General features: G+C 66.6%; 51 protein-coding genes and 2 pseudogenes (2 of these 53 running past the window's edge). 42 read left to right on the forward strand and 11 right to left on the reverse strand.

Going from position 1 to position 56,206, the window contains the following annotated elements; all coding sequences use genetic code 11:
* On the reverse strand, nucleotides 1–1,016 hold the 5' portion of the coding sequence (locus QKY98_RS20035) for a mechanosensitive ion channel family protein (protein WP_037007798.1). 106 nt of this gene lie to the left of the window's left edge; only the first 1,016 of its 1,122 coding nucleotides appear in the window; the start codon lies at nucleotides 1,014–1,016; its stop codon lies off the left edge, out of view.
* Between the two features lie 337 nt (nucleotides 1,017–1,353).
* Here QKY98_RS20035 and QKY98_RS20040 point away from each other — a divergent pair, with 337 nt between their 5' ends.
* The 5 genes from QKY98_RS20040 (at nucleotide 1,354) to tauD (ending at nucleotide 5,442) form a co-directional block, all read left to right on the forward strand.
* Entirely contained in the window at nucleotides 1,354–1,725 is a 372-nt protein-coding gene (locus QKY98_RS20040; protein WP_027599241.1) for a response regulator, read from the forward strand.
* 205 nt (nucleotides 1,726–1,930) lie between these two features.
* Complete coding sequence (gene tauA / locus QKY98_RS20045) at nucleotides 1,931–2,917, forward strand: taurine ABC transporter substrate-binding protein (protein ID WP_284671451.1); 987 nt, start codon at nucleotides 1,931–1,933, stop codon at nucleotides 2,915–2,917.
* A gap of 69 nt (nucleotides 2,918–2,986) precedes the next feature.
* Nucleotides 2,987–3,775, forward strand: a complete 789-nt coding sequence (locus tag QKY98_RS20050) for a taurine ABC transporter ATP-binding protein (RefSeq protein WP_144958546.1) — start codon at nucleotides 2,987–2,989, stop codon at nucleotides 3,773–3,775.
* Complete coding sequence (gene tauC, locus QKY98_RS20055; RefSeq protein WP_077172885.1) at nucleotides 3,765–4,580, forward strand: taurine ABC transporter permease TauC; 816 nt, start codon at nucleotides 3,765–3,767, stop codon at nucleotides 4,578–4,580. Before QKY98_RS20050 ends, tauC begins: the two co-directional genes overlap by 11 nt.
* 10 nt (nucleotides 4,581–4,590) lie before the next feature.
* Nucleotides 4,591–5,442, forward strand: coding sequence for a taurine dioxygenase (tauD, locus tag QKY98_RS20060; protein ID WP_284671452.1), 852 nt, complete (start codon nucleotides 4,591–4,593; stop codon nucleotides 5,440–5,442).
* Nucleotides 5,443–5,485: 43 nt separating this feature from the next.
* Here tauD and QKY98_RS20065 read toward each other — a convergent pair whose 3' ends face one another.
* Both QKY98_RS20065 and QKY98_RS20070 read right to left on the reverse strand, forming a co-directional pair.
* Entirely contained in the window at nucleotides 5,486–5,620 is a 135-nt protein-coding gene (locus QKY98_RS20065; RefSeq protein ID WP_255211796.1) for a hypothetical protein, read from the reverse strand.
* 104 nt (nucleotides 5,621–5,724) lie between these two features.
* A complete protein-coding gene (locus QKY98_RS20070; RefSeq protein ID WP_284671453.1) occupies nucleotides 5,725–6,948 on the reverse strand; it encodes an acyl-CoA dehydrogenase family protein in 1,224 nt (407 codons plus the stop codon).
* A 632-nt stretch (nucleotides 6,949–7,580) separates the two neighbouring features.
* Between QKY98_RS20070 and QKY98_RS20075 the strand changes: the two genes are divergently transcribed.
* The gene (locus QKY98_RS20075; RefSeq protein WP_284671454.1) at nucleotides 7,581–8,582 is read left to right on the forward strand and encodes a fatty acid desaturase; all 1,002 of its coding nucleotides are present in this window, start codon (nucleotides 7,581–7,583) and stop codon (nucleotides 8,580–8,582) included.
* A gap of 179 nt (nucleotides 8,583–8,761) precedes the next feature.
* On the opposite strand, the gene QKY98_RS20080 is transcribed toward QKY98_RS20075, so the two are convergent.
* Nucleotides 8,762–9,676, reverse strand: coding sequence for a LysR substrate-binding domain-containing protein (locus QKY98_RS20080; protein ID WP_027602398.1), 915 nt, complete (start codon nucleotides 9,674–9,676; stop codon nucleotides 8,762–8,764).
* 124 nt (nucleotides 9,677–9,800) lie between these two features.
* On the opposite strand from QKY98_RS20080, the gene QKY98_RS20085 reads away from it, so the two are divergent.
* From QKY98_RS20085 to solA, 9 genes are all read left to right on the forward strand, one after another.
* Nucleotides 9,801–10,628, forward strand: a complete 828-nt coding sequence (locus tag QKY98_RS20085) for an HTD2 family dehydratase (protein WP_284671455.1) — start codon at nucleotides 9,801–9,803, stop codon at nucleotides 10,626–10,628.
* Nucleotides 10,629–10,664: 36 nt separating this feature from the next.
* Complete coding sequence (locus QKY98_RS20090) at nucleotides 10,665–11,828, forward strand: acyl-CoA dehydrogenase family protein (protein WP_144958556.1); 1,164 nt, start codon at nucleotides 10,665–10,667, stop codon at nucleotides 11,826–11,828.
* Between the two features lie 10 nt (nucleotides 11,829–11,838).
* Complete coding sequence (locus tag QKY98_RS20095) at nucleotides 11,839–13,188, forward strand: MmgE/PrpD family protein (protein WP_284671456.1); 1,350 nt, start codon at nucleotides 11,839–11,841, stop codon at nucleotides 13,186–13,188.
* Between the two features lie 16 nt (nucleotides 13,189–13,204).
* Nucleotides 13,205–14,404, forward strand: a complete 1,200-nt coding sequence (locus QKY98_RS20100; RefSeq protein WP_197851553.1) for a CaiB/BaiF CoA transferase family protein — start codon at nucleotides 13,205–13,207, stop codon at nucleotides 14,402–14,404.
* The gene (locus QKY98_RS20105) at nucleotides 14,401–15,285 is read left to right on the forward strand and encodes an HpcH/HpaI aldolase/citrate lyase family protein (protein ID WP_284671457.1); all 885 of its coding nucleotides are present in this window, start codon (nucleotides 14,401–14,403) and stop codon (nucleotides 15,283–15,285) included. The genes QKY98_RS20100 and QKY98_RS20105 overlap by 4 nt, the downstream gene beginning before the upstream one ends.
* A gap of 68 nt (nucleotides 15,286–15,353) precedes the next feature.
* Complete coding sequence (locus tag QKY98_RS20110; RefSeq protein WP_027602393.1) at nucleotides 15,354–16,355, forward strand: TRAP transporter substrate-binding protein; 1,002 nt, start codon at nucleotides 15,354–15,356, stop codon at nucleotides 16,353–16,355.
* Nucleotides 16,356–16,410: 55 nt separating this feature from the next.
* Nucleotides 16,411–17,052: a TRAP transporter small permease gene (locus tag QKY98_RS20115; protein WP_027599253.1), complete on the forward strand. Its 642-nt coding sequence runs from the start codon at nucleotides 16,411–16,413 to the stop codon at nucleotides 17,050–17,052.
* Nucleotides 17,049–18,332, forward strand: coding sequence for a C4-dicarboxylate TRAP transporter large permease protein DctM (gene dctM / locus QKY98_RS20120; RefSeq protein ID WP_027599254.1), 1,284 nt, complete (start codon nucleotides 17,049–17,051; stop codon nucleotides 18,330–18,332). The genes QKY98_RS20115 and dctM overlap by 4 nt, the downstream gene beginning before the upstream one ends.
* A 288-nt stretch (nucleotides 18,333–18,620) precedes the next feature.
* Nucleotides 18,621–19,790, forward strand: coding sequence for an N-methyl-L-tryptophan oxidase (solA, locus tag QKY98_RS20125; RefSeq protein WP_284671458.1), 1,170 nt, complete (start codon nucleotides 18,621–18,623; stop codon nucleotides 19,788–19,790).
* Here solA and QKY98_RS20130 read toward each other — a convergent pair.
* Together QKY98_RS20130 and QKY98_RS20135 are read right to left on the reverse strand one after the other, a co-directional pair.
* Nucleotides 19,787–20,443, reverse strand: a complete 657-nt coding sequence (locus tag QKY98_RS20130) for an ion channel (protein WP_284671459.1) — start codon at nucleotides 20,441–20,443, stop codon at nucleotides 19,787–19,789. The genes solA and QKY98_RS20130 overlap by 4 nt on opposite strands.
* A gap of 89 nt (nucleotides 20,444–20,532) precedes the next feature.
* Nucleotides 20,533–21,765, reverse strand: coding sequence for an MFS transporter (locus QKY98_RS20135; protein ID WP_502945094.1), 1,233 nt, complete (start codon nucleotides 21,763–21,765; stop codon nucleotides 20,533–20,535).
* A 176-nt stretch (nucleotides 21,766–21,941) separates the two neighbouring features.
* Between QKY98_RS20135 and QKY98_RS20140 the strand changes: the two genes are divergently transcribed.
* Both QKY98_RS20140 and QKY98_RS20145 read left to right on the forward strand, forming a co-directional pair.
* Entirely contained in the window at nucleotides 21,942–22,394 is a 453-nt protein-coding gene (locus QKY98_RS20140) for a MarR family winged helix-turn-helix transcriptional regulator (protein ID WP_007161805.1), read from the forward strand.
* A 50-nt stretch (nucleotides 22,395–22,444) separates the two neighbouring features.
* Nucleotides 22,445–22,708: a hypothetical protein gene (locus QKY98_RS20145; RefSeq protein ID WP_027599258.1), complete on the forward strand. Its 264-nt coding sequence runs from the start codon at nucleotides 22,445–22,447 to the stop codon at nucleotides 22,706–22,708.
* Here the strand turns inward: QKY98_RS20145 and QKY98_RS20150 are convergent.
* Nucleotides 22,705–23,884: pseudogene (locus tag QKY98_RS20150) on the reverse strand (MFS transporter). The gene QKY98_RS20145 and the pseudogene QKY98_RS20150 sit on opposite strands and share 4 nt — an antisense overlap.
* Before the next feature lie 161 nt (nucleotides 23,885–24,045).
* On the opposite strand from QKY98_RS20150, the pseudogene QKY98_RS24055 reads away from it, so the two are divergent.
* Together QKY98_RS24055 and QKY98_RS24060 are read left to right on the forward strand one after the other, a co-directional pair.
* Nucleotides 24,046–24,861, forward strand: a pseudogene (locus tag QKY98_RS24055) (MCP four helix bundle domain-containing protein); the annotation flags it as partial.
* A 78-nt stretch (nucleotides 24,862–24,939) separates the two neighbouring features.
* Nucleotides 24,940–25,716 (forward strand): methyl-accepting chemotaxis protein, encoded by a 777-nt coding sequence (locus tag QKY98_RS24060; RefSeq protein ID WP_371100803.1) that lies wholly within the window; start codon nucleotides 24,940–24,942, stop codon nucleotides 25,714–25,716.
* Nucleotides 25,717–25,729: 13 nt separating this feature from the next.
* On the opposite strand, the gene QKY98_RS20160 is transcribed toward QKY98_RS24060, so the two are convergent.
* A complete protein-coding gene (locus QKY98_RS20160) occupies nucleotides 25,730–26,761 on the reverse strand; it encodes a GGDEF domain-containing protein (protein ID WP_027599261.1) in 1,032 nt (343 codons plus the stop codon).
* A gap of 168 nt (nucleotides 26,762–26,929) precedes the next feature.
* Entirely contained in the window at nucleotides 26,930–27,709 is a 780-nt protein-coding gene (locus tag QKY98_RS20165; RefSeq protein WP_074583634.1) for an IclR family transcriptional regulator, read from the reverse strand.
* A gap of 128 nt (nucleotides 27,710–27,837) precedes the next feature.
* On the opposite strand from QKY98_RS20165, the gene hmgA reads away from it, so the two are divergent.
* From hmgA to QKY98_RS20195, 6 genes are all read left to right on the forward strand, one after another.
* Nucleotides 27,838–29,130, forward strand: a complete 1,293-nt coding sequence (hmgA, locus tag QKY98_RS20170) for a homogentisate 1,2-dioxygenase (RefSeq protein WP_284671462.1) — start codon at nucleotides 27,838–27,840, stop codon at nucleotides 29,128–29,130.
* Entirely contained in the window at nucleotides 29,127–30,425 is a 1,299-nt protein-coding gene (gene fahA, locus QKY98_RS20175) for a fumarylacetoacetase (RefSeq protein ID WP_284671463.1), read from the forward strand. Before hmgA ends, fahA begins: the two co-directional genes overlap by 4 nt.
* A gap of 121 nt (nucleotides 30,426–30,546) precedes the next feature.
* Complete coding sequence (gene maiA / locus QKY98_RS20180) at nucleotides 30,547–31,185, forward strand: maleylacetoacetate isomerase (protein WP_144954104.1); 639 nt, start codon at nucleotides 30,547–30,549, stop codon at nucleotides 31,183–31,185.
* 137 nt (nucleotides 31,186–31,322) lie between these two features.
* On the forward strand, nucleotides 31,323–32,402 hold the full coding sequence (hppD, locus tag QKY98_RS20185; RefSeq protein WP_108581786.1) for a 4-hydroxyphenylpyruvate dioxygenase: 1,080 nt from the start codon (nucleotides 31,323–31,325) through the stop codon (nucleotides 32,400–32,402).
* Nucleotides 32,403–32,495: 93 nt separating this feature from the next.
* Entirely contained in the window at nucleotides 32,496–33,590 is a 1,095-nt protein-coding gene (locus QKY98_RS20190) for a sugar diacid recognition domain-containing protein (RefSeq protein ID WP_284671464.1), read from the forward strand.
* An 82-nt stretch (nucleotides 33,591–33,672) separates the two neighbouring features.
* Nucleotides 33,673–34,809 (forward strand): glycerate kinase, encoded by a 1,137-nt coding sequence (locus QKY98_RS20195; protein ID WP_284671465.1) that lies wholly within the window; start codon nucleotides 33,673–33,675, stop codon nucleotides 34,807–34,809.
* Between the two features lie 6 nt (nucleotides 34,810–34,815).
* Here QKY98_RS20195 and QKY98_RS20200 read toward each other — a convergent pair whose 3' ends face one another.
* The gene (locus tag QKY98_RS20200) at nucleotides 34,816–35,739 is read right to left on the reverse strand and encodes a LysR family transcriptional regulator (protein ID WP_027599269.1); all 924 of its coding nucleotides are present in this window, start codon (nucleotides 35,737–35,739) and stop codon (nucleotides 34,816–34,818) included.
* A 124-nt stretch (nucleotides 35,740–35,863) separates the two neighbouring features.
* On the opposite strand from QKY98_RS20200, the gene QKY98_RS20205 reads away from it, so the two are divergent.
* The 7 genes from QKY98_RS20205 to QKY98_RS20235 all read left to right on the forward strand — a co-directional run bounded on the left by QKY98_RS20205 (nucleotide 35,864) and on the right by QKY98_RS20235 (nucleotide 42,686).
* Nucleotides 35,864–36,922, forward strand: a complete 1,059-nt coding sequence (locus QKY98_RS20205; protein ID WP_169853902.1) for a tartrate dehydrogenase — start codon at nucleotides 35,864–35,866, stop codon at nucleotides 36,920–36,922.
* A gap of 111 nt (nucleotides 36,923–37,033) precedes the next feature.
* Nucleotides 37,034–38,368, forward strand: a complete 1,335-nt coding sequence (locus tag QKY98_RS20210; protein ID WP_197851563.1) for a dicarboxylate/amino acid:cation symporter — start codon at nucleotides 37,034–37,036, stop codon at nucleotides 38,366–38,368.
* A 69-nt stretch (nucleotides 38,369–38,437) separates the two neighbouring features.
* A complete protein-coding gene (locus QKY98_RS20215) occupies nucleotides 38,438–38,839 on the forward strand; it encodes a hypothetical protein (protein ID WP_027599272.1) in 402 nt (133 codons plus the stop codon).
* Between the two features lie 158 nt (nucleotides 38,840–38,997).
* Nucleotides 38,998–39,699 carry a haloacid dehalogenase type II gene (locus QKY98_RS20220; RefSeq protein WP_042134277.1) on the forward strand — a complete coding sequence of 234 codons (702 nt, stop codon included), beginning with the start codon at nucleotides 38,998–39,000 and terminating at the stop codon, nucleotides 39,697–39,699.
* Nucleotides 39,696–40,808 (forward strand): phosphotransferase, encoded by a 1,113-nt coding sequence (locus QKY98_RS20225; RefSeq protein ID WP_144954089.1) that lies wholly within the window; start codon nucleotides 39,696–39,698, stop codon nucleotides 40,806–40,808. Before QKY98_RS20220 ends, QKY98_RS20225 begins: the two co-directional genes overlap by 4 nt.
* Nucleotides 40,792–42,147 (forward strand): aspartate aminotransferase family protein, encoded by a 1,356-nt coding sequence (locus QKY98_RS20230; protein ID WP_044341812.1) that lies wholly within the window; start codon nucleotides 40,792–40,794, stop codon nucleotides 42,145–42,147. The genes QKY98_RS20225 and QKY98_RS20230 overlap by 17 nt, the downstream gene beginning before the upstream one ends.
* A 23-nt stretch (nucleotides 42,148–42,170) precedes the next feature.
* Nucleotides 42,171–42,686: an Lrp/AsnC family transcriptional regulator gene (locus QKY98_RS20235; protein ID WP_267407421.1), complete on the forward strand. Its 516-nt coding sequence runs from the start codon at nucleotides 42,171–42,173 to the stop codon at nucleotides 42,684–42,686.
* 161 nt (nucleotides 42,687–42,847) lie between these two features.
* On the opposite strand, the gene QKY98_RS20240 is transcribed toward QKY98_RS20235, so the two are convergent.
* On the reverse strand, nucleotides 42,848–43,690 hold the full coding sequence (locus QKY98_RS20240; RefSeq protein ID WP_284671466.1) for a GNAT family N-acetyltransferase: 843 nt from the start codon (nucleotides 43,688–43,690) through the stop codon (nucleotides 42,848–42,850).
* 184 nt (nucleotides 43,691–43,874) lie between these two features.
* Between QKY98_RS20240 and QKY98_RS20245 the strand changes: the two genes are divergently transcribed.
* The 10 genes from QKY98_RS20245 to QKY98_RS20290 form a co-directional block, all read left to right on the forward strand.
* The gene (locus QKY98_RS20245; RefSeq protein WP_284671467.1) at nucleotides 43,875–45,350 is read left to right on the forward strand and encodes an aldehyde dehydrogenase family protein; all 1,476 of its coding nucleotides are present in this window, start codon (nucleotides 43,875–43,877) and stop codon (nucleotides 45,348–45,350) included.
* Between the two features lie 165 nt (nucleotides 45,351–45,515).
* Nucleotides 45,516–46,187, forward strand: coding sequence for a haloacid dehalogenase type II (locus tag QKY98_RS20250; RefSeq protein ID WP_027599278.1), 672 nt, complete (start codon nucleotides 45,516–45,518; stop codon nucleotides 46,185–46,187).
* A 27-nt stretch (nucleotides 46,188–46,214) separates the two neighbouring features.
* Nucleotides 46,215–47,507: an NAD(P)/FAD-dependent oxidoreductase gene (locus tag QKY98_RS20255; RefSeq protein WP_284671468.1), complete on the forward strand. Its 1,293-nt coding sequence runs from the start codon at nucleotides 46,215–46,217 to the stop codon at nucleotides 47,505–47,507.
* A 439-nt stretch (nucleotides 47,508–47,946) separates the two neighbouring features.
* A complete protein-coding gene (locus QKY98_RS20260; protein WP_027599280.1) occupies nucleotides 47,947–49,584 on the forward strand; it encodes an ABC transporter substrate-binding protein in 1,638 nt (545 codons plus the stop codon).
* Nucleotides 49,585–49,655: 71 nt separating this feature from the next.
* Complete coding sequence (locus QKY98_RS20265; protein WP_027602371.1) at nucleotides 49,656–50,612, forward strand: ABC transporter permease; 957 nt, start codon at nucleotides 49,656–49,658, stop codon at nucleotides 50,610–50,612.
* Complete coding sequence (locus QKY98_RS20270; protein WP_074583644.1) at nucleotides 50,609–51,511, forward strand: ABC transporter permease; 903 nt, start codon at nucleotides 50,609–50,611, stop codon at nucleotides 51,509–51,511. Before QKY98_RS20265 ends, QKY98_RS20270 begins: the two co-directional genes overlap by 4 nt.
* 1 nt (nucleotide 51,512) lies before the next feature.
* Complete coding sequence (locus QKY98_RS20275) at nucleotides 51,513–53,357, forward strand: ABC transporter ATP-binding protein (protein ID WP_284671469.1); 1,845 nt, start codon at nucleotides 51,513–51,515, stop codon at nucleotides 53,355–53,357.
* Nucleotides 53,354–53,659, forward strand: a complete 306-nt coding sequence (locus QKY98_RS20280; RefSeq protein ID WP_027599284.1) for a (2Fe-2S)-binding protein — start codon at nucleotides 53,354–53,356, stop codon at nucleotides 53,657–53,659. Before QKY98_RS20275 ends, QKY98_RS20280 begins: the two co-directional genes overlap by 4 nt.
* Nucleotides 53,644–55,059, forward strand: a complete 1,416-nt coding sequence (locus QKY98_RS20285; RefSeq protein ID WP_284671470.1) for an FAD/NAD(P)-dependent oxidoreductase — start codon at nucleotides 53,644–53,646, stop codon at nucleotides 55,057–55,059. Before QKY98_RS20280 ends, QKY98_RS20285 begins: the two co-directional genes overlap by 16 nt.
* On the forward strand, nucleotides 55,056–56,206 hold the 5' portion of the coding sequence (locus QKY98_RS20290; protein ID WP_284671471.1) for an NAD(P)/FAD-dependent oxidoreductase. The gene runs 7 nt beyond the window's last position; the window shows 1,151 of its 1,158 coding nt (coding positions 1–1,151); its start codon is at nucleotides 55,056–55,058; its stop codon lies beyond the right edge, outside the window. Before QKY98_RS20285 ends, QKY98_RS20290 begins: the two co-directional genes overlap by 4 nt.

Genomic DNA, 56,206 nt, shown 5'->3' on the forward strand with positions numbered 1-56,206 from the left:
GGGAATTCGCGATTGATGTAGGTGATCAGCCGCTCGCGCACGAAGCAGCGCAGGTCCCAGTTCTTGGAGGAATCGCCCGAACTCACCAGTACGCGCAGCTGGATGGAATCGTGGGACGCATCGGTCACCTGCAGCACGCAGACACGGCCATCCCACAAATGGGGCACCTCGGCACAGGCGCGTTCCAATTCGGTGCGGATGGGTGCCAGGGGTAGGGAATAGTCAACCCATATGAAGACTGACCCGATCAGGCTGGAAGACGAGCGCGTCCAGTTCTGGAAGGGCGTCTCGATGAAGTATTGCAGCGGGACCACCAGCCGGCGGTCGTCCCAGATGCGGACCACCACGTAGGTGCCGGTGATCTCTTCCACCCGGCCCCATTCGCCTTCGACGATGACCACATCGTCCAGCCGGATCGGCTGGGTCACGGCGATCTGCAGGCCGGCGATGAGATTGCCCAGGACCGGTCGCGCAGCGATACCCGCGACCAGGCCCGCGACCCCGGCCGAGGCGAGCAGGCTCGCCCCCACCTGGCGAACCGCCGGGAAGGTCATCAGCATCAGGGCGATGCCCACCAGCAGGACGATGAAGCTGAGGCTGCGCACCAGCACCCGATTCTGCGTCTGGATCCGCCTGGCCCGCAGGTTGTCCGCCACATCCACGGGATTGCGCAGGGCGATGGTCGCGCCGACGGCCTTGACCGCTCGAAGGCCCAGCCAGGTAAAGGCGGCGATGCTCAGCAGACCGGTGAGGTGCTGTACGGCACGCAACAGCGGCAGGGCATCGGGTGCGGAATTCCAGACACCTTGCAACACCACCAGGGGCACGGCCAGGCGCGCGGGTTTCTCGGCGTACTTGACCAGGTTGCGCGCCAGCAGGAAGGGATTGGCCAGGCGGCGGATGGCCGCGAACGCCAGGGTCAGGGCGACGCTGCTGATCAGCAGGGCGACCCCCGCCGCGATCAGCGTGGTGATCCAGGGGGCGTTGAGCCAACCCGTCCAGTCGATGGCCGTCATGCGCAATTTCCTCAGGCAGACGGCTCCCCGTGATCCAGAAAAGCTGACGCGCCGGAATCGCGGGGAGCCTTTCGAGACACCTGTTTTCCGACTGAGGGGCTTCGCCACGGTTCCCCGGATGTCCGGCAAACGGTTCCTGGGTAGTAATACCACCCCAATAGGCGCGATGCCTGTTGCGCAGTGCTGGCTTTTTTCTGTCGATCAGTGGGGCAGGATGTCGCACCTCGCGTCTAAGCTCAGAGGAGAGTGCGCAGCGGACGCCGGATAGGAGTAGAATTCGCGCCCCAACGAGATACGTCCAGTCAGATGGCGGACCTGCGGAGATCGAGACGGATTTATGAAACCAGTGGTAGTGGTCGTCGAAGACGAGAACATGTTGCTCGGGCTGATGGAAGAGGTGCTCGAAGGCGAAGGCTTTCAGGTGCACACCTTCGGCACCGCGGATCAAGCCTGGGAATACCTGTCGAGTGCACGTCCGACGCCTGATCTGCTGATCACCGACGTCCGTATGCCGGGTGCCATCGACGGCCTGGAGCTGGCGCGCCGCGTCAAGCAGCAGCTGCCGGGTCTGCCCATCATCGTCTCTTCGGGCTATTTCGAAGAGCTGCAGCCCGAGCGCGCCCCGGACATCTACTACCTGCCCAAGCCCTGGCGCTTCGACGACCTGCTGGCCGGCTGCTTCCGCTTCCTCAATCAGCGCAAGGGCTGATTGCTGCCTGCTGCGGCCTGGTTCCAGGCCGTACTCACCTTTGTGGTGGAAGCGGGCGCTGTCCGCAACCGTCCAGCACCCTGCCTAAGCTGATTCCTTTTCGTTATTTATCTGACGATACTTAGATCGTTTAGCTTGGCCTCCGACAGGCATCGAGTCGATGCCGAGGGCGCGCTCCGGCGTGCCTGCCGACAAGGAGGCCTTCATGAATTTGCTGTTCAAATCCCTGGCGCTGGCTGCAGGCCTGGCAACGCTCGCGGTGCAGGCGACCGCTGCCGATCTGGTGGTCGGCTACCAGACCGGTGTCGATCCCTCCAAGGTCGCCCAGGCCGATGGCCGCTACGATCAGGCGATTGGCCAGAAGATCGACTGGCGCCGTTTCAACAGCGGTCCCGAGGTCGTCGCCGCGCTGGCGTCGGGTGACGTGCAGATCGGCAATCTCGGCTCCAGCCCGCTGGCGGCGGCCACCTCGCGCAAGCTGCCGCTGGTGACCTTCCTCGTCTCCGCGCAAATCGATTCCGCCGAAGCCCTGGTCGTACGCGATGGCAGCGGGATCGACAGACCCGAGCAACTGGTCGGCAAGACCATCGCCACGCCCTTCGTCTCCACCTCCCACTACAGCCTGCTGGGAGCCCTCAAGCACTGGGGCGTGGATCCCACCAAGGTCAAGATCGTCAACCTCAATCCCACCGAGACCGCTGCTGCCTGGCGCCGCGGTGATATCGATGGCGCCTTCGTCTGGTCACCCGCGCTGGGCGAGATCAAGAAGAACGGCAAGGTGCTCGCCGATGCCGCCCAGGTGGGCAGCTGGGGTGCGCCGACCTTCGAGGTCTGGGTGGCGCGCAAGGACTTCGCCGAAAAGCATCCCGAGGTCATCGCCCAGTACGCCAAGGTCACCTTGCAGGCCTTCGCCGACTACCAGGCCCATGGCAAGGCATGGGATGCGCAGTCCGAGCAGGCTAGAAAGATCGCTCGCCTGACCGGCGCGGACGCCGCGGACATCCCCGAATTACTGGCCGGCTCACGTTATCCGGATGCCCAGGCGCAACTCGGGCTCGATCTGCTCGGTGGCGGCACGGCCAAGGCCATCGCCCGTACCGCCGAATTCCTCAAGGAACAGAAGCGCATTCCCACGGTGCTCGACGATTACTCGCCCTATGTCAGCGCCGAATACGTCCGCAAGGCCCAATAGCGAGCCCCTTCACGCCACGATTCGCCCCTCTCCGGAGGGGTTTTTTTTCCCAGCCGACAGGAGCCGGTTATGAGTCGACTCACCCTGGAACAGGCCAGCCTCGGATTCGTCCGCCGTGGCCGTCGTCAACCCATTCTGCAGCGTCTCGACCTTGCGGTGGAGAAGGGCGCCTCCCTGGTCGTCCTGGGCCCGTCCGGCTGCGGTAAGTCCAGCCTGCTCAACGTGCTCGCCGGTTTTCAATCCCTGGATGAAGGGCGCGTGCAGCTCGATGGCCGGACCCTGAGGGGGCCGGGTGGCGAACGCGGCGTGGTGTTCCAGGACGACGCCCTGATGCCCTGGCTCAATGCGCTCGACAACGTCGCCCTGGGCCTGCGCCTGCGCGGGTTGGGTCGTGCCGAGCGCGAGGCCAGGGCCCGCGAGATGCTCGAGCTGGTGGGGCTGCCACAGCACGCCGAGCACGCCATCGGCGAACTCTCGGGTGGCCAGCGCCAACGCCTCGGTCTGGCCCGCGCCCTGGCGGTGGACCCGGATTTCCTGCTGCTCGACGAACCCTTCGGCGCCCTCGACGCCCTGACCCGGGAACGCATGCAGGTGCTGTTGCTGGACGTATGGAAACGCACCGGCAAGGGCCTGTTCCTCATCACCCACAGCGTCGACGAGGCGCTGTTTCTGGCGACCGAGCTGCTGGTGCTGGACGGACCGCCCGCGCGCATCGTCCGCCGCCTGGAGGTGCCTTTCGCCCGCCGCTATCTGGCGGGGGAGCCCGTTCGCGCGATCAAGGCCGATCCCCTTTTCGCCGAGCTGCGCCAGGAGCTGCTCGACCTCTTTCTGCAGGAGTCTCCCGATCATGTCCTCTGACACCCTGACAACCTCCCTGCGCGATACCCGGGAACGTCGTCGACTGCACCTGGACCGCCGCCGCGTGGCAGCGCTGGGCACCCTGGCAGGCGTGGCGACGCTTTGGTGGAGCGCGACCCATCTGGGTTGGGTGGATACCCTGTTCCTGCCGTCGCCCGAACAACTGCTGGTCGCCCTGCAGGGACTGCTCGCCGACGGCTATCTGGATGCCAGCCTCTGGCAGCACCTGGGCACCAGCCTGCTGCGGGTGCTGGCGGCGCTGCTGGCGGCCGTGCTGACCGCGGTACCCCTGGGCATCGCCATGGGCCTCAACCCGACCCTGAACGCCGCGCTGGACCCCCTGGTGGAGTTCTATCGGCCGATTCCACCGCTGGCCTACCTGCCGCTGATGGTGATCTGGTTCGGCATCGGCGAGCTGTCCAAGGTGCTGCTGATCTATCTGGCGTTGTTCGCGCCCCTGCTGATCGCCACCGTGGGTGGGGTGCGCCGGGTCGATCCGGCGCGACGCCAGGCAGTGCGCTGCCTGGGCGCCTCGCGAGGGCAGGTGGTGCGGCACGTCATCCTGCCCAGTGCCTTGCCCGACATCCTCACCGGCCTGCGGATCGCCCTGGGGGTGGGCTGGTCGACCCTGGTGGCCGCGGAGTTGATCGCGGCCAATCGGGGCCTGGGCTTCATGGTGCAATCGGCCGCCCAGTTCATGGCCACCGACGTGGTGGTGGTGGGCATCCTGCTGATCGCCAGCATCGCCCTGTCCATCGAACTGGGCCTGCGCGCCCTGCAGCGGCGCTATGCCGGCTGGCAGTAGGGAGACGTCCATGCCCCTTACCTTCGAACGTCTGAGCCCCGCCCTCGGGGCACGCGTCCATGGCCTGGATCTGCGCGAGCCCCTGGACGCCGCCAGCCACGCGGCACTCCAACAGGGGCTGCTGGAACACCAGGTGCTGTTTCTGCGTGACCAGTTGCTGACGCCACGCCAGCAACGGGACGTGGCGGCCCATTTCGGCGATCTGCACATCCACCCGATCTATCCCAAACATCCCGAGCAGCCGGAAATCCTGGTGCTGGATACCGACTTGAACGACCTGAGGGACAACGCGCTCTGGCATACGGATGTGACCTTCATCCAGACGCCGCCGCTGGGGTCGCTGCTCAGCGCGCGCCAGGTGCCTGCCTATGGCGGCGATACCCTCTGGGCGAGCAACTCCGCGGCCTATGCGGCGCTGTCCGCCCCCCTTCGCGAGTTGCTCGACGGTCTCAGTGCCTGGCACGACCTGAGCAAATCCTTTCCGCTGGAGCGCTTCGGCCAGACGCCGGAAGGCTTGCAGCGTTTCAATGCGGCACGCGCGGCCAACCCGCCAGTGCGTCATCCGGTGGTGAGGGTGCACCCGGAGACCGGGGTCAAGGGGCTGTTCGTCAGCGCCGGCTTCACCACCCGGATCGTCGAGCTGGAAGAAGCCGAGAGCGAGGCGCTGCTGCAATTGCTGTTCGCCCATGCCGCCCGACCTGAATTCCAGGTGCGCTGGCAGTGGCAGGCGGGCGATCTGGCCTTCTGGGACAACCGCATCACCCAGCACTACGCCTGTGACGACTATCGTCCGCAGCGGCGCGTGATGCACCGGGCGACCATCCTGGGCGACCGTCCCCGCGGGCCGGGCGAGCAGGGATGATGGCCTGTCCGCAGCAGGGATAGGCCGGCGTCCCGGCGGAAGATCAGTTGCCCAGGACGTCGATCAGCCCGAATACGAAGAACAGCACGATGCACACGGCCGCCACCGCGACCGGGATGAAGCGCGGATCCTTGATGGCCTTCCACATGGCCTGACGATTGCTGCGAGACCTTTCCATGACACCGCTCCAGGGGGTAAGGCCGGCGAGCTTAAAGCATCGCCGGGGGCGGCGGCCAGCCGGGCAGGGCGGCTCTCGTCGGGGTTTCCGGCCGGTTCGGCGGCCTAGGCGACGCCGATCTTCCACTGCGGCGGCGGGGGGGTGCCGTTGACCGCGAAGTCGCCGACGATTCGATCCTTGTAGATGCGCGGATTGTGGGAGGCGAGGGTGCGGGCATTGCGCCAGAAGCGATCCAGACCCTGGGGTCTCAGCGTGGCCGAGGCGCCCAGGGCGTCGAACAGGCGTCCGGAGGCCTCGATGATCAGGTCCGTCACCACATTGAGCGATTGGCAGACTTCCAGTTCGGCCAGCGCCACCGCGCGATCCTCGGCGGCCTGGTCGTCCGTCTGCCTGAGGGCATGCACCCGCTGCAAGGCCTCGGCGTTCTTCAGGGCAATCACCCCGGCGCAGTAGGCCGCGCTGCGTACCTGGCCTACCACGGCCAGCACCTGGGGATCCTGGCTGACACGGTCGGCGTTGCCGATGGTGAAGGTGCGGGTGCGAGCGGCGACCGCGGCCGCTACCTCGCTGCTCATGGCCCGTCCCAGGCCCGCCAGATTGGCGAGGTGAAAGACCTGAAAGAAGCCGGGTGAATAGCGGAAGCGCTCGCCCACCGCCACCACGTCCGCAGGCTCTACGCGCACATTGGTGAAGGTCGCCGTGCCGCTGGCGGTCAGGGTCTGGCCGAAGCCATTCCAGTCATCCACCACCTCGACGCCGGGGGCATCGCGGCGGACGGTGACCATGACGCGGGTGCCGGCCTCGTCGGTGGCGCCTACGTCAATCCAGTCGGCATAGAGCGAACCGGTGGTATAGAACTTGGTACCGGATAGCAGCAGGGTGTCGCCCTCACGGCGTACGCGGGTGCTGAACTCGGCGCGCCGGGCATCGCCGACTTCGCTGGACGCCGGACCTATTGTCTCGCCGGCAGCGATGCGCGCGAACCAGCGGCTGCGGCGCGCCGGGTCGTCGCTGTTGAGTAGGCCCTCGACAAAGCCCATGTGGCCGCGCAGGGCTTGGACCAGATTGGAATCCGCCTCGCCCAGTTCGATGAGCAGGGCGAACAGTTCCGGCAGGGTGACGCCTACGCCGCCGTGCTCGACCGGCAGCCGCAGGGCGGTGAAGCCCGCCGCCTTCAGCCAGTCCAGCTCTTCGACCGGCAGCCGCCGCTGCACCTCGCGTTGGATGGCGCCCGCGCGGATGCGCTGGAACAGCGGCTGAAAGCGCGCGGAGAGGTCGGCATGGCGCGCGGAAGGGCCGGCGCCCCAGCCTGCGGAAATGATGCTCATGGGAATGGAGATCCTTCTAATGCTGTCGGGAGAGATTCGGGACGGGCGAGACCGAGACGGGCCATCTCGGCCTGGGCGGCGCGGGTGTGGCCGATCAGGGCGATCGCCGCCAGCAGACGGCGGCCCAAGGTTTTCAGGACCGCTACCGGCGCTGCGGGACGGTATCGGGTGGACGGAGCCCATTCGTCTTGCTGCCTGCCCGCCGGCCTTGCATGAGTCCTTATCGGGGAAGTGGGTGCAGGTTCACCCGTACGGAGCATCTTGTTGGATAAAAACATGGCGGACTTTGACAAGTGCAGAGTTGGCTCAAGTCTAGAAGGCACTTCGAGCCATTGGCCAGTTGTCAAAAGTGCTAAGGATATGTCTCGAATTATTCCTTGCCAGAAGTGTTGTTCCCGCAACAGTTGGGTCTTGGTGTGGATAATTTTTATAAGCTTATGATTTTATTGGTCGCTTGAATGATCGTTAGATGGGCTGCGGAATTATCGCGGCAAGACGTTGAGTATTGAGCCATTGCATGGCTGAAGGCAGCGGACAACCACTTGTTCATGAAGTAATGCCTTAACGATATTTCACTTCGGGATGCTCTTTTTCTAAGGTCGGCTTTGATTTCTGGCTATCAGGGCCCTGTGGTGACTGTCTATCTCGATACGCGGCATCGCCGCCTGGTCAAATTGCTCCTGCATACGTTCACCGCCCGCAGCGAATGGCCTACCTGGGGGCTGGTCGCAGGGGTCTACGCAAGCTGGCTCCTGCTCGTCCTGGCCTGGCCGCTGCTTGGCTACTGGACCCTGCCACCGCTGATTCTGGTCGTCGTGCTGCACCAGTCGCTGCAGCACGAGTTGATTCACGGTCATCCCACGCGCTGGCCCCGGGTAAATGCCCTGCTGGCCTATCCACCCCTCGGCCTCTGGTTTCCCTTTCCGCTCTATCGGGACAGCCATCTGGCGCACCATCGGCGCGAGAACCTCACCGACCCGGACCTCGATCCCGAGAGCCGCTATGTGGGTGGCGAGGTCTGGGAGCGAAGAGGGCAGGCCGGACGGGCGTTGCTCTGGCTGGACAAGACCTTGCTCGGCCGTGTCCTGGTGGGACCGGTGCTGTCGCTGCATGGCATGCTGGAGTTCGAAGTGCGCCGCTGCCGGCGTGGCGAGCAGGGCGTGCAGGGTGTCTGGCTGATCCACCTGACACTCTGCGCAGGGCTGCTCCTGGCGATCCACGGGCTGTCTGGCATGCCCCTGGCGATCTATGTGCTGGGAGTGGCCTGGCCAGCGCTGGCCCTGGCGCTGATCAGATCCTTCTACGAACACCGCCCGGCGCTGGATCCGGCGCAAAGGTGCGTGCTCAACGAGAGCGGCGGGGCGCTGCGCTGGCTGTTTCTCAACAATACCCTGCACCTGGTCCACCACGATCTGCCCGGCTTGCCCTGGTATCTGATTCCGCGGGTCTACCGCGCCAGGCGCAGTGCCTATCAGGCGCGCAGCGGAGGTTTCGTGTTTTCCGGCTATCGCGAGCTGGGTCGACGTTTCGCCTGGCGAGCCGTGGATGCACCCAGGCATCCCGGCGCTGACGCAAGGCCTCCCAGCCATCTCCCGGCCGGTCAGCCTTCATCGTATCTGCCTGCCGCTAGATAATACCACCCCTGTGTTTTGGATCGCTTTGGGACTGGTTCTCCCTGCCCAGGTAATCAAGGCGAGACCAAGCCAGATCGTTGCGATGCCGGGCCGTTCAGAAGGGCCGATGGAGCAGCGCCGCCAGTTCGGGCGCCAGCCGCTGCCTGAGAAACCTGTTGGCGCCTGGGGAAGGAGCGCGCTTACAGAGGTCCTGGGGCGTCGGAACTCCCCGCGGAATCCTGCAGGAGCCTGACCAGGGCGCGGACGCTTTCCGGTAGTGCCTCCAGATCCCTGACCAGAATGTTTCGCTCGCGAACCGCCCAGGGTTCCTCGATCCTTACCGTCCGAATCGCCATGCTTCGGCCATGATGCCGAGCGGCGGATTCGGGCAGGATGCCGATGCCCACCTTGGCTTCGACCATGCGGCACACGGCCTCGAAGCTGGAGAGCTGGATACGCAGATTCAGAGTGGCACCGAGACGTTCCACCTGATCCCGCAGGAAATTCAGCAGGCTGGTGCCCTCGCGCAGACAGATGTGCTGGTAGTCCAGGGTCTCCCGCAAGGTGACCTGGGGCTGGCTGGCCAGGGGATGCCCGGTGGGCACGACCAGCGTCAGGCGATCCATGCTGTAGGGCAGGATCTGCAGATTGCTCGCTTCGATCAGTCCGGCGGTGATGCCCAGATCCGCTGCCCCGTCGATCACCCCCCTGACGATGTCACGATTGAGGCGCTCCTGCAGATCCACCGTCACGCCCGGGCGATCCGCGAGATAGACGGCGAGCAATCCGGGGAGGAACTCGGTGACCGCGGTCGTGTTGGCGAAGATGCGGATATGGCCGGTGGCATCACTGCGGTACTCGGTGAATTCGCCTTTGAGAAAGTCGACTTGGCGCATGATGAGACGGGCATGCTGCAGCAGGCGCTGGCCCGCTGGCGTGAGCTCGACGCCACGACTGTCACGGTATAGCAGGCGAATGCCGAACTGGCTTTCGAGGGCCTTCACTCGCGCGCTGGCGGCGGCCGGCGACAGGGCCGCGCGGCGTGCGCCCTGGGTCAGGCTGGGCGACTCGGCGATATGGATGAAAAGCCGCAGGTCAGCCAGGTCGAAATGCATGCTCGCGTGCTCCGTGCGTTTTTTGGCGTTCAGCCTAGCCGAATGCCGGCTTACGCAAATGTAAATTCACAGAACGAAACAACTCCCCGCAAGCTGGCGTCGAGCCTATCGATGGGAGTCAAGCATGAACGCGACGCCAGCCGCAGCCTGGGTGGGACGAACCCTCGAAACAGAGGATTTTCTGGGACAACGCCAGGTAGCGCGCATCGCCCACACCTTCGATGAACCGCCATTGGCGGCGGGCGAGGCGCTGCCGCCGCTCTGGCACTGGGCCTTCTTCGACAACCCGGTGGCAGGGGCCCAGCTCGGGCCCGATGGGCATGCGGCGCGCGGTACCTTCCTGCCGCCGGCGGAAGGGCGTAATCGCATGTGGGCAGGCGGGCGCCTGGACTTTCTCGGCGCGCTGCACGTTGGCGAGCGGGCGCGCTGCGTCTCGACGCTGCTGCGCGTCGAGGAGAAGACGGGCCGTAGCGGCAGCCTGCTGTTCGTGACCGTGGAGCACCGTTATTTCCAACAGGACGAACTGGTGCTGCGCGAAGAGCAGGACCTGGTCTATCGCGAGCCCGGTGCGCCCAAGGCCGGCAGCGGCGAAGCCATCGCGCTCGGCAGCTGGGCGGAGTCGGTGGTACCCGAGCCGACGTTGCTCTTCCGCTATTCGGCGGTGACCTTCAACGGTCATCGCATCCACTACGACTGGCCCTACGCGACCCAGCAGGAGGGCTATGCCGGTCTGGTCGTCCATGGCCCGCTCATCGCGACCCTGTTGCTGCGCAGCTTCCGTCACGCTCATCCCACCGCGCGGATACGGCAGTTCAGCTATCGCGGCGTTCGTCCGCTGATCGCGCCCGCTCCCTTCACGCTCAGTGGTCAGGTGATCGCGCCCGGCGAGGCGGAGCTGTGGGCCGGAAATGGCGACGGTGCAGCCCAAGTGGCTCAGCTGCGATTCGAGTGACAGCGGTGCCCCTATAACGACAAGAGAGAAACTCCCATGCTGGACGAACGACAAGAAGAATTCTCCGCCATTCGCGACGGCGTCCGTGGCCTCTGCGCCGGCTTCCCGGCCGAATACTGGCGCCGCATTGATGAGCAGAAGGGCTTTCCCCAGGACTTCGTCCGGGCGATGACCGAGGCGGGCTGGCTGTCCGCCATGATTCCGGAAGCCTATGGCGGCTCGGGGCTGGGCCTGGCCGAGGCGTCCATCATCCTGGAGGAGGTGAATCGCTGCGGCGGCAATTCCGGCACCATCCATGGGCAGATGTACAACATGTTCACCCTGCTGCGAAACGGCAGCGACGAGCAGAAGAGCGCCTATCTGCCACGGCTGGCCAGCGGTGAGCTGCGCCTCCAGTCCATGGGCGTCACCGAGCCCACCACCGGCACCGATACCACCAAGATCAAGACCACGGCAGTGCGCAGGGGCGATCGCTATGTGATCAATGGGCAGAAGGTGTGGATATCCCGGGTGCAGCATTCCGATCTGATGATCCTGCTGGCGCGGACCACACCGCTGGAAGCCGTCCAGCGCAAGTCCGAGGGGATGTCGATCTTTCTGGTGGATCTGCGCGAGGCCATCGGCAAGGGGCTGACCGTTCGGCCCATCCCCAACATGGTCAATCACGAGACCAACGAGCTGTTCTTCGACGAGCTGGAAATTCCTGCCAGCAACCTCATCGGGGAGGAGGGCAAGGGGTTTCGCTACATCCTCGACGGTCTCAATGCCGAACGCACCCTGATCGCCGCGGAATGCATCGGCGATGGCCGGTGGTTCGTCGACAAGGCCCGTCACTATGCCCGCGACCGGGTGGTGTTCGGTCGCCCCATCGGGCAGAACCAGGGCGTGCAGTTTCCCATCGCCGAGGCCCATATCGAAATCGAAGCCGCGGATCTGATGCGCTGGCACGCCTGCGACCTGTACGACCGCGGCGAAAACGCCGGCGCGGCGGCCAACATGGCCAAGTACCTGGCGGCCAAGGCCAGCTGGGAGGCGGCCAACGCCTGTCTGCAGACGCATGGAGGCTTCGGCTTCGCCACCGAGTACGACGTCGAGCGCAAGTTTCGCGAGACGCGCCTGTACCAGGTCGCCCCGATCTCCACCAACCTCATTCTTTCCTACGTGGCCGAGCACCTGCTCGAACTGCCGCGCTCCTTCTAGGGTGACCGCCATGACCCATACCGAACGTCTGGCGGCCTTTCTCGGCGAGCTGGCCTATGCGGATCTGCCGGCCAGCGTCGTGACGCGGACCGAAGAGCTGTTTCTCGACTGGCTGGGCTCGGCGCTGGCCAGCGATGGCAGCCATCCCATACCGCTGTTCCATGCCTATGCCCAGAGCATGGGCCCCCCCGAGGGGCGTGCCCGGGTACTGGTCGCGCCCTACGGCACCTCAGCCTACTTCGCCGCGCTGGTCAATGGCGCCGCCTCTCATCTGGTGGAGCAGGATGATCTGCACAACAGCTCGGTGCTGCATCCGGCCACGGTGGTCTTTTCCGCCGCACTGGCCGCGGCCCAGGACCTGGGAAAGAGCGGACAGGAGCTGATCCTCGCGGCGGTCGCCGGCTATGAGGCGGGTATCCGCATCGGAGAATTCCTCGGGCGCTCGCACTATCGGATCTTCCATACCACGGCCACCGTGGGCACCCTGGCCGCGGCCGTGGCGGTGGGCAAGCTGCTGGACTTCGACCGGGAGCAGTTCATCCAGGTGCTCGGCAACGCGGGCACCCAGGCGGCAGGGCTCTGGGAGTTCCTGCGCGACGCGGCGGATTCCAAGCAGCTGCATACCGCCAAGGCGGCGGCGGATGGGCTGCTGGCGGCTTATCTCACAGCGCAGGGGTTGACCGGTGCGCGCAACATCCTGGAGGGCGAGCAGGGCCTGGCCGCCGGTCTCTCCACTGACGCCGACGCCCGCCGGCTGAGCGATCGCCTGGGGCAGCGCTGGGCCTTGCTGGAAACCTCCTTCAAGTTCCATGCGTCCTGCCGCCATACCCACCCTGCGGCCGATGCCCTGTTGGACCTGATGCAGCGCGAACGCCTGGCGCCCGACGACATCGCCCAGGTGACGGCGCGGGTCCACCAGGGCGCCCTGGACGTGCTCGGTCGCGTCGAGGTGCCGCGTACCGTGCACCAGGCGAAGTTTTCCATGGGCACGGTACTGGGGTTGATCGCCGTCCACGGCCAGGCGCAACTGGGTGATTTCGCGACTGCCGCGCTGAACGATCCCGCGGTCGCGGCCTTCCGCGCACGCGTCGGCATGCGCCTGGACCCCGAGGTCGACGCCGCCTATCCCCAGCGTTGGCTGGGCAGGGTCGAGGTGACGACCCGCCAGGGCGCTGTTCTGCAGGGACGGATCGACGAGCCCAAGGGCGATCCCGGCAATACCCTCGACAGGGCTGAACTGGAAGACAAATTCCGCCGGCTGGTCGCCTTCGCCGGCAAGCGCACGCCCGCCGATGCCGAGGCCCTGATCGCCCGGGCCTGGCGGCTGCACGAGTGCGTGGATCTCTACTGCTTCACCTGACCTGGAGTGAACCAAGATGGCTGTCGAAAAACCTCGTCCTCTGGATGGCATCACGGTCGTGAGTCTCGAACATGCGATCGCGGCCCCGTTCTGCTCCCGGCAACTGGCCGACCTGGGCGCCCGCGTCATCAAGATCGAGCGGCCGGGCAGTGGCGATTTCGCCCGCGGCTACGACGAGCGTGTCGCCGGACTCGCCTCCCACTTCGTCTGGACCAATCGCTCCAAGGAGAGCGTGGCCCTGGATCTCAAACAGGACGCCGCCCTCGCCGTGCTGGACGGGCTGCTCGCCAAGGCGGACGTCCTCTTGCAGAACCTGGCGCCGGGCGCGGCCAGTCGGCTGGGGCTGGATTTCGACGTCCTGCACGCGCGCTTTCCTCGGCTGATCGTCTGCGACGTGTCCGGCTATGGCGGCGGTGGCAGCTATGAACGCAAGAAAGCCTACGACCTGTTGATTCAGAGCGAGGCGGGTTTTCTCTCGGTGACGGGGGGACCTGACGATGACCAGCTGGCCAAGGCAGGCTGCTCCATCGCCGACATCGCGGCCGGCATGTATGCCTACAGTGGCATCCTGTCGGCGCTGCTGTTGCGGGAGCGGACGGGGGAGGGCAGTCGCGTCGAGGTCAGCATGCTGGAGAGCCTGGTGGAGTGGATGGGCTATCCGCTGTATTACGCCTATGCCGGCATGCCGCCGCCCGCACGCGCCGGCGCCGCCCATTCCACCATCTACCCCTACGGGCCCTTTCCCGCGGGCGATGGCGGCACGGTGATGCTGGGCCTGCAGAACGAGCGGGAGTGGCAGCTCTTCTGCGAGCAGGTGCTGTTGCAACCGGAACTGGCCACGGATCCGCGATTTTCCGCCAACTTCAAACGCTCGGCGAATCGCGGCGCGCTGCGCGACCTGATCGTCGAGGCGTTCGCCCAGCTCGAGACCGCAGAGGTCATCGCCCGTCTGGAGCGGGCGCAGATCGCCAATGCCCAGGTGAATGACATGGCGGCGGTGTGGGCGCATCCCCAGCTGCGCGAGCGCGATCGCTGGCGTGAGGTGGGCAGCCCGGCCGGTCCCTTGCCCGCCCTGTTGCCGCCGGCGAGCAACAGTGCCTTCGAGCCGCGGATGGATCCGATTCCCGCGCTGGGCGAGCACACCGAAGCGGTGTTGCAAGAGCTGGGGTATGACCCCGTAGCCCTGGCCGCGGCGCCCCAGCGAGGTGCCCCATGATCCCCGGCGCCGACACGCTTCCCGCCGATCCTCGCTCCGCCCTGTTCGTCCCGGCGACGCGCCCGGAGCGAATCGGCAAGGCCCTGGCGAGTGGGGCCGATGTGGTGATCGTGGACCTGGAAGATGCGGTCGCCGAAGCCGCCAAGACAGCTGCACGTGACGCCCTTGAACAGGCACTGCTCGCCGCGCCTGACTTCCGGGTCTGGATCCGCATCAATGCCGCCGCCCACCCGGCGCATGGCGACGACCTGGCGCTGTGCCAACGCCTGGGGCAGGTGCGCGGAATCGTCCTGCCCAAGGCGGAAAGCGCCGCCCAGGTCGACCGCGTCCATGGCGAGACGGGCAAGCCCGTCTGGCCGATCATCGAGAGCGCCCGGGGTCTGGATCGACTCAAGGAGATCGCCGGGGCTGCCGGGGTGGAGCGCCTGGTGCTCGGCGGTCTGGATCTGGGCCTGGATCTCGGCTGGGAAAGCGGTACCGCGGCAGCGGAACGGCTGCTGGACAAGGCACGCTTTCGACTCCTGCTGGAAGGCCGACTGGCTGGACTGCCCGCACCCCTGGACAGCGTCTTTCCGGCCATCGATGACCTGACCGGGCTGGCGGCGGCCACCGCCAGCGCCCGCGACCAGGGTTTCGCCGGGCTGTTGTGCATTCATCCCCGCCAGGTCGCCGTGGTGCATGGCGCCCTGGCGCCGACGGCCACGGAAATCGACTGGGCGCAGCGGGTGATCGCAGCGAGTCAGGACGAGCAGGGGGTCTTCGTCGTCGACGGAAAGATGATCGATGCGCCCGTGATAGGGCGCGCGCGCCGTCTGCTCGGACGCCTGGAAAAGGCGGCTCCCGTGTTAGGCGGAGCTGAAGGCCCTGTTGGGCAATGCTGAATTCCGCCCCGTGGAGGGGGCGCGTTTAATAACCCGACCTGATTACAAAAACAAGATGAGGTGTCGCCATGCCCACGTTTCCGTTCAAGACGCTGTTCTGTGCCGCCGTGTTTTCCTTCGCCGGTTCGCTGTATGCGGCGGATGAAGCGCCCATCACCATCAAGTTCGCCCATGTAGTCGCCGAGCACACGCCAAAGGGGCAGGGGGCCGTGCTGTTCAAGAAGCTGGCGGAAGAGCGCCTGCCCGGCCGGGTGAAGGTGGAGGTCTACCCCAACTCCTCGCTGTTCGGCGACGGCAAGGAGATGGAGGCCCTGCTGCTGGGCGACGTCCAGATGCTCGCCCCCTCGCTGGCCAAATTCGAGCATTACGCCAAGGCGGTGCAGGTCTTCGATCTGCCCTTCCTGTTCGATGACATGGCGGCGGTCGACCGCTTTCAGGCCGGGCCCCAGGGCAAGGCGCTGCTGACCAGCATGGAGGGCAAGGGCATCACCGGTCTGGCCTATTGGCACAACGGCCTCAAGGTCCTCTCGGCCAACAAGCCGCTGCGTGAACCCAGGGATGCCCGCGGTCTGAAGTTCCGGGTCCAGGCCTCCGCCGTCCTCGACGAGCAGTTCAAGGCCTTGCGCGCCGCGCCGCGCAAGATGAGTTTCGCCGAGGTGTATCAGGGCCTGCAGACCGGGGTCGTCAATGGCACGGAAAACACCTGGTCCAACTACTTCAGCCAGAAGATCCATGAGGTCCAGCCCTATTTCACCGAGTCCAACCACGGCCTGATCGACTACATGGTGATCACCAACACCACGTTCTGGCAGGGCTTGCCCGAGGACGTGCGCACCGAGCTCAACAAGGTGATGGGCGAGGTCACCCTGGAGGTGAACCGTCAGGCCAAGGCACTCAATGACGAGGCTCGCGGCGCCATCGCCAAAGCCGGCACCAGCGAGATCATCGAACTGACTCCCGCGCAACGCGAGGAGTGGCGCAAGGCCATGCAGCCGGTCTGGAAGAAGTTCGAAGGAGAGATCGGCAGCGAGGTGATCGAGGCAGCCGTCAACGCCAACAAGGCCAGCTGAAGACCCGCGAGCGCGTCCTTCTTTCGCCCCCTGTCAGTGCCTGTTGGAGGTTCGTATGTCTGCCGTGACCCGTCTCTGGTGCCGGCTGGAGGAAGCGCTCGTCGCCTTCCTGCTGGCGGTCATGACCCTGATCACCTTCGTCTACGTGGTGGTCAACAACGTATACGCCGTTTTCTATTATCTGGCCGATCGCAGCGCCTTCCTGGAAGAACCCCTGTTGGCCATGGGGGACGGCCTGCTCTTCGTCTCCCAGGAAATGACCTGGAGCATCGCCCTGACCAAGGCGGTCTTCGGCTGGCTAATTTTCATCGGTCTGGCCTGGGGCGTGCGCATCGGCGCTCACCTGGGGGTCGATCTGCTGGTCAAGACCTTTCCACCCGCCTTGCGCAAGGCGGTGGCCTTGCTGGCGGTCGGCATCTGTATCTTCTATTGCGGGCTGATGACCTATTCCAGCCAACAATGGGTAGCGGCGCTGATGAACGCCAACATCGGCGCCGAGGATCTCGACCGCTTCGGTCTGCGTCAGTGGCATATCGTCATGATCGTGCCGATCGGCTTCGCCCTGATGCTCATCCGCTTCGTCGAGGTGTTCCTGCGCATTCTGCGCAACGAGCAGAGCGGCTTCGGGGGCCATAGCGAAGCCGAGGATGCCCTCCGACTCGTCGACGGCCAGCACGGCACGGAGCGCCAGCCATGACCATTACCTTCCTGTTCCTGGCGCTGTTCGCCCTCATGTTCATCGGCATTCCTGTGGCCGTTTCCCTGGGGCTTTCCGGTGCCCTCACCATCCTGCTGTTCAGCAACGACTCGGTGCGCTCGTTGGCCATCAAGTTGTTCGAGACCAGCGAGCACTACACCCTGATGGCGATCCCGTTCTTTCTCCTGGCCGGAGCCTTCATGACCACGGGCGGGGTGGCCCATCGGCTGATCGAGTTCGCCAACGCCTGCGTCGGCCATATCCGGGGCGGCTTGGCCATCGCCGCGATCCTGGCCTGCATGCTGTTCGCCGCCCTCTGCGGATCGTCGCCAGCCACCGTGGCCGCGGTGGGCTCCATCGTCATCGCCGGCATGGTCCGTTCGGGCTACAAGCGCGAATTCGCCGCCGGCATCGTCTGCAATGCCGGCACCCTGGGGATCCTCATCCCGCCCTCCATCGTCATGGTGGTCTATGCGACGGCCACCGAATCCTCGGTGGGCAAGCTGTTCATGGCGGGGGTGGTGCCGGGGTTGCTGCTGGGCCTGGTGCTGATGGTGACCATCTACATCATCGCCCGCATCAAGAACATTCCGGCGCTACCGCGAGCTTCCTTCAAGGAGGTGCTGCGGACCGGACGGCGCGCCATCTGGGGCTTGATGCTGATCGTGATCATCCTTGGCGGCATCTATTCCGGCATGTTCACGCCCACGGAAGCGGCGGCGGTCTCGGCGATCTATGCGGCCATCGTCGCGGTCTTCGTGCACAAGGACATGCAGCTGCGGCAGTGCCATCGGGTGCTGATCGACGCGGCCAAGCTGTCCGTGGTGCTGATGTTCATCATCGCCAACGCCATGCTCTTCGCTCATGTTTTGACCACCGAGCAGATTCCCCAGTCGATCACCCGCTGGGTGGTGGACCAGGGCTTCTCGCCGATGGAATTCCTGATCGTGGTGAACATCGTGCTGCTGATCGCGGGCACCTTCATGGAGCCGTCGGCGATCATCCTGATCCTGGCCCCCATCCTGTTCCCGATCGCCGTGCAGCTCGGGATCGATCCGATCCATTTGGGGATCATCATGGTGGTCAACATGGAGATCGGGCTGATCACGCCGCCGACGGGCCTCAATCTGTTCGTCACCTCAGCGGTGACCGGCATGCCGCTCACCACGACCATCCGGGCCGTTTCCCCCTGGCTGCTGGTGATGCTGGCCTTCCTCATCCTGGTGACCTATGTGCCTTATCTGTCCCTGGCCTTGCCGAATTGGTTGGGCATGACCTGAGGTAGGGGGGTGACCAGGTGAAGAGTCTGGCAACCGGACTCTTCACCTGGTGGTTGAGGCGGCACCACGCATAGCACGATTTGCCGGAACCGTCCTCGTCGCTACACGGCCTGCATCGATCGTTGCTCAATACCACCCCTAAATAGGGTGAGCTTCTACCGTTCGACTCTTCTCGCGCAAACACCTTATGGAGACGATGACCGCCCATTGCTGACTCCGCCCTTGGCCCTGGACAGCTCGCCCTGCTAGCGTTCGCCGCTCGATAAGCGAAAAAGAGCAGGGGATAAGATGACCAGCGCGACTCATGACGTCATTGTCCTGGGCCTGGGCGCCATGGGGGCGGCCACGCTCTACCAGCTGGCGAAGCGTGGGGTCCGGGTCGCGGGCATCGATCGCTATGCGCCGCACCACGACCTGGGCTCCAGCCACGGCGCCACCCGCATCACCCGCCAGGCCGTAGGCGAGGGCGCGGCCTATGTACCGCTGGCGATCCGTTCGCAGCACCTCTGGCGCGAGCTGGAGGCGGAGCGGGGCGTCCGGCTGTTCGAGCAATGCGGGGTGCTGATCATGACCGCCACCGCGACGGCGACCTCCCATCATGGCCGCCCGGACTTCACCCGGGCCACCCTGGAGCTGGCACGCCAGTACGGGATCCCTCATGAAGCCTGGGACGGCGCCGCCATTCGCCAGCGCTTTCCGCAATTTTGCGTGGCAGACGATGCCCTGGGCTATTTCGAACCAGGCGGCGGTTATCTCTATCCGGAAGCCTGTATCCAGGCGCAACTGGACGGGGCGCGCGAGCGGGGCGCCCAGGTCCATACCGATACCGTCATCGAGCGCCTGGAAGCGGACGAGCAGGGCGTATTGCTGCATTCGGCGCAAGGCCGCTGGCGAGCAAAGCGGGTCATCGTCGCCGCCGGCATGTGGAGCGCGGAATTGCTGGGCGCACCTTTCGACCGGCTGCTGCGCGTCTGTCGGCAGACGCTGCACTGGTTCGAAGTCGCCAGGCCCGGGCTCTTTCCGGCGGATTCACCCAGCTTCATCCTCGCCCATGGCAGTGGTGACAGCGATCTCTTCTACGGCTTTCCTCCCTTGCCAGGCGAAAACGCCGTCAAGGTTGCCACGGAGCAGTACCGGAATAATACCACCCCAACAGGCATTGATCGGTCGATTCACCCGGAAGAATCGAGCAAGCTGTTCAGTGATCAAGTGGGAAGGTGGGTTGGCGGTCTTGCAGACCGGGCGGTGCGCAGCGCGGTCTGCGCCTACACCGTGACACCCGACTTCGGATTCATCGTCGACGAACATCCGGCGCTGCCGGGCGTGACCGTGGTCAGCGCCTGCTCGGGGCATGGTTTCAAGCATTCGGCGGCGCTGGGCGAGGCGCTCGCCCAGCGGGTGACCACCGGGCGCAGCGACATCGATCTCGACAGCTTCAGCCTCGCGCGATTCGGCTAGCGGCTGCGCACTGTCAGGGTGACCAGTCGCGTCACCACCAGGGCGATGTACATGACGCCGGAGAATTGGCCGAGCATCACCAGCGAGCGCGCCATCGGCTTGATCGGATAGATATCGCTCAGGCCGACGCCGGAGAGGATGGCGAAGCTGACATAGAGCAGCTCGGTCCAGGTCCGCGCAGCCAGGGGATCGTTGGCGGCGGTGAAGCTGTTGGGCTGCAGGATCTGACAGGCCGAGTAGGCGTGGGCGAAGGCCCATGCCAGCAGGGTGAAGGTCGCACCCACGGCAAAGAGTTCATCGGTGGTCGCGCGCTGGTCTTCCATCATGTAGGCGATGAGACTGCCTGCCGCATAGAAGTAGAAGACCGAGTCAAGAATGGCCAGGGATACCACCAGGTGGGGATTGCCGTGCCATTCCACCAGCACCGTGAGCACCAGGATGCAGCCGGACAGGATGAACCCCAGCCACTGGATGGTCGGACTGCGTCGCACCATGCGCAGGGCGGTGGCCAGGACGATGATGCCGAAGGCGCCGATGATGGCGCGGCCATGCTCTTCCTGTTCCACCAGCGGGTAGAGCAGCAGGCCGAGGAGCTGGATGAACAGCAGGTTGGCGGAAGGATAACGGACCAGGTAGTGCAGGGGACTCTTCATCGCGACTCGGCGAAAGGCTCAGGGGCGGCCAGCGTAGCGGGTGGCGCAGCGCTTCGCCACGGGAGCCTTGCGCTCCCGTGGCCTGCACCTCAGGCCGCCTTGCGGCGGGTGGAGGGCAGCAGGAGGGTGAGGATCCCGAGCAGCGGCATGTAGGAGCACAGCTGGTAGACGTATTCGATGCCGTGGTGGTCGGCGAGGTTGCCCAGGCCCGCGGCGGCGATGGCACTGACGCCGAACATCAGGCCGAAGAAGATGCCGGCGATCATGCCCACGTTGCCCGGGACCAGTTCCTGGGCGTACACCACGATGGCCGAAAAGGCCGACGCCAGGATGAAGCCGATGATGACGCTGAGCACGCTGGTCCAGAACAGATCGACGTAGGGTAGGGCGAGGGTGAAGGGCGCCGCGCCCAGAATCGAGAACCAAATGACCGCCTTGCGGCCGATGCGATCGCCGATGGGACCGCCGAAGAAGGTGCCGGCCGCGACCGCACCCAGGAAGAGGAAGAGGTGCAGTTGGGAGCTGGCGACCGAGAGGTCGAAGCGCTCGATGAGATAGAAGGTGAAATAGCTGGTGATGCTGGCCATGTAGATGTACTTGGAGAACACCAGCAGCGCCAGCACGATCAGCGCGAAGGTCACCCGACCGCGGGACAGGCCATGGCTGACCGCGGTGGCCTTGCGCCCCTTGGCGCTGCGCAGGTGATTGCGATACCAGCGCGACAGTCCGTACTGCACGCCGATGGCGAACAGCGCGAAGAGCGCGAACCAGGCGACATGCGTCTGCCCATAGGGAATGACGATGGCGGCGGCCAGCAGGGGGCCGATGGCGGTGCCGGCGTTGCCGCCGACCTGGAAGGTGGATTGCGCCAGGCCGAAGCGACCGCCCGACGCCAGGCGCGCTACCCGCGAGGTTTCCGGATGGAAGGTCGAGGAGCCGACGCCGATCAGCGCCGAGGCGGCCAGGATCGCGGGAAAGCTGCCGACAAAGGCGAGCAGCAGTACACCAATCAGGGTACAGACCATGCCGGCGGGCAGCAGATAGGGTTTAGGATGGCGGTCGGTATGGAAGCCGATCCAGGGTTGCAACAGGGAGGCGGTGATCTGGAAGGCCAGGGTGATCAGACCGATCTGGGTAAACGTCAGACCATAACTGTCCTTGAGCATGGGATAGATCGAGGGCAGGACGGACTGGATCAGGTCGTTGATCAAGTGGGCCAGAGCGCAGGAGGCCAGAATTCCCGCCACCATCGGCGAGGCGCCGGGCAGGGCGGCGGTGGGGGTTTCGCCAGGAACGGCTGGCGTGGCAGAGGAAACGGCCATGCAGGTATTACCCTTATTATTTATGTCCAGCCGCTCACTGTGGCATCCTGTGGTATCGGAATCCAGTGCCAGTTACCGGATGTTTCCGGCAACCGAACTCACGCCAGGCGGCCTTTCGGCTCGCGTTGGGGCGCTTGCACCTTCCACTCTTTTCACGTTTTGTAATGGCAGATCCCATGACAGCCAAAGATCCACTGCTCCTTGACCAGCAACTGTGCTTTTCCCTGTATTCGGCTTCGCTGGCGATGACGCAACTCTACAAACCCCTGCTGGAGAGCATGGGCCTGACCTTTCCGCAGTACCTGATCATGCTGGTGCTCTGGGAGCATGACGGCCTCACGCTCAAGGAACTGTCCAATCGACTGCGGCAGGATTCCGGTGCCCTGACCCCCGTGGTCAAGCGCCTGGAAGCGGCCGGGCTGGTCACGCGCCGGCGCAGTGCCGAGGACGAGCGCAACCTGTCGATCGAACTGACGCCAGCGGGTCGCTCGCTGCGTGACCAGGCCAACGGCGTCAACAGCCGGGTGCGGCAGGTCTGCGCGCTGGGCGATGCCGGGCTGGACGATCTGCGCGAGACCCTGGTCATGTTGCGCAACCGCCTGGACGAGGAAGGCAACCCGACGTCCTGAACCAACCCGCCCTGATCGGTTCCCATGGCTACAGTCGCCGGGGAATTCGCATGACCTTCAACTATCAGCCCGACCAGGATTACCTGCTTGTGGATCTCACCAGCGGGCGCACGGCCGGCAAGTTGCTCCAGGGCGAGCTGCATATCGCCGAGAGCTGTCAAGGCGAGGACCCGCGGACCTATGCGCGGCTGCTCGGCGAGACGCTCCGCAGTACCCTGGGCGACGAGGTCGGACAGCGCGAGGGCGATATCCTTACCCTGCGCCGCACCGGTATCAAGCTACGCCTAGTCCCTCTGGAAATCGCCTGCGACTAGGCCGGGGCACGGCCGAACAGCGCTCTGAACAGCCAGGCGACCAAGGCCACGTTGATCAGCGCCAGCAGGCAGAGCAGGGCCAGCACCGCCTGCGGGCCGTGAATAGCCGCAGAGCAGGGGCGTGGCCGCCTGGCCGAGTAGCGCCGGGCGCGCCATGCGGCCCAGGACGGTGGCGTATTCCGCCGGATTCCAGAGCGCCAGCGGCAGGGCGCCCCGAATGATCGCCCGCAGGCCATTGCCCGCACCGAAGATCACCAGACCCACGACCGTCACCCAGACCAGGCCAGGCCCCAGGGTCACCAGCAGCAGTCCGGCGGCCGTGCAGACCACCGAGGCCAGGGCCGTCCACAGCGGGTGACCATTGCGGTTGAGCAGGTCGATGATCCGCGAGGCCACCTGGCTCGGCCCCAGGCAGGTGCTCAGCGCCACCGCACTCGCCAGGCTGTAGCCGAGCCCCTGCAGGAGGGTGATCAGCTGGACGGAAATGGCCGTCATCAGCATCGCGCCCAGGGTGAAGAGTGCCGTGAGCACGCTGTAGAGCGCCCGGTTGACCGGCACGGCCGATGCCGCCTGGCCGGTCCGGGGTGCCTGGGTGGCGAGGACCGGTGCGGGCAGGGCGCGGCGATAGAGCGGCCAGATCGTCAGCAGCAGGACGGCCGCATAGGCCAGGCAGGCACCGCGCCAGCCGAGGTGACTGACCAGGAAGGCGGCTACGGGCCAGGTGATGGCGGTGCAGAAGCCCGATACGAGGGTGATACCGCTGATGGCCGAACGGGCCTGGGTGCCGTAGCAGGTGCCCAGGGTGGCGAACAGCGCATCGTACAGACCCGCGGCCATGCCGATGCCCATCACCACCCAGGCGAGCAGAAACACCGGCAACTGCTGGGCGCTGGCCATCAGCACCAGCCCGGCCGCCACCCCCAGGCCGCTCAGCGACAGCAAGGTGCGGCCCCCCTGGCGGGCGATCAGGCGGCCGCACGCCGGTGCCAGCAGGCCGGATACCAGCACCCCGAGGGAAAGTCCGCCATAGACCCACTGCCGGGACCAGCCGGTTTCCCGGACCACCGGATCGGCGAGCACCGCGAGAATGAAAAAGGAGCCGCCCCAGACGAGGATCTGGGCGATGCCGAGCAACAGGATCTGGAAGGAAGAAGCCTTGGCGGTAGGGGTAGTCATGACAGCGGCGGGCGGTTTGGCGGACAGAGGGGCGGACCTTAGCCCCAGTTATCTTTTGCCGCAATCGTCAGATTTATCTGGATGAAGGCATTTTGTAATCAGTCCGACATCTTGCTTGCCTAGGCTCCTGTGCTTGACCGTCTTCATGCAGTGACGCCCCCATGCTTCGTATCCTTGTCCCCTTTCGCCGTCTGTCCCGCCGCTCCTGGTTGCGAACGCTCAAGACCGGCCCGCGGATGCTGTGTTCCTTTACTTTTGCCGCCGTGCTGCTCGCCGGGCTGGGCAGCTTTTCGCTGTGGGAAATGCAGCAGCTGCGCCGACAGGCCCTGAGCATGGAGCAGGACTGGCTGCCCAGTATCGCCATTGCCGATTCCCTGGCGATCAACCTCGGCAAGTTGCGCAACCAGGCCTCGGTGGTGCTGCTCAATGCCGAGGATCCGGGCGCCGTGGCCATGAGCCGCGTCACCCTGGAGCAACTGGTCAACGAGACCGACCAGCTGTTCCGGGATTATGCGCCGGTCGTCACCGACGCGACCGAGGGCGACTCGATCAAGGCGCTGCACGACGCCTACCAGCCCTTCGTGGAAGGACTGCGCGAGGAGGTGCGGCTGATCGAGCAGCAGCAGATCCCGGCCGCGCGGGTACAGCTGGATACCGTGGTCGGCCTCAAGGGCGATCTGATGGACATGCAGGTGCAACTCCTGCGCGAATTGAACAAGCAGGGCGCCGCCCAGGCCAAGGAGGTGGCCAACGCCCAGTTCGTCCAGGCCCGCGCCATCGTCTGGTCGGTCATAGGTGGTGCCATTCTGCTTCTGCTGCTGCTGGCCTGGCGCCTGACCCGCAGCGTGGTGCAGCCGCTGCGCCAGGCCCTGGACATCTCCGGCGGCATCGCCGCGGGTGACCTGCGGCAGAACATCCAGCCCCAGGGACGCGACGAGGCGGCCATGCTGCTGCTGGCGCTGGAGCGCATGCAGGGCAATCTGCGCGAGGTGCTGGCCCACACCGGCAATGCCTCCGAGCAGTTGGCCTCGGCCTCGACCCAGGTGAGCGCCGTGATGGATGACAGCTGCCGCAACCTGGAGCAGCAGACGACCGATATCCAGCACGCGGCCAATGCCGTCACCCAGCTCAACCAGGCGGTCCAGGCGGTGTGCGAGCACGCGACCTCCACCTCCGCCGAATCGCAGCGCTGTGTCGATCAGGCCAAGCAGGGGCAGGCGCAGGTCAAGCAGACGCTGGCCGCCATCACCCAGCTGGTGGGCAATGTGGACGATGCGGCCAACCAGGCGGACCAGCTGGCCGCGCAATCCAAGGGCATCAGCAAGATGCTCGACGTGATCCGCAACGTCGCCGAGCAGACCAACCTGCTGGCGCTCAACGCCGCCATCGAGGCGGCCCGTGCCGGGGAAGCCGGGCGTGGCTTTGCCGTGGTGGCCGACGAGGTGCGTGGGCTGGCCAGCCGTACGGGCGACTCCACCCGCGAGATCGAAGGCCTGATCGGCGGCATGCAGCAGGTCAGCGAGAAGACGGTGATCGCCCTGGATCAGAGTCGCCTACAGGCTAGCCATACCCGCGACCAGGCCCAGGCCACCTGGCAGGTGCTGGAAGGCATCACTCAGGCCATCACCGCCATCGGCCAGCGCAATGACGCCATCGCCGCGGCCACCGAAGAGCAGACGGCTACCACGGCGGCGGTCGATCGCAATCTGACGCTGATCCGCGACGCGGCGAACCAGACCGCCGCCGGCGCCCAGCAGACCAGTGCCAGCAGCCAGCAGCTGTCCGCCCTGGCCGCCGATCTGCACGGCGCCCTGCAGCGCTTCGTGGTCTAGGGCAAACGGTGGCTCAGGCCGCCAGCATCACCCGGTCGCGGCCTTCCTGCTTGCCCCGGTAGAGCGCCTGATCGGCGCGCTCCAGGGCGCTGGCGAAGGCTTCGCAGTCGCGAATCTCGCAGACCGCCAGGGTCGCCGTGACCCGCGCGGGACCGCGTTCGAGTGACTCGGTGACCTCGGTCAGGCGCTGGCGGATGCGTTCCGCCACGCCCCAGGCCACCTCGGTTCGCGCCTGGGGCAGCAGCACCAGGAATTCCTCGCCACCCCAGCGCGCCGCCAGATCGGAATGACGCACCTCGCGGCGGATGACGTCGGCGATCCCCTGCAGCACCAGATCGCCGCAGTCGTGGCCGAAGCGGTCGTTGATGTGCTTGAAGTGATCGACGTCGAAGAGGATGAGGCTGCCACTCACGCCACTGTGCTTTTCCGCCTGGTCGAGAATCCGCCGCCGGTTGTAGAGGTTGGTGAGACTGTCGTGGCTGGCGGAGTGCAACAGGTCCAGCTGCATCTTGGTGCTGTGGTGGAAGGAGGCGCCGGTGCCGTAAAGCAGCAGCCCCAGGGCGCTGATGATGTTGATGGTGCCGAACAGCTTCATCGCCAGGGGCGCGAGGGTGGCGGGTGGGTGCAGCAGATAGCCGCCCGCCAGGGTCACCAGGATGCCGGAGACCAGCAGCAGATGGCGGATCGGCGCGGTGCGGTAGTTGTAGATGACGATCGGCAGGATGCACAGCACGTAGTAGTGGAAGTTGCTGTCCCAGCCGAGTTGCCAGGTGGCGATCCAGGCGTGGGCGACGATCTCGCAACTCATGGTCAGGCTGGCGATGCGATAGCGCCGCTGGCGCAGGGCGGTCAGGCAGCCCACGTAGGCGGCGATGCTGAGCACGTTGGCCCAGGCCATCAGGATCTGGTCGAGCAGGATGAAAACGACCAGCAACGCGACATGAATGGCCATGGCCGCCTGAACCACGGGTTTGGCGACCTGCCAGAATTTGCCCAGGGAGTCGTTGAGAGCCTGGTTGCGATCACGATAGGAAAGAGCAGTCATGAAGGGATCACCATAAAGCAGTGCGCCAATGATAAACGCGCTAACAGTAAGCTTAATGGCAAACGGCCAGTCTGGGGGATCCTTTAGCCGAATGGAGGGTAGAAAGGATCAAGCGGAGCGCCGCCGCGACCATCGGCGCTCCTGAAAGCTGCACTGCGACGCCAATCGTCAGAGCTTTCCACCCAGCCGCCCGCTGATGGCCTGGGCGGCTGCCCGCAGATGCAGCGCGGCGGCGCTTTCGACCTCGGCCTGGAAGCCTGGCGCGGCACCGACCACGGTCAGGACGCCGGCCAGCCGGCCGCCGGCTCCTAGCAGTGGCGCGGAGAGGGCATTGACCCCCGCCATCAGCAGGCCGTGCACCGGCTGGATATGGGTTTCCCTTAGCTGGCGCGCGGCCTCCGCCAGGGTTGCGGCGCTGGGCGCAGCCGGTTGGCGCAACTCTTCCGCACGCAACGCCGCGGTCTCGGCATCCGGCAGGAAGGTGTTGAACACCAGGCCGGTGGACGAGCCCAGTAACGGCAGCACCGAACCGACCTGGGTCACCAGGGTGACGGCGCGCACCGCCTGTTCCACCAGCACCACCGTCGGGCCCTTGTTGCCCCAGACCGCTAGAAAGCAGGTCTCGCCGACCTCGTCGCGCAGGTCGGCCAGCACCGGCGCCGCCAGCTTCACTACATCCAGTCGACCCAGGGCGGCCAGACCGACGAAGAGGGCGGCCTGGCCGAGTCCGTAGTGATTGGTTCGTGGATCCTGCTCGGCGAAACCGCTGGCGATCAGCGCCTGCAGGTAGCGATGCACCTTGCTGGCGGGCATGTCCAGGTGGCTGGCTAGGCGCGACAGGGACGTGGAGGGTGCCAGCTCGGCGAGGGCCTTGAGGATATCGGTGCCGACCTCGGCCGCCTGCACCTTCTGCCGCCGTGGGGGTGCTGCTTCAGGAATGTCTGTCATCGATTCGCTCGCCGTGGAAAGGCAGCGTTATAGCTTGACGCTCCGCCAGGTTCAATTTACTTTTTGCGTAAACCTATTACGCATAATGGGTGGCCCCGTTGAACCAACAAGAACAAGTAGCACCGCCAGTGAGCTACCAGTCCGGCTTTGGCAATCACTTCAGCTCCGAAGCGCTGCCGGGTGCCCTGCCCATCGGGCAGAACTCGCCGCAACGCGCGCCCTTCGGCCTCTATGCCGAGCAACTCTCCGGCACGGCCTTTACCGTGCCGCGCCACGAGGCCCGACGCTCCTGGCTGTATCGGCTCCGGCCGTCGGCCGCCCACGGCCGCTTTCAGCGCTGCACCGTCCAGCTGACCGGCGCGGAACTGGGCGCCCCCACGCCCAATCGCCTGCGCTGGAATCCCTTGCCGATCCCGGCAGTCGCCACCGATTTTCTCGCCGGCCTGGAGCGGATCGTCGCCACCGCCGCAGCCGATCAGGCCGAAGGCGTCAGCCTCTATCGCTATGCCGCCAATGCCAGCATGACCGGCGTCTTCTACGACGCCGACGGGGAATTGCTGATCGTGCCGGAGCAGGGACGCCTGGAGCTGGTGACCGAGTTGGGCCTGCTGCGCCTCGAACCGCTGGAGATCGCGGTGATTCCACGCGGCCTGAAATTCCGGGTCGAGTTAGCGGCGGGCGAACCGATACGGGGTTATGTCTGCGAAAACCACGGGCGATCCCTGCGGCTGCCCGAGCTGGGCCCGATCGGCAGCAACGGTCTGGCCAATCCGCGGGATTTCCAGGCACCCGTGGCCCGCTTCGAGGATCTGGAGAGATCCACTCGCCTGGTGCAGAAATTCCTCGGCGAACTCTGGGAGACCGAGCTGGATCACTCGCCGCTGGACGTGGTCGCCTGGCATGGCAACAACGTGCCCTACAAATACGACCTGCGCCACTTCAATACCCTGGGTACGGTGAGTTTCGATCATCCCGATCCTTCGATCTTCACCGTGCTGACGGCGCCGGGCGCCAGCGAAGGGGTGGCCAATATCGACTTCGTGATCTTTCCGCCACGCTGGATGGTCGCGGAAAACACCTTCAGGCCGCCCTGGTTCCATCGCAACCTGATGAACGAATTCATGGGCCTGATCCAGGGCGCCTACGACGCCAAGGCCGATGGCTTCGCGCCGGGCGGCGCCTCCCTGCACAGCTGCATGAGCGCCCATGGCCCGGACGAGGTGTCCACCCGGAATGCTATCGCCGCCGACCTCCGACCGCACAGGATCGAGAACACCATGGCCTTCATGTTCGAAACCGGCCGTGTCCTGCGGCCGACCCGTTACGCCCTGGCCTCGCCGCTGCTGCAGCCCGACTACGACGCCTGCTGGGCAGGCCTCACCAAGACCTTTGTCGCGCCCGGCGCGGGAGAATCGGCATGACCCACGAAATGTCCAGCTGGGTGGCCTCGGCCAACGGCCATGCGGATTTTTCCCTGCACAACCTGCCGCTGGGTGTGTTCAGTCGCGGCGAAGAGACGCCCCGCGGCGGCGTGGCGGTGGGTGACTTCATCCTCGACCTGGGCTTCGCCCTCGAAGCCGGGCTGTTCCGTGGCGAAGCCCAGCGGGCCGCCGAACTGGCCGCCCGGGAGACGCTCAATGCCTTCTTCGCCGCCGGCCGGCCGGCGCGGGTCGCCTTGCGCCAGGCCGTGCAGGCGCTGCTGCGCGCTGACCATCCGCAACGCGAGCACCTCGAAGAGCTGGGCGAACACCTGCTGGTGACCCAGAGCGCCTGCCGGATGCACCTGCCCGCGCGGGTCGGCGACTACACCGACTTCTATGTCGGCATCCACCACGCCACCCAGATCGGCCGGCTGTTCCGCCCGGACAATCCGCTGCTGCCCAATTACAAGCACGTCCCCATTGCCTACCACGGCCGCGCCTCGACCCTTGGGGTCTCTGGCGAGGCGTTCCGGCGGCCCAAGGGCCAGACGCTGCCGCCCGGACAGGACGCCCCGGTCTTCGGCCCCTGTCGGCGGCTGGACTACGAACTGGAGCTGGGCATCTGGATCGGCCCGGGCAACGCCCAGGGCGCGGCCATCGCCATCGGTGACGCCGCCGAGCATATCGCCGGCTTCTGCCTGCTCAACGACTGGTCGGCGCGGGATATCCAGGCCTGGGAATACCAGCCCCTGGGGCCCTTCCTGTCGAAGAGTTTCGCCAGCACCCTGTCGCCGTGGGTCGTCACCGCGGAAGCCCTGGCCCCTTATCGCCAGGCGCAGCCGGCACGACCCGCCGGGGATCCCCAGCCCTTGCCCTATCTGTACGACGAGCATGACCAGGCCCAGGGGGCCCTGGACATCGAGCTGGAAGTGCTGCTGCGCACGCCGCGCATGGCGGAGCAGGGGCACCCCGCCCAGCGGATCGCCCTGAGCAACACCCTGAACATGTACTGGACGGTGGCGCAGATGGTGGCCCATCACACCGTCAATGGCTGCGCCCTGCAGCCCGGCGACTTCTTTGGTTCGGGCACCCTGTCCGGGCCGGACGCCGACAGCTGCGGCAGCCTGCTGGAGCTCACCCAGGGCGGCAAGCAGCCGCTGCAGCTGCCAGGCGGCGAGACCCGTACCTTTCTGGAAGACGGTGATGAGGTCATCCTCCGGGCCCGCTGCCAGCGGCCCGGACTGCCCACGATCGGCTTCGGCGAATGTCGCGGTCGGGTAGTGGCGGCCGACTAGGCGAGCGGGTATAGGCCGGCCCGGGCGGCATTGACAAGCCATCCGGGCCGGCGCAGATTCCACGTAACGTAATCAGCTTACGCATAATAAGAAGCCGGCAGGCAAGCGCGGGGCAGTGTCGATGGACCTCTTCACCTATTACCGTTCCACCTCGTCCTATCGGGTCCGCCTGGCCCTGGCGCTGAAGGGGTTGGACTACCGAGCCGTACCGGTCAATCTGCTGTCCGGCGAGCAGCACCAGCCGGCCTACCGGGCGCTCAATGCCCAGGGGCGGCTGCCCAGCCTGCGCCTCGACAGCGGCGAGGTGCTGATCCAGTCGCCCGCCATCCTCGAATACCTGGAAGAGCGCTATCCGGCCGTGCCCTTGCTGCCGACCGATCCGCTGCTGCGCGCCCGCCATCGGGGTGTCGCCGCCCTGATCGCCTGCGATGTCCATCCGCTGCACAACGTCTCGGTGCTCAACCGCCTGCGCGGCTTGGGCCTGGAAGAGCCGGCCGTGCTCGACTGGATCTCGCACTGGATCGGCGAGGGCCTGGCGGCGGTGGAGGCGCAGATCGGCTCCAGTGACTTCTGTTTCGGCGAGGTGGGGCTGGCGGACGTCTATCTGCTACCCCAACTCTATGCGGCGCGGCGTTTCCAGGTGGACCTGGCGTCCTATCCACGCGTCCAGCGGGTAGAGGCCCTGGCTGGCGCGCATCCGGCCTTCCAGCAGGCACACCCCGAGGCGCAGCCCGATGCCCCGGTGCGGGTGGCCTCATGAAGCTGCTCGGCTGTCAGCTCATCCTGGGTGATTTCCTGGCGCGCAGCGTGCGTGGCATCTCCTGCGCGCCGCCCTTGACGGGCTGCTAGCCCAGATTACCGACCACGACCGTCACGTCACCCGTCAAGGAGCCAATCATGGCCGATCTGTTTGAAAATCCCATGGGCCTCATGGGTTTCGAGTTCATCGAATTCGCCTCGCCCACGCCCAACGTCATCGAACCCGTGCTGGAAAGCCTCGGCTTCACTCACGTCGCCAACCACAGATCCAAGGACGTGGTGCTGTTTCGCCAGGGCGACATCAACGCCATCGTCAATCGCGAAAAGACCGGCCACGCCGCCTATTTCGCCGCCGAACACGGCCCCTCGGTCTGCGGCATGGCCTTTCGCTGCCGCGACTCCCACCACGCCTATGCCAAGGCGCTGGAGCTGGGCGCCCAGGCGGTGGACATGCCCACCGGGCCGATGGAATTGCGCCTGCCGGCGATCAAGGGCATCGGCGGCGCACCGCTGTACCTCATCGATCGCTACGAGGAGGGCAGCTCCATCTACGACATCGACTTCGTGTTCCTGGAGGGCGTCGAGCGCAAGCCGGTGGGAGCCGGCCTCAAGGTCATCGACCACCTGACCCACAACGTCTATCGCGGGCGCATGGCCTACTGGGCCGACTTCTACGAGCGGCTGTTCAACTTCCGCGAGTTGCGCTACTTCGACATCAAGGGCGAGTACACCGGCCTGACCTCCAAGGCCATGACCGCACCGGACGGCCTGGTGCGTATTCCGCTCAACGAGGAATCCTCCAAGGGGGCCGGGCAGATCGAGGAATTTCTCATGCAGTTCAACGGCGAGGGCATCCAGCACGTGGCCTTTCTCACCGATGACCTGGTGGCCACCTGGGATCGGCTCAAGGCCTCTGGTACCCGCTTCATGACCGCGCCGCCGGAGACCTACTACGAGATGCTCGAAGGCCGGGTGCCCAACCATGGCGAACCGGTGGAAGAGCTGAAAGCCCGCGGCATCCTGCTCGACGGTACCTCCGAAGGTGGGGAGCGTCGCCTGCTGCTGCAGATCTTCTCCCAGACCCTGCTGGGGCCGGTATTCTTCGAATTCATCCAGCGCAAGGGCGATACCGGCTTTGGCGAGGGCAACTTCAAGGCCCTGTTCGAATCCATCGAGCGCGACCAGGTGCGCCGTGGCGTGCTGAGCACCTCGGAGTAGCCCCTCCCGTAGCTCCACCGGCTTGCCCAGCGGTGGAGGCGCCTCTAAGGTGACGGCGCGCCATGCCGGCGTCCTTCAACCTCCGAGGTGGCCATGGAGCTGAGCCAGACCCTGGCGCAGGAAATCGTCGAACGCGCCATGCGCATCCTGCCCGGCAACGTCAATGTCATGGATGCGTCCGGGCTGATCATCGGCTCGGGCGATCCGGCGCGGCTGTTCAGCCACCATGCCGGGGCGCGGCAGGTCATCGCCGAAGGCCGCGCGGTGGCATTGGATGCCAGCGCTGCCTTGGAATTGGCGGGGGCCCAGGCCGGTATCAATCTGCCGCTGTATCACCAGGGCGAACTGGTCGGCGTGCTTGGCGTGTCCGGGGAGGACGCCGAGCAGTTGCGCCTACCTGCCGAACTCCTGCGCCTGACCGCGGAAATGCTGATTGAGCAGGCGGCAGGGCAGCCGCCCGCGACCGCGCGCATGACCACGCCGCTGCTGCGGCAGCTGCTCGCGCCCGGCGCCGCACCCGAACTGGGGCGCCATGCCACGCTGCTCGGGCTGAAGCCGGTCCTGCCGCGGGACGTGCTGCTGCTGGAGTTCGCCGTGCCGGCGCCGGGTTTTGGCGACTGGGCGCAGCAGCGCAGCGTCCATAGCTGGTGCCTGCCCCATGAAGAGCGGCAGTGGCTCTGGTATCGACCCGGCGCGCAGGGGCCCGAGGCGCTGCTGGAGGAACTGCCGGGGCAGGGCTGGTCGTTGCAGCGCAGCGCCTGGATCCCCGAGCCGCGACCCTGGACGGGGCTGGCCGAGACGACCCGGCGGGCGCTGGACCTGCTCGCAGTAACCCGGCGCCTGCGGCCCGACCTCATCCGGGTGACGCTGGACGACCTGGCCCTGCCGACCTGGCTGCAGGGCCAGGCCGAGTGCGCTCGCGGCGCCTGGCTGCTGGAACCGCTGGCAAGACTGCGCCGCGCCGATCGCGACGGCCAGCTGCTGGCGACGCTGCGCAGCTGGTTCGCCGAGGACGCCAGCCCCCAGGCCTGTGCCGAGGCGCTGGGGCTGCATCGCAATGGGCTGCGGCATCGACTGGAGCGGATCCAGGCGCTGACCGGACGGGATCCACGCCGTTTCGCCGACGCCGCCGAACTGTATTGCGCCTTGCTGCTATGGGATCAGGGCTGGGCGAATTCACAGCCCTGACCTGTCGAGACTGGGCGTCTGTCCCGTTGCTGCCGTGCCCGATCCAGGAAACACTCGGCGCATAACAACGGAGAATCGCCCCATGAAAATCGTCATCGCTCCCGATTCCTTCAAGGAAAGCCTGTCCGCCGCCGGTGTCGCCAGCGCCCTGGCCCGCGGCCTGCGCCAGGCCCTACCCGAGGCTGAGGTCATCGAGTGCCCCCTGGGGGACGGCGGCGAAGGCACCCTGGATGCCGTACTCGCCGCGACGGGCGGCGAGGTGCGCGAGGCGCGGGTGACCGGTCCCCTGGGCGAACTCGTGACCGCCCGCTGGGGCTGGCTGGCCGAGCAGCGCACCGCCTTCGTCGAGATGGCCAGCGCCAGCGGTCTGGAACTGGTACCCAGGGCCTGCCGCGACGTGCGGGTCGCCACCTCCCACGGGACCGGCGAGCTCCTGCGCGCCGCCCTGGATGCCGGCGCCGAGCGCCTGGTAGTGGCCATCGGCGGCAGCGCCACCAACGACGGCGGCGCGGGCGTGCTCCAGGCCCTGGGCGTCCGGCTGCTGGACGGGCAGGGCCAGGCGCTGGCACCGGGCGGTGCGGCGCTGGCCTCCCTGGCCAGCCTGGACCTGACGTACCTGCATCCGCGCCTGTCGGCGGTGGAGGTGGTCATCGCCGCCGACGTCGACAATCCGCTCTGTGGTCCCCAGGGAGCCAGCCAGATCTTCGGGCCGCAGAAGGGCGCCTCCCCCGAGCAGGTGCGGGAGCTGGACGCGGCCCTGGCGCATTTCGCCACGGTCACCGCCGCGACCCTGGGCCGTGATGTCAGCGAGCAACCGGGTGCCGGCGCCGCCGGTGGGGTCGGCTTTGCCGCCCTGGCCTTTCTCCAGGCCACCTTTCGCCCCGGCATCGAGGTGGTCGCGGAGCTGGTAGGTCTGGAAGAAGCCCTGGAGGGCGCCGATCTGGCGGTGACCGGGGAAGGGCGGCTGGACGGCCAGACCCTGAGGGGCAAGACCCCGGCGGGCGTCCTGCGCCTGGCCCAGCGCCACGGCGTACCGGTGGTGGCCGTGGCCGGCTCGCTGGGCGAAGGTTACGACGCCCTCTATCAACAGGGCCTCGCCGCTGCCTTCAGTCTGGTACCGGGCCCGCTCAGCCTGGAAGAGGCCCTGGCCCAAGCCGAGGGACTGCTGGAACGCACCGCTCGCGATATCGGTCGGCTGTGGCAGGCGGCGCAGAGCTGAGAGCGATCAGTCGACTTCGCTGGCCGGGTCTTCGAGGTGGTCGATACGCTGAAAGCGTTCCACCAGGAAGTCGATGAAGTGGCGCACCTTGGCCGATAGGTGATGGTGTTCGGAATAGACCGCATAAACATCTGCCGAAGGCGGTCTGGCGTCCTCCAGAACCCGACGTAGCCGCCCGCTACGCACGTAGCGGGCGATGTCCCATTCCGCCCGAAGCAGGATGCCGCGGCCCTCGAGTGCCCAGTTCAGCGCCACCTCACCATCGTTGCAGCTCAGGTTGCTGCGGACCTTGATGCTGCGGGTGCGCGACCCTTCGAGAAACTCCCAGACGCCGTGGATGCTGTCGTTCTGTCGCAGGAAGATGCAGTTGTGCGTTGCCAGATCCTGCAACCGTTGCGGTGCACCGTAGCGCTCCAGATAAAGCGGTGAGGCGCAGAGCAATCGGCGATTGCTGGCGATGCGTCGGGCGTGATAGCCCGCATCCGGGGCCACGCCGAAGCGGATGCCCAGGTCCAGACCATGGGCAGCCAGTTCCATGGGATGGTCGCTGAGCAGCAGTTGGGTCTCCACCTCCGGGTAGCGGTCGATGAAGGCTGCCAGCGCCGGGCCTATGTAGCGTCTACCAAAGCCCAGGGAAGCGTTGATCCTCAGCAGGCCTTTGGGCTGGCTCCGGCGACTGGCGACCATGTCTTCCACTGCTTCGATGTCACCGAGAATGCGTCCGGCATGGCGGAAATAAAGTTCACCCTCGGGCGTGAGACCCAGGGAGCGAGTGGTCCGGTTGACGAGCCGAACGCCTAGCCGTTTTTCCAGTGCGGTCAGTCGTTTACTGATTGCAGAGGGCGTGATGCCCAGCTCGCGAGCCGTGGCGGCCAGGTTGCCCTGCTGGGCCAGTTGGTGAAAAAAGGTCAAATCCTGGGGGCGACTCATTATCAACCTCAGTTCACGTAAGTGATGAGTTCAGGTGAATCTTAGCTCAGGTTTCACTACCTATACTCGGCCCAGCGCTGCCAGTCGGCGTCTCACCCAACGAACCAGAGCACAGGGCCCAGCCATGAAGAACTACAAGATCGCAGCCATTCCCGGAGACGGTATCGGGGTCGAAGTCATTGCCGCCGGCCTCGAGGTCCTCGAAGGCCTGGCCAGGCGCCTGGGCAGTTTCGCCTTTGATGTCAGCCACTACCCCTGGGATTCGGAGTACTACCTGCAGCATGGTCACTACATCCCGGAAGGGGGGCTGGACGAGATCAAGCGGGCCGATGCCATCTTTTTCGGCGCGGTAGGAAGCCAGAAGGTGCCGGATCATATTTCCCTCTGGGGCCTGCGGCTGCCGATCTGCCAGGGCTTCGACCAATACGCCAACGTGCGGCCAGCGCGGGTGTTACCCGGGGTTAAAAGTCCGCTGACCAACGGGCAGGCCATTGACTGGGTGATCGTGCGGGAGAATTCCGAAGGCGAATACTCCGGCAGCGGTGGTCGGGTCCACCAGGGGTTGCCCATCGAGGTAGCCACCGAGGTTTCCACCTTCACCCGCGTTGGCGTCGAGCGTATCCATAGATTCGCCTTCGAATTGGCCCGCAGCCGCCCGGCCAAGCACCTGACCCTGGTCACCAAGTCCAACGCCCAACGCCACGGCATGGTGTTGTGGGACGAGGTGTTCGCCGAGGTGGCCAAGGATTATCCGGACGTGCGCACTACCCGTGAGCTGGTGGATGCGGTGACCACCACCATGGTGCTCAAGCCCGGCAACCTGGACGTGATCGTCGCCACCAATCTGCACGCCGACATCCTCTCGGATCTGGCTGCAGCGCTCTCCGGCAGCCTGGGTATCGCGCCTACCGCCAATCTCAACCCCGACCGGAGCTTTCCCTCGATGTTCGAGCCCATCCACGGCTCAGCCTTCGACATCACCGGCAAGGGCGTCGCCAACCCCATCGCTACCTTCTGGACCGCGGCGCTGATGCTCGACCACCTAGGCGAGCGCGAGGCCAGTGCCCACCTGATGCGAGCCATCGAGGAGGTCACCGCCAGCGGCCTGCACACGCCAGACCTGGGCGGTACGGCCACCACGCGCCAGGTCACCGACGCCGTGCTGGAGCTGATCGCCCGCTAGCTCGGCGTTCCCACCCGCGGCGAGCCAGCGGGTGGGAAGGCCTCAGCACTTTCACGGGCGACCGCCCGCCGGCGCGGTCGCTTCCATTACAAGAACAACAATGGATATCCCATGAAGCGCCTACTCGGAAAACTCTACGTCCAGGTCGTCATCGCGGTCATTGCCGGCGCCTTGCTCGGCGTCTTTTACCCGGACTTCGCCACCTCGCTCAAACCCATCGGCGATGCCTTCATCAAGCTGATCAAGATGCTGCTCGCGCCGGTGATCTTCCTTACCGTGGTCACCGGTATCGCCAAGATGAACGACATGAAGGAGCTGGGCCGGGTGGGCATCCGCGCCTTCATCTACTTCGAGGTGGTCTCGACCCTGGCGCTGATCGTCGGGCTGGTAGTGGTCGATACCTTCAAGCCCGGCGCTGGCATGAACATCGATCCAGCCACCCTCGACAGCTCCGCCATCGCCAGCTACACCGAGGCCGCCAAGCATGAATCCTTCATCGCCTTCATGATGCAGATCATCCCTAACACCCTCGGGGATGCCTTCGCCAAGGGCAACATCCTGCAGATCCTGTTGTTCTCCATCCTGCTCGGCGTGGCCCTGGCGCGCTGTGGCGACAAGGGCAAGCCGATCATCCGCACGCTCGACAGTCTGATGCACGGCATGTTCGGCATCGTCAACATCGTGATGCGTCTGGCGCCGCTGGGGGCCTTTGGCGCCATTGCCTTCACTATCGGCAAGTACGGCTTCGGCTCGCTGTTCTCCCTGGGCAAGCTGATGGCCTGCTTTTACATTACTTGCATCCTGTTCGTCGCCCTGGTGCTGGGCCCGATCTGCCGCGTCGCCGGCTTCAGCCTGTGGAAGCTGCTCAGGTACCTCAAGGAAGAGCTGTTCACCGTGCTGGGCACCAGTTCGTCGGAGTCGGTGCTGCCGCAGATGATCCGCAAGATGGAAAACGCCGGCTGTTCGAAGCCAGTGGCCGGCATGGTCATCCCCTCCGGCCTGACCTTCAACCCGGACGGCCAGGCCATCTACTACACCGCCGCCGCGACCTTCATCGCCCAGGCCACCAACACGCCGCTGAGCCTGACCGACCAGCTCATCATCATGGCTGTGTTGATGCTCACGTCCAAGGGTTCGGCCGGCGTCACCGGTTCCGGTTTCATCACCCTGGCGGCGACCCTCGCCAGTCTTGGCACCATCCCGGTGGCCGGCATGGTGCTGCTACTGGGTGTAGACCGCTTCATGTCCGAGGCTCGAGCGATCACCAATACCATTGGCAATGGCGTAGCCACGCTGGTTATCGCGCGCTGGGTGGGAGCGTTGGACATGGGACGGCTCAACGCCGCGCTGGATGGCCAGGCAATTCCCGCTTCGGAGCCGGAGGTTCAGGAACGCGTGGCGATGGCCGAGCCGGCCCTGTCCAGTCTGGGTCGCAAGGCGCTTTAGCACGCCAGTGCTGGTCGGGCTGCGGGATTTACCTCATGCTGGGCGTCCCGCTCCCGACCGATTACCGCCATGACCTCGTCTGCGCTCCTGCGTACCGGCCTGCTGGCCGCGGCTCTGCTGCTGGTACCTGCCGTCCAGGCGGCCATTCCCAGTCTCAAACCGGCCAACACCTGCGTGCGCAGCGCCTTCGTGTTGCGTTGCCAGGACGGGCAGGGGGGTTGGTACGGGGTGGCGGTCCAGGGCAACGACACCCTGATGCGGGGCTACGATCCGGTTTCGGGTCTGTCATGGGCGCAGACCAGCACCCGCCTGGGACGACTGCAGTTCTTCAGCGGCCTGACCAGCGACGGCAACCTCTGGCTGGGCCGCACCCGGCAGCTGGGCTGGAACGTCATCAGTCGCTTCTCCACGTCCCAGGGCGACCGCGCCCGTACCAGTTGCAACCGTGTGGCGGGGTGCGAGTGGCGTTGACCGGCGAGTCGTCGGAAAGTCTTCCCGCAGATCCTGCCAGCAGGCGCCGATTTGCGCAGGAATCTGCCTGAGCGTCCCTGTTGTAGAGCATCCCAGCGGGCGCGAACTCCCTAAGCTTGAGGCATCACCCCTCACCCAGGCGCTGGAGTTCGCGACACATGACGTACAAGCCGAAATTCATCAGCTTCGACTGCTATGGCACGCTCATCAACTTCGAAATGGGACCCACCGCGAAGCGGCTGTTCGCGGATCGTGTGCCGAGCGAGCGGATGCCAGCCTTCCTCGACAGTTTTCGTTTCTATCGCCTCGATGAAGTCCTGGGCGATTGGAAGCCCTTTTTCGAGGTAGTGGAAAACGCCATTCAGCGCGCCTGCGCCAAGCACGGCGTGGACTATCGCGCGGCCGATGCGCTGGCTCTGTACCAGGCCGTGCCCACCTGGCAGCCGCATCCGCATGTCGTCGAGACGCTCAAGGCCATCGCCCCGCAGGTACCGCTGGTGATCCTGTCGAACTCCATGGTCGATCTGATTCCCGCCAGCGTCGCCCACCTGCAGGCGGATTTTCACGCGGTCTACACGGCGGAAGAGGCGCGCGCCTACAAGCCGAGGGCGCAGGTATTCGAGTACATGTTCGAGCAGCTGGGCTGCGGGCCGCAGGACATGATGCATGTCTCTTCGAGCTTCCGTTACGACCTGATGACGGCTGCGGATCTGGGCTTCATGGCCAGGGCCTTCATCGACCGCGGGCATGAGCCGGCCTGCGACGGCTATGGCGTCGAGCGCCTGACCGATATCCGCCAACTTCCGGGGCTGCTCGGTCTGCCAGGCCTCGCCGAGACCGCCTCGCCGAGGCAGGGATGATGGTCGCCACCGCACAGCCAGGCGTCTCGGCGACCATGGAGACGCCACCACCGACCCTCGCGCCGGACGAGGTGCAGCAGCTCGTTCGGCGTCTCTACGGTATCGATGGCCGGGTCGACCTGCTGTTGGGTGAGCGGGATCAGAATTGCCGTGTGGAGACGGCGGCGGGCGAGCGCTACGTGGTCAAGATCAGCAATCCGTCCGAATCCCTGGCGGTGGTGGATTTTCAGATCGCCGCGCTCGACCATATTTGCTGCGTGGCGCCCAGCCTTCCGGTACCTCGGGTGGTGCGGACGCTGGGAGGGCAGACGCACGCTACCCTGGTGCTCCCGGACGGATCGGCGACCTCTGTGCGGATGCTGACCTATCTCGACGGTGTGCAGGTCCGCGATACCCGCCGTACCGCTACCCAGCGCCGAGCGATGGGCACCTTCCTGGCCGAATTGAACCTCGCCTTGCGCGACTTCGAGCACCCGTCCGCGACCCACGATCTGCTGTGGAACGTTGCCACAGCCCATCGCCTGGCGGCCAAGGTCGATAGCATCGAAGAAGGCCCGCGCCGCGCCCTGGTCAGGACGTTCATGGCGCGTTTCAACCGGCACGTGCTGCCACTGTTGCCGCACCTGAGGGCCCAGGTCATCCACAACGACTACCACCTCTACAACGTGCTGGCCGCGCCCCAGGACCACGAGCGCATCATCGGAGTCATAGACTTCGGCGACATGCTGCATGCGCCCCTGGTGGGCGAGGTCGCCACCGCCGCTGCCTTCCACATGAGTGGCCCTGCCGGGAGCGGCCCTGCCATGAGTGGCCCTGCCGATCCACTCCTGGGCCCCGCACAATTCCTCGGCGCCTATCACGCCACGCTGCCGCTCGACGAAAGCGAGCAGGAGATCGTTGCCGACCTCATGGCGACGCGTCACCTGATCACCGTGCTGATCTCGGAGTGGCGGGCCAGGCGCTATCCGGAAAACTACGACTACATCATGCGCCACAACGCGGCCTCGTGGGAGGCACTGACCTTGCTGGCCGATCTGTCTCGAGATCAGGCACGCGAGCTGTTACTTACCGACGTATGCACAGGACCACGCCATGAACAGCACCCCTGACCTCAACATGGTCAACGCCTACATACCGGGCCGCGTCAAACTGAACGCCGCAACGGCGGCCCTGATCGAACGCCGCGACGCCCTACTCGGGCCGGCCTATCGGCTGATGTACGAGCATCCCCTGCATATCGTGCGGGGCGAGGGCGCCTGGCTGATCGATCCGGAGGGCCGCCGCTATCTGGACGCCTACAACAATGTCGCCTCGCTCGGCCATTGCCACCCCGCGGTGACCGAGGCGATCTGCCGGCAGGTGCAGACCCTCGCCACCAATACCCGTTATCTGCACGACACCATTCTCGAACTGGCCGAGCGCCTGCTCGCCACCGTGCCCGAGACCGAGCTGGCGCACCTCATGCTCACCTGCACCGGGAGCGAGGCAAACGACGTCGCCTATCGGATCGCCCAGGTGCGCACGGGGGGCACGGGCGTGATCGTCACCGAGACCGCCTATCACGGCTTCACCGATGCGGTCGCGAAATTCTCGCCGTCGCTGGGCGTCACGGTGGACCTCGGCGCCCATGTGCGACTGGTACCGGCGCCACGCGCCTACCATGCCGGCGCGGTGGATGTCGCTGAGCGCTTCACCCGCGACGTCGAAGCGGCGATTCGCGACCTGCAACGCCACGGCATCAAGCCGGCGGCGCTGATCGTGGACTCGATCTTTACCAGCGATGGCATCCTGCCCGAGCCGGCGGGTCTGCTGAAGGGCGCGGTCGAGGCGATCAAGCGGGCCGGTGGTATCTTCATCGCCGACGAAGTCCAGCCGGGCTTTGGCAGGACCGGCGAGCACCTGTGGGGCTTTCAGCGTCACGGTGTGATCCCGGATATCGTCACCCTGGGCAAGCCGATGGGCAACGGACAACCGGTCGCCGGGCTGCTGGCCACCGCGGACGTCCTCGCCGAGTTTGGTAGGAACTCCCGGTATTTCAATACTTTCGGGGGCAATAACGTGTCCTGCGCCGCCGCCTTGGCGGTGCTCGACACGATCGAGAAGGAACGCCTGGTGCAGCATGCCGCCGAGGTGGGCACGCTCCTGCGAGAGGGTATCGCGGCGCTCGCCCACCGGCACGCGGCCATCGGCGATGTGCGGGGAGTAGGCATGTTCGTCGGCGTGGAGCTCGTGTCCGATCGGCTGACACGAGAGCCGGATCGAGCCTTGACGACCCGGGTGGTCAATCTGATGCGCGACAAGGGTGTCCTGCTCAGCGGCTGCGCCATGGGCCACAACGTGCTGAAGATTCGCCCCCCCCTGGTGCTCACCGCGGAACAGGCCGGCCTGGTGATAGAGACGCTCGACGCGGCGCTGACCGAAGCGCACTCTGCAGTTCCCCGCGTCTAGCGCTCACCGTTCAAGGCAGACCCATGCACCCTCCGGCGTCCCTCGATGCGTTCGATATCAAGATTCTCGTGTATCTGCAACGCGAGGGACGCTGTTCGAATGTCGAGCTTTCTTCCGCGATATCGCTGAGCGAGAGTCCCTGCCTGCTTCGCACCAAGCGACTGCAGGAGACCGGGGTGATCCGCGGCTATCACGCCGATATCGCCCTGGAGAAGGTGGGCAGTCATGTCATCGTCTTTTCCGAGGTCACCCTCAGCAGCCATCGACCTGCAGACTTTCGCACCTTTGAAGACGGAATCACCCGGTATCAGGAGATCGTCGAGTGCCACAACGTGAGTGGCGGCTACGACTATCTGCTCAAGATCGTGGTGCCGAGCATCAACTGGTTGCAGGCCCTGATGGATCGACTGCTGGAGGACAATATCGGTATCGAGAAATTTGCCAGTCGCATCGTCCTGCGCCAGCCCCTTCGCCAAGGCGGCTATCCACTGGAAACCCTCGTCAATGAGCGACCCAGCTGGGCGGATGAAGGACGCTAGCCAGCGTCTGGAACCCTGGCCTGACGGTGCGGACGGCTGTGCCCTGAGGGCGCCTGCGGGGCTGGACGGTTAAGGGGATGGTCGCCGATTTCGCCCAGCAGAGCGGTCAGGCGGCCGCGCCGCCTGCCGCGGGGATACCGCTCGCGCGAGGCCGCGGTCGCTCAGCCCAGCGCCTGAGTCAGCAGCGCGAATTGATCCAGGCCATCGCGGGACAGCGGTGCCTTGCCCCGGGCCATCTGCTCGACCTCATCGACCTGGGGAACGCCGATGTCGCTCAGCCAGGGATTGAGACCGCTGCGGGCCGTCACGTCGAATCTCACATAGCGCCCTTCGGCGTGGCGCAGCAGGGCGAGGATCAGCGCCTTGGCCTGGTCGGTGGATTCGGCGATCACCGGGCCGACCGACAGGCCGCGGCCGTAGGGGCGCAGCAGGGCGAAGCCGCGCAGCTGGCCCTCCTGCTCAAAGCCGACGATGCGCTCGGCCTGGGGCAGCAATTCCTGCAGCAGGGCGCTGCGGTCCAGGCCGGTAGCCGCCTGGGCGAGGGTCTCCAGCTGCGGCGCCGCTGCCGGACTCAGCTCGCAGACCTGGTCTTCCAGTGGCTGACGTTCAGCCATGGCCGGCAGACTCGCCACCTGGTGCTGATAGATGCGCTCATAGGAGTCGAAGCCCTGGCTGCGGTAGAGCGGGGCGCCGCGCAGGGTGGCGACCAGCAGGGGCGTGCGGTTGCCGGCCAGTTGCAGCAGGCCGTCCATGAGGCGGCGGCCATGGCCCTGGCCCTGGTGGCTGTCGGCGACGATCACCAGGCCGATGGTGGCAAAGTCGCCCTGGGGCACGCAGAACCCGGTGCCGAACACGCCCTGGTCGTCTTCCAGCACCAGGCCTTCGCCGGTGTGGAACAGGCACTGCCAGTCTTCCGGGCGATGGGGCCAGTGCAGCGCCTGGGACAGCTGGTGAGCGGTGGCGAGGTCGGTTTCGCGCAGGGGTCTTAGGGTGGCGTGGGACACGGCAGGGCTCCGATTCGGGTCTGGCTGATTCAGGCGTCAGCCTAACAAGCGGCGACGGCAGATTCGGTTGCCGAGGGGTGGACGCGCCACTGCGCGGCGCCGAAGGCCCCTGCCAGTTCGGCAAAAGATGGCGACCCGCGCGCCTAGCATGGGGGCCAAGCCCACAGCCCTAGCGGAGCGCGCCATGGCCTCGTTCGACCCCAGAGCAATAGCGGTTCGTTGTGCCCATTTCAGCGAGGGGCGCATCCGCGACGCCCGCGCCGAACTGGAGGTGTTCCGGCCTTCCGATGGCGGTTTCCAGAGCGGCCTGCCGTGCGCCTCGGCGGACCTGGTGGACGAGGTGGTGGAGGGCACCTGGCGTGCCTGGAAGGCCAGCGACTGGGCCAGCCGGCCGCCGCGCGAGCGGGCGCGGGTGATGCGCCGCTGGGCCGATCTGGTCGAAGCCGACGGCGAGATCCTCGGCCCGCTGGAAGCGGTGGGTTCGACCCGTCCGCTGCGCGAGGTGCTGGCCTGGGACATCCCCTATGTGGCCGAGGGCATCCGCTTCTTCGCCGAATTCGCCGACAAGCACGGCGGCGAGGTGGCGGCCACCGCCACCAGTCACCTGGGGCTGCAGATCACCGAACCCTATGGCGTGGTGGGCGCCGTCGCGCCCTGGAACTTCCCCCTGAGCATGGCCGGCTGGAAGATGGCGCCGGCGCTCGCCGCCGGCAATGCCGTGGTGATCAAGCCGTCGGAGCTGACGCCGTTCTCCATTTTGCGCCTGGCCGAATTGGCCGTCCTGGCAGGTCTGCCGGCCGGCATCCTCAGCGTGGTCCAGGGCGATGGCCGGACCACCGGCGACGCCCTGTGCCGCCATCCGCGCATCGGCAAGGTCACCTTTACCGGCTCCACCGGAACCGGTACCGCCATCATGACCGCCTGCGCCGAGAGCGGGCCCAAGCCGGTGACCCTGGAGCTGGGCGGCAAGAGTCCGCAGCTGGTGTTCGCCGACGCCCCGGATCTGGCCCGTACCGCCCGCAGCGTGGCCGCCGCCATCACCGGCAACGCCGGCCAGGTGTGCGTTTCGGGCTCACGGCTGCTGGTGCAGCGGGCCGCCCTGGAGCCGATGCTGGAGGGCATCCAGGCGGCCTTCGTCGCCTTGCGCCCGGGGCCGACCTGGTCGGCGGAGGCCACCCTGGCGCCGATCATTTCCCACCGCCAGGGCCAGCGCATCCAGGACATCGTCTCGCGCAGTCGGGCGGCCGGCGCGGAGATCCTGGTCGGTGGTGCCCTCGAGGAGGGCATGGGCGGCGCCTACTATCAGCCGACGCTGATCACCGGGGTCGAGGCAGACAATCCCGCGGTGCGCGAAGAGATCTTTGGCCCGGTGCTGACCGTGCAGGTGTTCGACGACGAAGCCGAGGCCCTGGCGCTGGCCGATCACCCCACCTACGGTCTGGCCGCCGGGGTGCACACCGCCGATCTCGGCCGGGCGTTGCGCCTGACGCGGGCGCTGGAAGCCGGTACCGTCTGGGTCAATCGCTATGGCCGCAGCCACGACTGGATCATTCCCACCGGCGGCTACAAGCGCTCCGGCATCGGCAAGGACCTGGGCCGCGCCGCCTATGAGGCGACCCTGCGCAGCAAGAGCGTACTGATCGATCTGGAGCACTCCTGAGGTCGCCGCAAACAATGCTGGGCCCTACCGCCAAAACGGTTTTTTCTGTCTCCCGCGGCGCCTGAAAGCGGACAACTGTCAGGCCCGCCGGTGCTGTAATGCTTGCCAGGGACGCCACTGGCGCCCCGGTCTCTCACTCACGACCCCTGTCAAAGGACTCTTGCCATGACCGCCTTTCGGCCCAAGTACATCACCTTCGACTGCTACGGCACCCTGACCCGTTTCCGCATGTCCGACATGGCCCGCGAGATGTTCGCCGACCGCATTCCGGCCGAGGCGATGGACCAGTTCTGCAAGGATTTCAACGGCTATCGCTTCGACGAGGTGCTGGGCGCCTGGAAACCCTACTCGGAAGTGCTGTACTCGGCGGTGGAGCGTACCTGCAAGCGCTGGGGCATCTCCTTCACCGACGCCGAGGCCAATGCCTACTACGAGGCGGTGCCGAGCTGGGGGCCGCATCCGGACGTGACCGCGGGCCTGGCCAAGATCGCCGACAAGATCCCGCTGGTGATCTATTCCAACGCCGCCGACGAGCAGATCATGTCCAACGTCGACAAGCTGGGCGTGCCCTTCCACCGGGTCTTCACCGCCGAGCAGGGCCAGGCCTACAAGCCGCGCCTGCAGGCCTTCGAATACATGCTGGACAACCTCGGCTGCGGCCCGGAAGACGTGCTGCACGTGTCGTCGAGCTTTCGCTACGACCTCATTCCGGCCGACTACATGAACATCAAGAACAAGGTGTTCGTGAATCGCGGCCATGAGCCGAGCACGCCGTTCTACCGCAACACCGAGATCAAGGACATCGGCGGCCTGGCCGCGGTCGTCGGTCTCGAATAACCCCCTGAGCTGCCGGAGCGCCTGCCCATGAGTCTTGGCCCAGCATCGTCCGATTCCTACTGGCTCGCGACCGCGCCGGGCTTTACCGGGGCCACCCCGGGGCCGGTGGCGGGCGAGGTGGATGTCGCCATCATCGGCGGCGGCTTCACCGGGCTCTCCGCGGCCGTCGCCCTGCGCCGGCGCGGTGCCAGCGTGGCGGTGCTGGAGGCCGGTCGGGTGATCGGCGAAGCCTCCGGGCGCAACGGCGGCCACTGCAACACCGGCGTTGCCCAGGACTACGCGGCCCTGCACGCCAGCCTGGGCGCCGAAAAGGCCCGGGCCTTCTACCAGGCCTATGCCGATGCGGTGGCCAGCGTCGAGGCGGTGATCGCCGAAGAGGGCATCGCCTGTGATTTCCACAAGGCCGGCAAGCTCAAGCTGGCGGCCAAGCCGCAGCACTACGACAACCTCGCGCGCACCTGCGATCTGATCCGCCAGGAGGTGGATCCGCAGGTCGAATTGCTCAGCGCGGCCCAGGTGCGGGTCGAGGTGGCGTCAGATGATTTCCATGGGGGGCTGCTGCAGCACAACGGTGCCCAGATGCACATGGGGCGCTTCGGCGTAGGGCTGGCCGATGCGGCGGTGCGACGGGGCGCCCAGGTCTACGAGGGCGCGGCGGTGAGCGATCTGCAGCGCCTGCCCGATGACAGCTTTCGGGTGATCAGCGCCAAGGGCGAGTTGCGCGCCCGCCAGGTGCTGGTGGCCACGGGCAACGCCAGCGTCGGCCCCTTCCAGTGGTTTCGCCGCCGCATCGCCTCGGTGGGCAGCTTCATCATTGCCACGGCGCCGCTGCCCAAGGCGCAGCTGGACGAACTGCTTCCCAATCGGCGCACCTATGTCACCAGCCGCATCATCGGCAACTATTTCCGCACCACGCCGGATCACCGGCTGATCTTTGGCGGGCGGGCGCGTTTCGCCCTGTCCGATCCGCGCCAGGACGCCAAGAGCGGCGCCGTGCTGCGCAACGCCCTGGGCCAGCTGTTTCCCAGCCTGGCCCAGACGCCCATCGACTATTGCTGGGGCGGCCTGGTGGACATGACCGCCGACCGTCTGCCCCGCGCCGGCGAGCAGGATGGCCTGTTCTACGCCATGGGCTACAGCGGCCACGGGGTGCAGATGTCGGTGCACATGGGCCGGGTGATGGCCGAGGTGCTGGAGGGCCGCAGCCAGGCCAATCCCTGGCGGGTACTGGACTGGCCGGCCATTCCCGGGCATTTCGGCAAGCCGTGGTTCCTGCCGCTGGTAGGGCTGTATTACCGGGTCCAGGATCGCCTGCACTAGCCGTCGCTCCCGCAACCGCCCGCCCGGGTCCTGCCACGCGCAGTGCCCGCGCGGGCGGTTTTGCGTTTCCGCAGCCCGGCGGGCGCAAACCGGCGGCGCTGCGCAGAACCTGCTGCCACCGCAGGTTTTTCGCAGCCATCCAGTCTCCCGTCGCGGTCCGCACCGCGCTCCGCCACCCCAAGCGAAACGCCGCGCCAGCGCGCCAAAGACGGGCATGGCGGGCCCTGATGCGCCGTCGCGACGCACACCGCAAACAATGCTGAGCGGCTTGGTCAAAACGGTCTTTTCTGTCTCGCCGCAGGGGCAATTCGACGGTAATCGGCGAGGGGCCGGTGCTGTAATGAGCCAGGCCGCATGACAAGGCGGCCAAGAGGACAGCGCCGTGCGCCCGGGGAGGGGTGTACGGACTGGTGACCGAGCCCCCAACGAGCGAGCCGACATGACCGAGAAAAAGACTGGAAGTCCCCTGATAGGAGCTGCTGAAAGCGTTCGGGCCTTCGAGGCCCTGCATCGGGGGCTGTCGCGGCGCGATGCGCTGCGCCTGCTGGGCGCCGCCGGGTTGCTGGCGACCGGGGTGGGTGGTCTGCTCGGCCGTGACGGCCAGGCGTTCGCCGCAGAAGATGCGGTCAGCGGCACCCCGCGCCGTGGCGGTCGGGTGCGCGCCGCAGCGGCCGGGTCGTCCACCGCCGATACGCTCGATCCGGCCCGCGGCGCTTTCTCGGGCGACTATGCCCGGCAATACTTCTTCTACAACGGCCTGACCGTCTTCGACAGCCACCTCGAACCCCAGATGGCGCTGGCCACGAGTTTCGATACCCAGGACGCCCTGACCTGGACGATCAAGCTGCGCCAGGGTGTGCAATTCCACAACGGCAAGACCTTCGACAGCGCCGACGTCGTCTACTCGCTGTTGCGCCACAAGGACCCGGCGGTGGGTTCCAAGGTCAAGGCCCTGGCCGACCAGTTTGCCGAGGTCACCGCGGTGGCCCCCGACGAGGTGCGCATCCGCCTGGTGTCGCCGAACTCCGAGCTGCCCGCGGTGCTGGCCATCTCGCCGTTCCTGATCATCGCCGACGGCACCAAGGATTTTTCCACCGCCAACGGCACCGGACCCTTCAAGGTCAAGGAATTCAAGCCGGGCGTGCGCACCGTGGGCGTGCGCAACGAAAACTACTGGAAGTCCGGCAAGCCCTATCTGGACGAGATCGAGCTGATCGGCATCGGCGACGAGCCCTCGCGGGTCAACGCCCTGCTGGCCGGCGACGTCCAGCTCACCGTGTCGGTGGATCCGCGCTCCGCCGAACGTCTCAAGCAGAGCGGCAAGCTCAAGGTGGTGGCCAACACCTCGGGTGGCTACACCGACCTGATCATGCGCATTCCCAATCGGCCGTTCAACGATCCCAACGTGGTCGAGGGCATGAAGCTGCTGTTCGACCGCGAGCAGATCCTCAAGTCGGTGTTCCTCGGCTACGGCACCATCGGCAACGACCAGCCGATCATGCCGGGCACACCCTATTACGCGGCGGATCTGCCCCAGCGGCCCTACGATCCGGACAAGGCCAAGTTTCTCTTCCAGAAGGCCGGCATCGCCGGCGCACGGATGCCGCTGGTGACCTCCACCGCCGCCGACAACGCCAACGAGATGGCCCTGGTGCTGCAGCAGTCGGCGCGCCAGGCCGGCCTCAACCTGATGGTCAATCGGGTCAGCGCCGACGGCTACTGGGACAACCACTGGATGAAGGACCCGCTGGGCTTCGGCAACATCAACGCCCGGCCCACCGCCAACATCCTGCTGTCGCAATTCTTCAAGTCCGATGCGCCCTGGAACGAATCCGGCTGGAAGAACGAACAGTTCGACCAGTTGCTGGTGGCCTCCCGCGGCGAGACGGATGTCGCCAAGCGCAAGCAGATGTACGCCGACATGCAGCTGCTGATCCACCAGCACAGCGGCATCGGCCTGCCGATCTTCACCAGCTCCATCGATGCCCATTCGCCCAAGCTCGGTGGCTACGGAATCATCCCCATCGGTGGCTTCATGGGTTACATGTTCGCCGAGCACGTCTGGCTGGAGGCCTGACGCTCGTTGCCTCACGGCGAGTCGCTCCTCAGCGACCGGCTCGCCGCTCCACGCTCAAGCAGGAGGTGGCTTTGGACCTTTCCGTCTTTTCCCTCATCGCCAGACGCCTCGGGGGCGGGTTGCTGACCCTGCTCATCGTCTCGTTGCTGGTGTTCTTCGTCTCCGCGCTGTTGCCGGGCGATGCCGCGCAGCAGGCGCTGGGCCAGTTCGCGCTACCCGAGCAGGTCGCCGCGCTGCGGGCCCAGATGGGCCTCGACCAGCCGGCGCTGCTGCGCTACGTCCACTGGCTGAGCGGCCTCCTGCACGGTGATCTCGGCCAGTCGCTGGCCAGCCAGATGCCCATCTCCACCATGATCGGCGATCGACTGGGCGGCTCCCTGATGCTGGCCGGGGTCACCGCCCTGGTGTCGGTACCCCTGGCGCTGGGCCTGGGCATCGTCTCGGCGATGAACGCCGGCGGTCGCCTGGACCGCGCCCTCAACGTCTTTACCCTGGGCATCGTCGCGGTGCCGGAATTCCTGGTGGCGACCCTGGCGGTGCTGGTCTTCGCCGTGCACCTGCAGTGGACCTCGGCGCTGACCTTCGCCCATGACATCGACGGTCCCCTGGACTTCCTGCGCGCCTATGCGCTGCCGGTGGGCACCCTGTGCTGCGTGATCGTCGCGCAGATGGCGCGGATGACCCGCGCCGCCCTGGTGGAGCAACTGCAGAGTCCCTATGTGGAGATGGCCCGGCTCAAGGGCGTCGGTCCGGTGCGCGCCGTCCTGCGCCATGCCTTGCCCAATGCCGTGGGGCCCATCGCCAATTCCATCGCCCTGAGTCTTTCCTACCTGATGGGCGGGGTGGTGATCGTCGAGACCATCTTCAACTACCCGGGCATCGCCCAGCTGATGGTGGACGGCGTCGCCAGTCGCGACCTGCCGCTGATCCAGGCCTGCGCCATGCTGTTCTGCTGCGCCTACCTGGTGCTCATGACCCTGGCGGACCTCTGCGCCATCCTGTCCAATCCGAGGCTGAGAACGCTATGACCCGACCCGTGATTCCCGTACGTGCCGCGTCCGTCGTGCCGGTGGATGGCAAGACGCTCGACGCCCAGCTGTCACCGCCGCGGACCCGTCGGCGCAGCCGCTGGTCCCTGACTGGCATCATCGGCGGCGTCCTGGTGGCCTTCTGGCTGTTCATCGCGCTGTTCGGTGTCTGGCTGGCGCCCTATGACCCGGGCGCCTTGGGCGACAGCGCGGTACTGGCCAGCTATAGCCCCGCGCACCTGCTGGGCACCGACTACCTGGGCCGTGACGTGCTGAGTCGCATCCTCGACGGCGCCCGCTTCACCGTGGGGCTGGCGCTGGTGGCGGCGGTGCTGGCCTGCGTCCTGGGTACCGGCCTCGGTCTGCTGGCGGCGCTGTCCGGACGCTGGGTGGACGAGCCGCTGTCGCGGCTGATCGATGCGCTGATCTCGCTGCCGAGCAAGATGCTGGCGCTGGTGATGGTCTCGGCCTTCGGCTCCTCGGTGCCGCTGCTGATCGTCATGGCGGTGGTGGGCTATGCCCCCGGCTGCTATCGCATCGCCCGCAGCCTGGCGATGAATCTCACCGAGCTGGAGTACGTCCAGGTCGCCCGCACCCGCGGCGAAGGCCGGCTGTACATCGCCCTGCGCGAGATGCTGCCCAACATGCGCCTGCCGCTGCTCACCGACCTGGGCCTGAGATTCGTCTACATCGTGCTGCTCCTCAGCGGCATGAGCTTTCTCGGCCTCGGCGTGCAACCGCCGAACGCGGACCTCGGCTCCCTGGTGCGGGAAAACATCGGCGGGCTGGCCGACGGCGCTCCGGCGGTGCTGATGCCGGCGCTGGCCATCGGCACCCTGACCGTGGGCGTCAACCTGCTCATCGACCGGTTCGGCGCGCGGCGCCGGGGAGGGCGCTGAGATGGAATTGCTGGTAGAGGTCAAGGATCTGCGCGTGGTCGCCCAGGGCGAAGACGGCAGCGAAACCACCATCGTCAAGGACGTCGGCTTCAACCTGGCCAAGGGCGAGGTGCTGGCGCTGATCGGAGAATCCGGCTCGGGCAAGACCACCATCGCCCTGTCGCTGCTCGGCTATGCCCGCGCCGGCTGCCGATTGGCCGGCGGCTCTATCCGCGTCGGCGACACCCAGGTGCTGGAGCTGGACGCCGCGGGCCTGCGCCGGCTGCGTGGCCGTACCGTGGCCTACATCGCCCAGAGCGCGGCGGCGGCCTTCAATCCGTCGCGGCGGCTGATGGAGCAGATCATCGAAAGCGCGCTGATCCATGGCGTGCTGACGCGTCGGGAAGCCGAGGCGCGGGCGCTGAAGCTGTTCAAGGAGCTGGCGCTGCCGGATCCCGAGCACATCGGCCAGCGCTATCCGCACCAGGTCTCGGGCGGGCAGTTGCAGCGGCTGATGGCGGCCATGGCACTGATCACCGATCCGACCCTGGTGATCCTCGACGAACCCACCACGGCGCTGGACGTCACCACCCAGATCGAGGTGCTGCGCGTCTTCAAGCAGGTGGTGCGCGAGCGGGGCGTGACCGCCATCTACGTCTCCCACGACCTGGCCGTGGTGGCCCAGATGGCCGATCGCATCCTGGTGCTCAACGGCGGCGAGGTCTATGAAAATCGCCGTACCGAACGCCTGCTGGCCAATGCCCGCCATCCCTACACCCGCAGCCTGCTGGCCGCGGCCCGGCCGGAACCCCTGGCGGAACGTGGCCTGCCCACGGTGGAGACCGCCGCCCCGGTGCTGGAGGTCAAGGACCTGGTGGCCGGCTACGGCCCCGTCGGCGCCGATGGCCTGCCGCGCTACCGGGTGCTGGAGGGCATCGACCTGCGCATCGGCGCTGGCCAGGCCCTGGGCGTGATCGGCGAATCCGGTTCGGGCAAGTCGACCCTGGCGCGGGTGATCGCCGGCCTGCTGCCGCCGGCCCAGGGCAGCGTGCGCCTGGGTGGCGAATTGCTGCCGCCCGGTCTGGACGGCCGCACCCGCGAGCAGTTCCGCCGGGTGCAACTGGTCTACCAGAATGCCGACACGGCGCTCAATCCGGCCCACAGCGTGGAGCGCATCCTCATGCGCCCGCTGGAGACGTATCACGCCTTCGACAAGGCCACCCGCCAGCGCAAGGTCCGCGAGTTGCTCGACCGGGTACAACTCCCGGCCAGCCTCGCCAGCCGGCGTCCGGGCGAGTTGTCCGGTGGCCAGAAGCAGCGGGTCAACCTGGCTCGGGCACTGGCCGCCGAACCCGAACTGATCCTCTGCGACGAGGTCACCTCGGCGCTGGATACCGTGGTCGGCGCCGCCATTCTCGATCTGCTCGCCGAATTGCGCCGTGAGCTGGGGCTGGCCTATCTGTTCATCAGCCACGACATCTCCACGGTGCGCAGTCTCTGCGACGAGGTGCTGGTGCTCTATGCCGGCCAGCCGGTGGAGCTGGGTACCCCGACCACGCTGCAACATCCGCCGCTGCATCCCTACACCGAGTTGCTCACCGCCTCGGTACCGGCACTGCGCCAGGGCTGGCTGGAAGAGCAACCCATCCGCACGGCGGTCCCCCTGGTTTCGTCGCCGCCCGCCAGTGGTCGGCTCTGCAGCTTCCTGCAGCGCTGCCCGGTACGGCTCGAAGGCCGCTGCGACCGGGTGCCGCCCCGGCCCCAGACCCTCGCCGGGGGCAACCGCATCCTCTGTCATCATGATGGCGAGACCCTGCAGCGCCTGCAGGGTGGCGCCCTGCTGCACACCCAAGGAGTTCGCGCATGACTTCCCGCTTTCAGCGACTCGGCGAGACCGGCCGGCCCCAGGTCAGCCTCAGCGTCGATGGCCTGCCGGTCACGGCGCTGGCCGGCGACACCCTGATGGTCGCCTTGCTGGCCAACGGCCCGGCACTGCGCCGGTCGGAATTCGGCGACGAGCGCCGCGCCGGTTTCTGCCTGATGGGCGCCTGCCAGGATTGCTGGGTCTGGACCGCCGACGGCGAGCGCCTGCGCGCCTGCGGCACCGAGGTCCGCGAAGGCCTGCAGATCCTCACCACGCAACCGGAGGCGGTATGGAATCGGGCCTAACGAAAGGGGGCGGCAACCCGCCGCGGGTGGTCATCGTCGGGGCCGGTCCGGCCGGCGTGCGCTGCGCGGAAACCCTGCTGGCTGCCGGCATTACCCCGGTGGTGATCGACGAGAATCGCCGCGACGGCGGCCAGATCTATCGGCGCCAGCCCGAGGGCTTCCAGCGTCCCTATGCCACTCTCTACGGCAGCGAGGCGGGCAAGGCCGAAAGCCTGCACCGCACCTTCGACGGCGTGCGCGGACGCCTCGACTACCGCCCCGACACCCTGGCCTGGCATCTGCACGAGCGCACCCTCTACACGGTGCAGGGCAATCGCCAGCGCACCCTGGACTTCGATGCCCTGGTGCTCTGTACCGGGGCCGGTGACCGCCTGCTGCCGGTGCCGGGCTGGAACCTGGCCGGCACCTATACCCTCGGTGGCGCCCAGATCGCCCTCAAGGCCCAGGCGGTATCCATTGGCCGGCGGGTGATCTTTCTGGGCAGCGGCCCCTTGCTCTACCTGGTCGCCGCCCAATACCAGCAGGCCGGCGCCACGGTGGCCGCGGTCCTCGACACCGCGCCGCTGCGCCTGCGCGCCCAGGCCACGCCCAAGCTGCTGGCCCGTCCGGGCGTGGCCTGGAAGGGCGTGCAACTCATGGCCTCGCTCAAGCGCGCCGGGGTGCCGCTGCACTTTGGCGTCACCCCGCTGGAGATCCTCGGCGATGCCGAACAGGGCGTGCGCGGCGTGGCCTTCGCCGATGCGCGCGGCCTGCGCCAGGAGGTGGCGGGCGACGCCGTGGGCCTGGGTTATCACCTGCGCCCCGAGACCCAGCTGGGCGATCTCGCCCGCTGCGCCTTCGAATTCGAGCGCGCCACTGGCCAATGGGTGCTGCAACTGGATGCCGACGGCCGCACCTCCGCGCCGGGGGTCTATGCCGCCGGCGATGGCGCCCGGGTACGGGGCGCCGACGGGGCGGAGCTGGCCGGGCAACTGGCCGCCTGCGCGGTGCTGACCGATCTCGGTCGCACCCCGCCCGCTGGCCTCGCCGAGCGCTGCCGCGAGGCGCTGACGGTGCAGGAGCGCTTTCGCCTGGGCCTGGCCGAGGCCTTTCCCTGGCCCGCGAAACAGATGGCCAGCCTGCCGGATACCGCGGTGGTCTGCCGCTGCGAGGGCATCACCGCCGGAGAGTTGCGCGCCGTGGTGCGCGAGAAGGGTGCCCAGGAAGCCAATCGGGCCAAGGCCTTCAGTCGCGTCGGCATGGGTCGCTGCCAGGGTCGCTATTGCGCCCAGGCCGGCGCCGAGATCATCGCCGCCGAATCCAGGGTGCCGGTGGAAACCGTTGGCCGCCTGCGCGGCCAGGCACCGGTCCGGCCATTGCCGCTGGGCATCGTCACCAGTGAAGAGGAGCTTTCGTCATGAACCAGACCGCCAACCGCGCGGACGTCATCGTCGTCGGCGCCGGCATCATGGGCAGCGCCAGCGCCTTCTTTCTGCGCCGCCGGGGCCTGTCGGTGCTCTTGCTGGAGCGCGATCAGGTCGGGCGCTTCGCCAGCGGCACCAATTTCGGCAACGTCCGCCGGCAGGGCCGCTACCTGACCCAGGTGGCGCTGTCCAACCGCTCCCGCGGCCTCTGGGGTCGCCTGCCCGAGCTGATCGGCGATGACCTGGAATTCATCCCTGGCGGCCACTTGCGGGTGGTCTACGATCCCTGCCGCATCGCCATGCTGCACGAGTATGCCCGGGCGCCGGAGACCGCCGCCCTCGATCTGCAGGTGCTCGAAGGCGCGGCCCTGCACGAGAAGTTTCCCTACCTGGGCCCCGAGGTGGTGGCCGGCTCCTATGCGCCCCACGATGGCCATGCCAATCCGCGCCTGGCCGCGCCGGCCTTTGCCCGCGCCGCGGTGCGCGAGGGCGTCAATCTGCAGGAAGGGATGGAGATCACCCAGGTCACCAAGCCGGATGGCGATTTCCTGGTGCAGGCCGCCGACGGGCGCCGCTACCAGGCGCCGCGGCTGCTGATCACCGCCGGAGCCTGGGGCAGTCGGCTGTCGAGCCAGTTCGGCGAGCCGGTGCCCATCGAGACCCATGGCCCCCAGATGGGCGTCACCGAGCCCTTGCCCTATGCCTTCAAGGAAGCGGTGGGCGTCTCTTCACCGCTGGTGAGCGAGACCATCTACTTCCGCCAGATCCCGCGCGGCAACGTGATCTTCGGCGGCTGCTTCCGCTCCCGCCCGGATCTGGACACCCGTCTGGCCCGCGCTGAGCCCCATGGCCTGCTCAATCAGCTCACCCAGCTGCGCCGCCTGGCGCCGGCCCTGGCCAGGGTCAACGTGATCCGCACCTGGAGCGGGGTGGAAGGCTATATCGCCGACGACCTGCCGATCATGGGCCCGAGCAGCCAGGTGGACGGTCTCTACTACGCCTTCGGCTTCTGCGGCGCCGGCTTCCAGCTCGGCCCGGGGGTGGGCGACACCATGGCCGAACTGATCGCCACCGGCCGTACCGAGACGCCGCTGGCGGCCTTCGACATCGGCCGCTTCGCGCAACCCCGCAGCGAGAGTCTCGC

Source organism: Pseudomonas sp. HR1, from assembly GCF_030175875.1.
Classification (GTDB): domain Bacteria; phylum Pseudomonadota; class Gammaproteobacteria; order Pseudomonadales; family Pseudomonadaceae; genus Chryseomonas; species Chryseomonas oryzihabitans.

Excerpts from the sequence above, each read along its gene's own strand:
- fahA (WP_284671463.1), top strand. The coding sequence starts at position 29,127 with ATGACCCACGAAATGTCCAGCTGGGTGGCCTCGGCCAACGGCCATGCG.
- QKY98_RS20145 (WP_027599258.1), top strand. The coding sequence starts at position 22,445 with ATGACCTTCAACTATCAGCCCGACCAGGATTACCTGCTTGTGGATCTC.
- QKY98_RS20230 (WP_044341812.1), top strand. The coding sequence starts at position 40,792 with ATGAACAGCACCCCTGACCTCAACATGGTCAACGCCTACATACCGGGC.
- QKY98_RS20235 (WP_267407421.1), top strand. The coding sequence starts at position 42,171 with ATGCACCCTCCGGCGTCCCTCGATGCGTTCGATATCAAGATTCTCGTG.
- QKY98_RS20205 (WP_169853902.1), top strand. The coding sequence starts at position 35,864 with ATGAAGAACTACAAGATCGCAGCCATTCCCGGAGACGGTATCGGGGTC.
- QKY98_RS20080 (WP_027602398.1), bottom strand. The coding sequence starts at position 9,676 with ATGCATTTCGACCTGGCTGACCTGCGGCTTTTCATCCATATCGCCGAG.
- tauA (WP_284671451.1), top strand. The coding sequence starts at position 1,931 with ATGAATTTGCTGTTCAAATCCCTGGCGCTGGCTGCAGGCCTGGCAACG.
- QKY98_RS20095 (WP_284671456.1), top strand. The coding sequence starts at position 11,839 with ATGACCCATACCGAACGTCTGGCGGCCTTTCTCGGCGAGCTGGCCTAT.
- solA (WP_284671458.1), top strand. The coding sequence starts at position 18,621 with ATGACCAGCGCGACTCATGACGTCATTGTCCTGGGCCTGGGCGCCATG.
- QKY98_RS20115 (WP_027599253.1), top strand. The coding sequence starts at position 16,411 with ATGTCTGCCGTGACCCGTCTCTGGTGCCGGCTGGAGGAAGCGCTCGTC.
- QKY98_RS20200 (WP_027599269.1), bottom strand. The coding sequence starts at position 35,739 with ATGAGTCGCCCCCAGGATTTGACCTTTTTTCACCAACTGGCCCAGCAG.
- QKY98_RS20130 (WP_284671459.1), bottom strand. The coding sequence starts at position 20,443 with ATGAAGAGTCCCCTGCACTACCTGGTCCGTTATCCTTCCGCCAACCTG.
- QKY98_RS20225 (WP_144954089.1), top strand. The coding sequence starts at position 39,696 with ATGATGGTCGCCACCGCACAGCCAGGCGTCTCGGCGACCATGGAGACG.
- QKY98_RS20050 (WP_144958546.1), top strand. The coding sequence starts at position 2,987 with ATGAGTCGACTCACCCTGGAACAGGCCAGCCTCGGATTCGTCCGCCGT.
- QKY98_RS20165 (WP_074583634.1), bottom strand. The coding sequence starts at position 27,709 with ATGACAGACATTCCTGAAGCAGCACCCCCACGGCGGCAGAAGGTGCAG.
- QKY98_RS20105 (WP_284671457.1), top strand. The coding sequence starts at position 14,401 with ATGATCCCCGGCGCCGACACGCTTCCCGCCGATCCTCGCTCCGCCCTG.
- QKY98_RS20260 (WP_027599280.1), top strand. The coding sequence starts at position 47,947 with ATGACCGAGAAAAAGACTGGAAGTCCCCTGATAGGAGCTGCTGAAAGC.
- QKY98_RS20250 (WP_027599278.1), top strand. The coding sequence starts at position 45,516 with ATGACCGCCTTTCGGCCCAAGTACATCACCTTCGACTGCTACGGCACC.
- QKY98_RS20245 (WP_284671467.1), top strand. The coding sequence starts at position 43,875 with ATGGCCTCGTTCGACCCCAGAGCAATAGCGGTTCGTTGTGCCCATTTC.
- tauD (WP_284671452.1), top strand. The coding sequence starts at position 4,591 with ATGCCCCTTACCTTCGAACGTCTGAGCCCCGCCCTCGGGGCACGCGTC.
- QKY98_RS20190 (WP_284671464.1), top strand. The coding sequence starts at position 32,496 with ATGGAGCTGAGCCAGACCCTGGCGCAGGAAATCGTCGAACGCGCCATG.
- QKY98_RS20215 (WP_027599272.1), top strand. The coding sequence starts at position 38,438 with ATGACCTCGTCTGCGCTCCTGCGTACCGGCCTGCTGGCCGCGGCTCTG.
- QKY98_RS20040 (WP_027599241.1), top strand. The coding sequence starts at position 1,354 with ATGAAACCAGTGGTAGTGGTCGTCGAAGACGAGAACATGTTGCTCGGG.
- QKY98_RS24060 (WP_371100803.1), top strand. The coding sequence starts at position 24,940 with ATGGATGACAGCTGCCGCAACCTGGAGCAGCAGACGACCGATATCCAG.
- QKY98_RS20220 (WP_042134277.1), top strand. The coding sequence starts at position 38,998 with ATGACGTACAAGCCGAAATTCATCAGCTTCGACTGCTATGGCACGCTC.
- QKY98_RS20270 (WP_074583644.1), top strand. The coding sequence starts at position 50,609 with ATGACCCGACCCGTGATTCCCGTACGTGCCGCGTCCGTCGTGCCGGTG.
- QKY98_RS20280 (WP_027599284.1), top strand. The coding sequence starts at position 53,354 with ATGACTTCCCGCTTTCAGCGACTCGGCGAGACCGGCCGGCCCCAGGTC.
- QKY98_RS20210 (WP_197851563.1), top strand. The coding sequence starts at position 37,034 with ATGAAGCGCCTACTCGGAAAACTCTACGTCCAGGTCGTCATCGCGGTC.
- QKY98_RS20110 (WP_027602393.1), top strand. The coding sequence starts at position 15,354 with ATGCCCACGTTTCCGTTCAAGACGCTGTTCTGTGCCGCCGTGTTTTCC.
- QKY98_RS20085 (WP_284671455.1), top strand. The coding sequence starts at position 9,801 with ATGAACGCGACGCCAGCCGCAGCCTGGGTGGGACGAACCCTCGAAACA.
- tauC (WP_077172885.1), top strand. The coding sequence starts at position 3,765 with ATGTCCTCTGACACCCTGACAACCTCCCTGCGCGATACCCGGGAACGT.
- QKY98_RS20195 (WP_284671465.1), top strand. The coding sequence starts at position 33,673 with ATGAAAATCGTCATCGCTCCCGATTCCTTCAAGGAAAGCCTGTCCGCC.
- QKY98_RS20275 (WP_284671469.1), top strand. The coding sequence starts at position 51,513 with ATGGAATTGCTGGTAGAGGTCAAGGATCTGCGCGTGGTCGCCCAGGGC.
- QKY98_RS20065 (WP_255211796.1), bottom strand. The coding sequence starts at position 5,620 with ATGGAAAGGTCTCGCAGCAATCGTCAGGCCATGTGGAAGGCCATCAAG.
- QKY98_RS20285 (WP_284671470.1), top strand. The coding sequence starts at position 53,644 with ATGGAATCGGGCCTAACGAAAGGGGGCGGCAACCCGCCGCGGGTGGTC.
- dctM (WP_027599254.1), top strand. The coding sequence starts at position 17,049 with ATGACCATTACCTTCCTGTTCCTGGCGCTGTTCGCCCTCATGTTCATC.
- QKY98_RS20090 (WP_144958556.1), top strand. The coding sequence starts at position 10,665 with ATGCTGGACGAACGACAAGAAGAATTCTCCGCCATTCGCGACGGCGTC.
- QKY98_RS20135 (WP_502945094.1), bottom strand. The coding sequence starts at position 21,765 with ATGGCCGTTTCCTCTGCCACGCCAGCCGTTCCTGGCGAAACCCCCACC.
- QKY98_RS20160 (WP_027599261.1), bottom strand. The coding sequence starts at position 26,761 with ATGACTGCTCTTTCCTATCGTGATCGCAACCAGGCTCTCAACGACTCC.
- hppD (WP_108581786.1), top strand. The coding sequence starts at position 31,323 with ATGGCCGATCTGTTTGAAAATCCCATGGGCCTCATGGGTTTCGAGTTC.
- QKY98_RS20140 (WP_007161805.1), top strand. The coding sequence starts at position 21,942 with ATGACAGCCAAAGATCCACTGCTCCTTGACCAGCAACTGTGCTTTTCC.
- maiA (WP_144954104.1), top strand. The coding sequence starts at position 30,547 with ATGGACCTCTTCACCTATTACCGTTCCACCTCGTCCTATCGGGTCCGC.
- QKY98_RS20255 (WP_284671468.1), top strand. The coding sequence starts at position 46,215 with ATGAGTCTTGGCCCAGCATCGTCCGATTCCTACTGGCTCGCGACCGCG.
- QKY98_RS20070 (WP_284671453.1), bottom strand. The coding sequence starts at position 6,948 with ATGAGCATCATTTCCGCAGGCTGGGGCGCCGGCCCTTCCGCGCGCCAT.
- QKY98_RS20100 (WP_197851553.1), top strand. The coding sequence starts at position 13,205 with ATGGCTGTCGAAAAACCTCGTCCTCTGGATGGCATCACGGTCGTGAGT.